Genomic DNA, 56,241 nt, shown 5'->3' on the forward strand with positions numbered 1-56,241 from the left:
AAGGGGTCCTTGCACAGCACGGTGCGCTGCGCCTGGTCGTTGAGCTTCAGGTGCACCCAGTCGACGGTGAAATCCCGGCGCTGCTCCTGGGCGCGCCGGATGAAGTCGCCCCGCAGCCGCGCCCGGGTCGTCTGCGGCGGCACCGACTTGCCCTCGAAGATCTTCAGGTCGTCGCAGATCCGGGCGGCCTGACCCTTGCGCTCCAGGAGGTAGTACAGGCCGCGACGGCGGTGGATGTCGTGGTATGCGAGGTCTATCTGCGCGACCCGCGGGTGCGACATGGTGAGGTTGTTCTTCGCGCGGTACCGCTCCAGGAGCTTGTACTTCATCACCCAGTCGATCTCCGTGCCGACCTTGTCCAGGTCCTGGGAACGCACGGCCTCCAGTGTGCGCCCCCACAGGTCCAGGACCTGCTCGACCATGCCGGTGCGGATACCGCGCCGCTCGCAGAAGTCCTCCGCCTTCTCGTAGTACTCCTGCTGCACCTCCAGCGCGGACGCCTCTCGGCCGCTGGCCAGCCGGACCTTGCGCTGCCCGGTGATGTCGTGGCTGACCTCGCGGATCGCCCGGATCGGGTTCTCCAGCGTGAGGTCGCGCATCACGGTGCCGGCCTCGATCATGCGCAGCACCAGGTCGGTGGCTCCGACCTTCAGCAGCGTCGTGGTCTCCGACATGTTCGAGTCGCCGACGATGACGTGCAGACGGCGGTAGCGCTCGGCGTCGGCATGCGGCTCGTCGCGCGTGTTGATGATGGGCCGGGACCGGGTCGTCGCGGAGCTGACGCCCTCCCAGATGTGCTCGGCGCGCTGGCTCACGCAGTAGACCGCGCCGCGCGGGGTCTGCAGGACCTTCCCCGCACCGCACACCAGCTGACGGGTGACCAGGAAGGGGATGAGGACGTCGGCGAGACGCGAGAACTCGCCGTGCCGGGCCACCAGGTAGTTCTCGTGGCAGCCGTAGGAGTTCCCTGCCGAGTCGGTGTTGTTCTTGAACAGGTAGACGTCGCCGGCGATGCCCTCCTCGTGCAGGCGGCGCTCGGCGTCGACGAGCAGACCTTCGAGGATGCGCTCGCCGGATTTGTCGTGGGTGACCAGTTCGGTGACGCTGTCGCACTCCGGCGTGGCGTACTCCGGGTGCGAGCCCACGTCCAGGTAGAGGCGGGCGCCGTTGCGCAGAAAGACGTTGCTGCTCCGGCCCCATGACACGACACGGCGGAAGAGGTACCGCGCCACTTCGTCAGGGGACAGACGCCGCTGTCCCCGGAACGTACACGTGACGCCGTACTCGTTCTCCAGCCCGAAGATTCGGCGGTCCATGACTGAACATTACGCCTTATGGCCTGTTCTGAAACCGGGTTCGGGTGCCGCGTGCCGATCATTTTCGCCCGCCGGGGACTCCGCCGTCACCGGGGCGTCGCCGCCCGGCACGGGATCCGGGAGACGGCCGGGAGCGGCGGTCCGGGGCGAGAGCACACCACGGGTGGCCAGCAGCACCAGGAAGGCGGCGACTCCGCCCGCACCGGCCACGCCGAAGCCCGCCGCCGTCCCGGCCTCCTCCAGTACCGGCCCGACCACGGCCGTACCGGCCGCGGCACCGACTCCGAAGGTGGTGACGAGCCAGGAGAACGCCTCGGTGACGGTGCCGGCGGGCGCGTGCCGGTCGACCACCACGAAGGAGCAGGCCAGGGCCGGGGCGAGGAACAGGCCGGAGAGGCCCGCGAGTGCGGTCATCGCCACCGGCCCCGGCACCAGCAGCAACGGCAGGTACCCGGCGGCCAGCGCGGCCACCAGCACCTGCAGCCGGTTCTCCGGGCGGCCCGGCCAGACGCGGGCGCCGTACAGCACGCCGCCGACCAGGGCGCCCGCGCCGAGTGCGGACAGCAGATAGCTGGAGATCAGGCTGTCGCCGTACCCGTCGGCGTACGCCACGGCGGCCACCGCGATCGAGCCCAGCGCCAGGCCGACGAAGAAGAACGCCCCCAGCAGGGCGAGCAGTCCGCCCGAGCGCAGCGCCCCCAGCCAGTGCGCCTCGCGGGGCTCGGAGCGCCAGTTGCGGGAGGGCGGCGAGACGACCACCGACAGGGCGCCGAGCACACCCAGCGCGTTGATCACCAGCAGGGCGGCCGCCTCGTTCCACCAGGCGACGAGGAGGGTGACGAGCAACGGGCCGACGGCGAAGATCACCTCCTGGGCGACGGCGTCCAGCGCGTAGGCGGCGTGCACCCGGTCCTGCCGCTTGAGCACGCTGGGCCACAGCGCACGCAGGCCGCCCTCCAGCGGCGGCGTGAAGAGGCCCGCGACGAGGACCGCGCCGTAGGAGACCACCGGGTCCGCGATGCCGGCCAGCGCGAAGACGCCCATGCCGAGCGCGGAGAGCACGGCGGCCGGGAACATCACACGGGGCTGGCCGTACAGGTCGACGGCGCGGCCGAGCGAGGGCTGGCCGACGGCGGTGGCCAGGCCGTACACCGCGGACAGCACGCCGGCGAGGGTGTAGCTGCCGCCCTCGGCGCGCACGAACAGGACGATGGCCAGGGCCGCGGTGGCGTTGGGAAGTCTCCCCACCAGCGTGCCGGCGAGGAGACGCACGGCGTGCTTGGCGCGGAGAAGTTCGGCGTAGCCGGTCGCCACGATGCGGTTCCTCTCGGTCGGGTGGAAGACACGTGGGTAATACGTATAACGTGCTGCGTCATACGTACCATGGCGGCTGACCGAGGTCCACACCACCCCCACAGAGGAGGAGCACGCGTGACGACGAGGGGGACGCGGAACGGCGGTGCCGCCGCACCCCGCGGTACGGCACCCACCAGCCGCGACGTCGCCCACCGGGCAGGCGTCTCCCAGGCGACGGTCTCCCTGGTGATGGGCGGGAAATGGCGCGGCCGCGTCTCCGCACGCACCGCGGAATCCGTCCGCGCCGCCGCAGGCGCACTCGGCTACCGGCCCAACCTGGCCGCTCGCAGCCTGCGCCTCGGCTCCACCCGCACGGCCCTGCTCGTGGTCCCCGCCCTGACCAGCGACTTCTTCGCCCGCGTACACACCGGAGCCGCCCGCGTCGCCGCCGACCACGACTTCGGCATGGTGCTCTACCCCTCCCCCGAGGGCGTCGGCCCCGCCCCCGACCCCTTCGCCTCCGCCCAGGCCTCCCTGGACGGCGTCATCGCCTCCTCCATGGCCCCCGAGGCACTCGCCGCCCTCCGCGGCGGCGGACTCCCCCTGGTGATGCTCGACAGCGACCCGGACGGCGACTCCGACGGCGACCGGCCCGCCGCCACCGTCAACCTCGACATCGCCGGCGGAATGCGCGCCACCGCGACCCACCTGCTCCGCCTCGGCCACCGCAGGATCGCCCACCTCGCCGCCGCAGTGGACTCCTGGACCTTCCGGGTGCGCGCCGGCGCCCTGGCCGACGCCCTCACCGGCACCGGCGCCGCGCTGACGGCCACCGAACCCGCCGAACTGAGCGTCACCGGCGGACTCCACGCCGCCGAACGACTCCTCCGGCGCGACGCGCCCCCCACCGCCCTGGTCTGCGACGACGACCTGCTCGCCGCCGGAGCGTGCAAGGCCGCCCGTCGGCTCGGTCTCCGCGTCCCCGGAGACGTCTCCGTCACCGGCTTCGACGACCTCGCCGTCGCCACCGCCGTCGAGCCGGAACTCACCACCGTCCGGCTGCCCGCCGAGGACATCGGCGCCTCCGGCATGCGAGCCCTGCTCACCGTGCTGGACGGCCGCGTGCCGGACGCCGACGTCCTCCCCGTCGAACTCGTCGCCCGCGGCTCCACCGGGCCGCCCCGCACCCCCTGAGAACGCCTGTCGGCCCCGCCCGCAGAGGGACGGGGCCGACAGGCCGACAGGCGTGGATCACTCCGAGGCGTCGTCCTCCTCGGCCGCGTCCGCGTCATCCGCCCCGGCCGACGCGGACGACGGGGTCTCGTCCAGCAGCGTCGCCAGCCGGCGGCCCAGAACCCGCTTGAACTTCCGCTGCTGGGAGCGCGTACGGTCCAGCACCGCCACCTCCAGCTGCTCGGAGGTCAACGACCGCTCCCCGCCGTTGTTGTCCCGCGACAACGACTCCACCGCCAGCTTCAGCGCCTCACTCAACGACATGTCGTCCCGGTGACGCTGCTCCAGGTAGCTGCCGATCTGCTCCGCGTTGCCGCCCACGGCGACGGAACCGTGTTCGTCCACGATCGAACCGTCGTGCGGCAGCCGGTAGATCTGGTCGTCCTCACGCTCCGCACCCACCTCCGCCACGATCAGCTCCACCTCGTACGGCTTCTCCGCCGCCGACGAGAAGATCGTGCCCAGCGTCTGCGCGTAGACGTTCGCCAGGCCGCGGGCCGTCACATCGTCCCGGTCGTAGGTGTAACCGCGCAGATCGGCGTACCGCACACCGCCGATGCGCAGGTTCTCGAACTCGTTGTACTTGCCGACCGCGGCGAACGCGATGCGGTCGTAGATCTCGCTGACCTTGTGCAGCGCCCGGGAGGGGTTCTCGGCGACGAACACGATGCCGTCGGCGTACTGCAACACGACCACGCTCCGGCCGCGCGCGATGCCCTTGCGGGCGTACTCCGCGCGGTCCGCCATGGCCTGCTGGGGTGAGACATAGAACGGCGTCGACACCGGCTATCCGTCCCTTCCTTCTCGACGAGTGACTAGAGAACCGGGGCCTGCGGCCCGTTGGGCTGCTGCAGACGGCCCTCGTGCACCGTCCGGGCGATCTCGGACACCTCGGCCTCACTCAGCCGCCGGTAGCCGTCCTCCGTGATCACCGCGACCACGGGGTAGATGCGCCGCGCCAGGTCCGGCCCACCGGTCGCGGAATCGTCGTCCGCGGCGTCGTAGAGAGCCTGCACGACGGCAGTGGCCGCCTGCTGCTCCGTCAGGTCCTCGCGGAACAGCTTCTTCAGCGCACCGCGCGCGAACACCGAGCCCGAGCCCACGGCGGTGAAGCCCGTCTCCTCCGAACGGCCGCCCGTCACGTCGTAGCTGAAGATGCGGCCCTTCTCGCGGTCCACGTCGTACCCCGCGAACAACGGCACCACGGCGAGGCCCTGCATGGCCATTCCCAGGTTGCCGCGGATCATGGTGGACAGCCGGTTGGCCTTGCCCTCCAGGGACAGCTGCGAGCCCTCGACCTTCTCGAAGTGCTCCAGCTCCAGCTGGAACAGCTTGACCATCTCGACCGCCAGGCCCGCCGTGCCCGCGATGCCGACCGCCGAGTACTCGTCGGCCGGGAACACCTTCTCGATGTCCCGCTGCGCGATGACGTTGCCCATCGTCGCCCGCCGGTCGCCGGCCAGCACCACGCCGCCGGGGAACGACGCCGCGACGATCGTCGTGCCGTGCGGCGCCTGCACGGCACCCTCCACCGGCGGCAGCGGACGACTGCCCGGCAGCTGCTCCGGCGCGTGCGCCGACAGGAAGTCCATGAACGACGACGAGCCCGGCGTCAGGAAGGCAGCCGGTAGACGCCCGGTGCCACGAGTTTCGGCTTCCACGCGTTTCCTTCCAGATAGCTGATGGCCCGCTGCATCACCTCGGGCCGGTCCTTGAACTGCCCCAGGGCAGCGTTGCAGCTGAAGCACAGTACGCCTCGGACCCTACCCGTCTCGTGACAGTGATCCACATGTTCTGCGGCGGCAGAAAGACAGATCGCGCAGACGCCGGCCTGCTCGGCGACGAGGGCGTCGCGTTGCGCTGGAGTGAGGCTGTACTTTCGCCGGAAGTAATTCTCCCGATTGCGCTCGGCCCTGCATCTTCTGCAGTAGCTCGCCCAACCGTCGGAAGAGCTCTTGTTGCGCTCCCACTGCGCGTGGGGCTTCACCTCACGGCACTGCGGACACCGCTTCGACCCCCGAGGCACAGGGACCTTGACACGCACGGTCCGCCCCTGTGCCTCCTGCCTCTCCCGGTAGTAATCCGCCGAGCATTTTCGGCAGTACGCCTGGAGACCATCCCTCATCGAACGGTTACGCCCGAAGGAGTCACGCGGAAGAGTCCGCCTGCATCGCGAGCACCTCTCCCCATCCCCCACTTCGGACATAAAATACTATTCTCCGCCCTTCTGAACAAATGACCTCACGAAATCCTCGGCGTTCTCTTCGAGTACGTCGTCGATTTCGTCGAGGACGGAGTCCACATCTTCGGACAGCGCCTCCTGGCGCTCCTTGAGGTCCTCGGAGACCTGCGCGTCTTGCGCCTCCTCCTCGGTCTCCTCGGTGTGGCGTGTGGCCTTCTGCTGGCCGCCGTCGGTGTCCTTGGTCGCCATTTCCCTCACCCCGCTCGGGTCGGTGTACGCGAGAGGTACAAGATCAGAGCCTACAAGCAGTGGCTGACATCGGCGCTTCCTTTGTCCCCCGTCCTCGGGTCGAGGGGATCATTCCCCGCGGGGAGCACGGGTAGCCCTTTCCAGCCCGATCTATCAGCTGCCGGAGAGCGCCTTGACCAGCTCTTCCGCGGTGCGGCAGCGGTCCAGCAGGTCCTTGACGTGTTCCCGGGTGCCGCGCAGCGGCTCCAGGGTGGGCACCCGTTGCAGCGAGTCACGACCCGGCAGGTCGAAGATCACCGAATCCCACGAGGCGGCAGCGACGTCGTCGGCGTACTTGTCCAGGCAGCGGCCCCGGAAGTAGGCACGGGTGTCCTCCGGGGGCTGCGCCATGGCGCCGTCGACCTCGGCCTCGTCCAGCAGGCGCTGCATGCGGCCGCGCGCGGCGAGGCGATTGTAGAGCCCCTTCTCGGGGCGCACGTCGGCGTACTGGAGGTCGACCAGGTGCAGGCGGGAGGCGTCCCAGTCCAGGCCGTCGCGGCGGCGGTAGCCTTCCATCAGCTCGCGTTTGGCCACCCAGTCCAGCTCGCGGGACAGGCTCATCGGGTCGGACTCCAGCCGGCCGAGCACGTCCTCCCACCGGGTCAGGACGTCCTTGGTCTGCTCGTCGGCATCGGCTCCGTAGCGGTCCTCGACGTACTTGCGGGCAAGTTCGAAGTACTCCATCTGGAGCTGTACGGCGGTGAGTGTCCGGCCGCTGCGCAGGGTCACCAGACGCTTGAGCGTGGGGTCGTGGGAGACCTGGTGAAGGGTGCGGACGGGCTGGTCGACGGCGAGGTCGACGGCGATGAAGCCGTCCTCGATCATGGAGAGGACGAGGGCCGTGGTGCCCAGCTTGAGGTAGGTGGAGATCTCCGAGAGGTTGGCGTCGCCGATGATCACGTGCAGGCGGCGGTAGCGCTCGGCGTCGGCGTGCGGCTCGTCGCGCGTGTTGATGATGGGCCGCTTGAGGGTGGTCTCCAGGCCGACCTCTACCTCGAAGTAGTCGGCGCGCTGACTGAGCTGGAAGCCGTGGTCGCCGCCGTCCTGGCCGAGGCCGACGCGTCCGGCGCCGCAGACGACCTGGCGGGAGACGAAGAACGGCGTCAGGTGGCGCACGATCTCCGAGAACGGGGTCTCCCTCTTCATCAGGTAGTTCTCGTGGGTGCCGTAGGAGGCGCCCTTGTTGTCGGTGTTGTTCTTGTACAGGTGGATGGGCTGGGAGCCGGGGACCTCGGCGGCGCGCCGGGCGGCTTCGGCCATGACGCGTTCGCCGGCCTTGTCCCAGAGCACGGCGTCGCGCGGGTTGGTGACCTCGGGGGCGCTGTACTCGGGGTGGGCGTGGTCGACGTAGAGGCGGGCGCCGTTGGTGAGGATGACGTTGGCGAGGCCGATGTCCTCGTCGGTGAGCTGGCTGGCGTCGGCGGCCTCGCGGGCGAGGTCGAATCCGCGGGCGTCGCGGAGCGGGTTCTCCTCCTCGAAGTCCCATCGTGCCCGCCGGGCCCGGTGCATCGCCGCCGCGTAGGCGTTGACCACCTGGGAGGAGGTCAGCATGGCGTTGGCATTCGGGTGGCCGGGCACGGAGATGCCGTACTCCGTCTCGATGCCCATTACTCGCCGTACGGTCATACGACCCTCCTTGCCCGGCAGTGTCCCGTCGCCAACCGACCGGCTGCGGGTGCCCCGGCCGGGGCGCCCGCAGCCGGTCGGTCCGTCCTTACAGGTACTGTCCGGTGTTGGCCACCGTGTCGATGGAGCGTCCCGTGTCCGCACCCTGCTTTCCGGTGACGAGGGTACGGATGAACACGATCCGTTCGCCCTTCTTGCCGGAGATGCGAGCCCAGTCGTCGGGGTTGGTGGTGTTGGGAAGGTCCTCGTTCTCCTTGAACTCGTCGACGCAGGCGGCGAGCAGGTGAGAGACGCGGAGTCCCTTCTGGTTCTGGTCGAGGAAGGCCTTGATGGCCATCTTCTTCGCGCGGTCGACGATGTTCTGGATCATCGCTCCGGAGTTGAAGTCCTTGAAGTAGAGGACTTCCTTGTCGCCGTTCGCGTAGGTGACCTCCAGGAAGCGGTTCTCCTCCGATTCAGCGTACATCTGCTCGACGACGGACTGGATCATGCCGTCGACGGTGGTGACCGGGTCGCCGTTGTGTTCGGCCAGGTCGTCGGAGTGCAGCGGAAGGGTGGAGACGAGGTACTTGGAGAAGATGTCGCGGGCCGCCTCCGCGTCGGGCCGCTCGATCTTGATCTTCACGTCGAGCCGGCCGGGGCGCAGGATCGCCGGGTCGATCATGTCCTCGCGGTTGGAGGCGCCGATGACGATGACGTTCTCCAGCCCTTCGACGCCATCGATCTCGGAGAGCAGCTGGGGGACGATGGTGTTCTCCACGTCCGAGCTGACTCCGGAGCCGCGGGTGCGGAAGAGGGAGTCCATCTCGTCGAAGAAGACGATGACGGGCGTGCCCTCGCTCGCCTTCTCCCGGGCCCGCTGGAAGACCAGCCGGATGTGCCGTTCGGTCTCGCCGACGTACTTGTTGAGGAGCTCGGGGCCCTTGATGTTGAGGAAGTAGCTCTTCCCCTGGGGCTTGCCGGTGACCTCGGCGACCTTCTTGGCGAGGGAGTTGGCGACGGCCTTGGCGATGAGGGTCTTGCCGCATCCGGGCGGGCCGTAGAGCAGGACGCCCTTGGGCGGGCGGAGTTCGTGCTCCTTGAAGACGTCCGGGTAGAGGTAGGGCAGCTCGACCGCGTCGCGGATGGACTCGATCTGCCCGCCGAGTCCGCCGATGCGGTTGTAGTCGATGTCCGGGACCTCTTCGAGGACGAGTTCCTCGACCTCGCTCTTGGGGACGATCTCGTAGACGTAGCCGGAGCGGGACTCCAGGAGCAGAGCGTCTCCGGCGCGCAGGGTGGCCTGGAGCAGGGGCTCGGCGAGCCGCACGACGCGTTCCTCGTCGGTGTGGCCGACGACCAGCGCGCGCTCGCCGTCCTCCAGCACCTCCTTGAGGGTCACGATGTCGCCGGCGCGCTCGAACTCCATGGCCTCGACCACGTTGAGCGCTTCGTTGAGCATGACCTCCTGGCCGCGGCGGAGCTCCTCGAGCTCCACGCTGGGACTGACGTTCACCCGGAGCTTGCGGCCCCCGGTGAAGATGTCGGCCGTGCCGTCCTCGTTGGCCTGAAGGAAGGCTCCGAAGCCGGCCGGCGGCTGAGCGAGCCGGTCGACCTCCTCCTTGAGGGCCACGATCTGGTCTCGGGCTTCGCGGAGCGTCCCCGCGAGGCGTTCGTTCTGGGCGGACACGCCGGCCAGGTTCGTCTGCAGCTCGACGATCCGCTCCTCGAGAATCCGAGTGTGTCGCGGAGAGTCGGCGAGCTTCCGGCGCAGGACGGCGATCTCCTGCTCGAGACGGGCGACCTCGCCGGACGGGTCATCGATGTCCCGACCCGACCGGATGCCGCGGTTCGTGTCGTCGTCGTGGGCTGCCACGGTCCTCACCTCCTCCAGGGGGAGCTGGACGTTTCTGACCCTACCTGCACGGGTGGGGGTTGAAACCCCTAGATCACAAAGACGCCGGGGTGTGTCCGATCTTCACCCTTGCGCGCCTTCTCACGTCTGTGGAATACCCACCCGCAAACGTGGCGGAACGGCCCGGTTGTATCGTCGGAACTGTCAACACCCGTCCGGGGTGGCGCTATTTCGCCACTTCGTCGCAAGCGAGGGAGCGGCAGGCGGCAGCATGAGTACCGGAAACGAAGCGCTCGAGGTCTGGATCGACCAGGATCTGTGCACGGGCGACGGGATCTGCGCGCAGTACGCGCCGGAGGTCTTCGAGCTGGACATCGACGGTCTGGCGTATGTGAAGGACTCCGGGGACGAGCTGCTCCAGGACAAGGGGGCGACGACGCCCGTGCCGCTGCCGTTGCTGAAGGACGTGCAGGCGTCGGCGGTGGAGTGCCCGGGCGAGTGCATCCATGTGCGCCGGGTTTCGGACAAGGCGGAGGTCTTCGGTCCGGACGCGGAGTGACGGCTCTTCGTCACTCCGCGTGCGCGCGGTGCGTGGGCGGCGCCTCGCCGGGAGTGGGTCTCAGACGCTCTGGGCGACGGGTTCGGGGACGAGCACGAACCGGCCGTCGCGCCATTCCCAGGAGACCTTGCGCTGCTGGTCGGGGCAGCAGCGGGGGACGTCGGGCGAGGAGTAGCCCAGGAGGGTGGCAGCGATCTTCCGGTCACTGTGTTCGCCGACGGTGAACTCCTGGGCGCTCATGCCCTGCTCGGGTGACAGCAGGGTCTCGACCACGGGCGGGGGTGCGCCGGGTTCGGCCGGGTGGGTGAGGACGAAGATGCCGCTGGGCGGGGTGCCGGTGGGGGTGTCGCAGCGGACGAGGGCCACGGTCTCGGCGCGTCCGTCGGCGTCGAAGTCGGCGGAGGCGGAGTCGAGCACGGCGACGGCGGGCTGTTTCCGCGGGCCGCAGTCGACGGGGTAGCGGGCCTGGGCGGCGTCGGGGCCCTTTCCGGGGGTGGTGCCGGTGGGTCCGGCGAGTGCGTCGGGGGGCTGGACCAGGGCGGACACCCCGAGCACGGCGGACAGGGCGGCCGCGGTCGCCACCCAGTGGACGAGTCGGGTGCGGGTGTGCGGAAGGGCGTCCGGGCGGGCCGAGGGCTGCACGGGGGTGGTCTCCTGAGGGAGCTGTGACTGCGGAGGTGCCCAGCATGGTGCCACAGGTCACATCGGCGGGGAACGGCGGGGGGCGTGCCCGGTTCACGTGCCGTCCGGGAGAAGCCGAACGCCGCAACCCGGCGGGCGGGTCGCGGCGTTGGCGCGGGCGTACGAGGGATGGTGGCTGCCGGGGGGCTCAGCGGCTGCCGGAGCCGGGCCCGGAGTAGTCGGCGCCGTAGGCGCCCTTGGCGGGACGGCGGCGGCGCAGCGGAGGTTCGACGCCGTCGGCGAGGCGGCGGGCGGTGAGCAGGAAGCCGGTGTGCCCGATCATGCGGTGGTCGGGGCGTACGGCGAGGCCTTCGACGTGCCAGTTGCGGACCATGGTCTCCCAGGCCTGCGGTTCGTTGAAGGTGCCGTGTTCCCGGATGGTTTCGACGGTGCGGGCGAGCTGGGTGGTGGTGGCCACGTAGGCGCAGAGGATGCCGCCGGGGACCAGGGCCTTGGAGACGGCGTCCAGGCATTCCCAGGGGGCGAGCATGTCGAGGATGACGCGGTCGACGTCGGCGTCGGCGAGGTTGTCCTGGAGGTCGCCGACGGTGAGTGTCCAGGCGGGGTGGGGGGTGCCGAAGTAGCGTTCGACGTTCTGTTCGGCGATCTCGGCGAAGTCGGCGCGGCGTTCGTAGGAGTGGAGCATGCCGTGGTCGCCGACGGCGCGCAGCAGGAAGGTGCTGAGGGAGCCCGAGCCGACGCCGGCCTCGACGACGCGCGCGCCGGGGAAGATGTCGGCCATCGCGAGCACCTGGCCCGCGTCCTTGGGGTAGACGACGGCGGCGCCGCGCGGCATGGACAGGACGTAGTCGGGGAGCAGGGGGCGCAGCGCGAGGTACGCGACGTTTCCGGTGGTACGGACGACACTGCCCTCGGGAGCGCCGATCAGCTCGTCGTGGGGGAAGGCTCCCTTGTGGGTGTGGAAGCTCTTCCCGGCCTCGAGCGTGATCGTGTAGTGGCGTCCCTTGGGGTCGGTGAGCTGGACCTGGTCCCCGACCTTGAAGGGCCCGCGACGGCGGGCGGCACCGGTCGGTTCGGACATGGCCCCAGCCTATCGGGCGCCGGCGGGCGGGTGCGCACGGGGCGGAGGGTGGGCGGGGGCGAGGGCGGTGGTCCTTGCCCCGGGTCAGGCGGAGGGCTTGGCCATCGCGGCGACGAAGGCCTTCTCGACGTCGGTGGTGGACAGCACTCCGTAGATCTCGCCGGTCTCCTCGACGACGAGGTACTCGGTGGCGGGGGTGGCCCGCAGGTGGTCGAGGAGCTCTTCGCCCGCGAGTTCGGCGGAGACCCGCATGCCGTCCTTGAGGTCCTGGGCGAGGGTGCTGACGGCGACCCAGGGCCGGCGGTGTTCGGGGACGCCGACGATGGCGGATTCGCGTACCACGGAGACGGGGTCGCCGCGCCCGTCGACGACGACGAGGGCGCGGGCTCCGGCTTCGTTGGCGCGGCGCAGGGCTTCGGAGAGCGGGGTGTCGTTCTCCACCGGTACGGCGCGGCGGGTCAGGCGGCGGGCGCGGAGGTCGGGGAGGCGTTCACGCAGCCGGGCCACGCGGAGGCTGTTGCCCGCCCCGGTCCAGATGATGGCGGCGAGGATGGCGGCGAGCAGCGCGTCGGTGACGGTGTCGAAGCCGCCGGCGCCGCCGTCGGTGAAGCCTCCGGCGTGAGTGGCGAGGGGGAAGCCGATGAGGACGGCGACAGCGAGGCCGCGCCCGGTCCAGGCGGCGGCGACGGTGCCGGTCATGGCTTTGCCGCTGAGTTTCCAGATGACGGCGCGGAGCATGCGGCCGCCGTCCAGCGGCAGGCCGGGGAGCAGGTTGAACGCGGCGACGATGAGGTTGGAGATCATCAGTCCGGCGAGCAGGACGCCGGGGACGGTGCCGGGTTCCACGGCCTGCATGCCGGCGTAGAAGACGCCGGCGAGGACGAGGGAGAGCAGGGGGCCGACGAAGGCGAGGACGAACTCGCGGCCGGGGGTCTCGGACTCCTTCTCGATCTCGGAGACGCCGCCGAAGAACTGGAGCTGGATGCGCCGCACGGGGAGTTTGAAACGGAGTGCGGCGACGGTGTGGGCGAGTTCGTGGACGAGGACGGAGGCGTAGAAGGCGACGGCGAAGAACAGGGCGATCAGGTAGCGGGCTCCGCCGAGTTCGGGGAGCACGCGGTCGAGCTGGCCGCCGAAGACCCAGGTGATGAGGGCGGCGACGAGGAACCAGCTGGGGGCGACGTAGACGGGCACGCCGAAGGGGCGGCCCATGAGGATGCCGCCGCCGGTGCCCCGGTTCCGCCGGGGGTCGCCGCTTCCGGGGCCGCCGGGGCCCCCTGGGGTGAGCGGCGCGTTCGTCCGCTTCGGCGCGGACGGTTCCCCGGGCCGGGTGGGTCGGCCGGTGCCGTCGTCGCGCGGTTCGCCGTTGTCCGTGTCCGCCACGGGTTCCCCTCTGCCGCTGCTCTCGCACCCCGCGTCACTGCCGCGGTCACTCGATCATGCAGTGCGGGAGCTTCCGGAGTCGATGGTAAGCGCCGTGTTGTCGGTGGCGGGTCGTAGGGTCGGTAGCCATGAGAGACGCAGCCGTCACCGCTCCCGACTCGTTGTCGCCGTCGCGGGCGAGCGACTTCATGCAGTGTCCGTTGCTGTACCGCTTCCGGGTGATCGACCGGCTGCCGGAGAAGCCGTCGGCCGCGGCCACCAGGGGGACGGTGGTGCACGCGGTGCTGGAGCGGCTGTTCGACGCGCCGGCGGCGGAGCGCAGTGCGCCGCGGGCGCGGGCGATGGTGGCGCGGGAGTGGGAGCGGCTGCTGGCGCGGCGGCCGGAGCTGGCGCAGTTGTTCTCCGAGCCGGCCGAGGACGGGGCGCCGGGTCCGGCGGACGGGGCGGAGCTGGCGCGGTGGCTGGCGAAGGCCGAGGGGCTGGTGGAGCGCTGGTTCTCGCTGGAGGACCCGACGCGGCTGGAGCCGGCGGAGCGGGAGCTGCGGGTGGAGGCCCGGCTGGAGTCGGGGCTGCGGCTGCGCGGCATCATCGACCGGGTGGACATCGCGCCGACCGGCGAGGTGCGCATCGTGGACTACAAGACGGGTAAGGCGCCGCGTCCGGAGTACGCGTCCGAGGCGCTGTTCCAGATGAAGTTCTACGCGCTGGTCCTGTGGCGGCTGCGCGGGGCCGTGCCGCGCCGGCTGCAGCTGGTGTATCTGGGCAGTGGCGATGTGCTGACCTACGATCCGGGCGAGTCGGACCTGCGGGCCGTGGAGCGGAAGCTGCTGGCGCTGTGGGAGGCGATCCGGAAGGCGACGGAGACCGGGGACTGGCGGCCCCGGCCGAGCCGGCTGTGCGACTGGTGCGACCACCAGGCGCGCTGTCCGGAGTTCGGCGGCACGCCGCCGCCGTATCCGGTCTCGGTGCAGCCGCGGCTGCCGGAGCCGCGCGGGGAGGACGCCGAGGGCGGGGAGGACGCCGAGGAGCGGGAGGACGTCGTCGAGCCCGGCGCGGTGCGGGAGCCCGGCGCGGCGGAGGGGGTCGCGGAGCCGCGGCTCTGAGGACTGGGCGAGAATGGGGGCGTCAGCCTGCCCGTCCGCCGAAGGGGACTCCACGTGGCCATCCGCGTACTGCTGGTCGACGACCAGCCACTGCTGCGCACCGGATTCCGCATGATCCTGGAGGCGGAGGGCGATCTCGCCGTCGTCGGGGAGGCGGGGGACGGCCTGCAGGCGCTGGATCAGGTGCGGGCGCTGCAGCCGGACGTGGTGCTGATGGACATCCGGATGCCGCGGATGGACGGTGTGGAGGCCACCCGGCAGATCACCGGCCCGGACAAGGACGGCCCGGCGAAGGTGCTGGTACTCACGACCTTCGACCTCGACGAGTACGTGGTGGAGGCGCTGCGGGCGGGGGCGAGCGGCTTCCTGCTGAAGGACGCGCCGGCCGGCGAGCTGGTGCAGGCGATCCGGGTGGTCGCGGCGGGCGAGGCGATGCTGGCTCCGTCGGTGACCCGGCGGCTGCTGGACAAGTACGCCGGGAGGCTGCCGTCGGGGGAGGAACCGCTCCCGGACACGCTGCACACGCTGACCGAGCGCGAGGTGGAGGTGCTGAAGCTGGTGGCCCGGGGGCTGTCGAACGCCGAGATCGCGGCGGACCTGTTCGTGAGCGAGACGACGGTCAAGACCCATGTGGGGCACGTGCTGACGAAGCTGAGCCTGCGGGACCGGGTGCAGGCGGCGGTGTACGCGTACGAGAGCGGCCTGGTGCGGCCCGGCGCCCACTGAGACGGCCGCGGGAGGGCCGGAGGGGCCGGTGCCCCGGCAGGCGGGTCACCGGCCCCTCCGGCTCCGTTCGTGCGGTCAGCTGACGCCGCGTCCGAGCTCCCACAGCTGGAGGACGGAAGCGGAGTTGAGCGCCCATGCGGTGCCGGTGATGTCGTCGCGGGCGGCGATGTACTGCTTGCCCTGCCACAGCGGCAGCACGGGGACCTCTCCGGCGATGACGTCCTGCACGCGGCCGAACTCGTCGGCCGCCTCGGCGCGCTTGGTCTCCCGGCGGGTCTGCGGGATGAGTTCGTCGCGGATCTCGTCGTTGACGTAGGGCGTCTTGAGGAAGTTGTCCTCGGTGAAGAACGGCGCGACGAAGTTGTCCGGGTCTGCGAAATCGGGGAACCAGCCGAAGCCGTAGACGCCGTAGGAACCCTGGGTGGCCTCCTTGCGGTAGGCGTCCCACGGCGTGCCCCGGAGCTCGGTGCGGAAGAGGCCGGTGGCGTCGAGCTGTTCCTTGAGTTCCTGGAACTCCTGGCGGGTGACCGCGCCGTAGTGGTCGGTGGTGTAGTGCAGGGTGAGCGGGACCGGGGTGTCGACGCCCGCTGCGCGCAGGGTGCGGCGGGCGGCGGCGGGGTCGGGCTCGCCGTACTCGTTGAAGAAGGAGTTGCGGTGGCCGATCAGGCCGCTGGGCACCAGGGAGTACAGCGGTTCGGCGGTGCGCTCGTACACGTCGCGCACCAGTGCCTTGCGGTCGACGACCTGGGCGATCGCCCGGCGCACGGCGGGCTGCCCGGCGGTGGGGTCGTCGGTGTGGAAGACGAGGTAGCGGATCTCCTGGCCCGGTGACTCCACGAGGTCGATGCGGTCGTCGTCCGCGATCTTCAGGCGGTTGACCTGGCCGGGCGTCAGCGTCCGGTTCATGACGTCGATCTCACCGTTCTTCAGCGCCTTCTCCATCGCCTCGGCGCTGTCGAAGCTGCGGAGCTCGATGCGGTCGTTGCGGACCTCGAGCGTGCCGGTGTAGTCAGGGTTCCTGACGAAGACGCCGACGCCGTCGGAGGCGTCGTAGGACTCCAGCAGGTAGGGGCCGGAGCCCACGACCTCGGTGCCTTCCAGGTAGCCGTTGCGCGGGTAGGTCCCGCTGTCCAGGATCGCCGCGGCGGGGGTGGCGAGCTTGTAGGGGAAGGTCGCGTCGGGCTTCTTGAGGTGGAAGACGACCTCGGTGTCGCCGGCCGCCTGCACCGTGTCGACGTTGCCGAGCAGCGAGGCGGGGCCGAGGTCGGCGCCGACGTCGAGCATCCGCTCCACCGAGAACTCGACGTCCTGGGCGGTGAGTTCGCTGCCGTCGGAGAACTTCATGCCCTCCCGCAGGGTGCAGCGGTACTGCGTGCCCTGCTTGTCGGTGAACGCGCACTCGCGGGCGGCTTCCGGCTCCGGCTCGGTGCCCGAGCGCGGTGGGCGGAGCAACGTCTGGAAGGTGCTGCGCATGACGTTCCACGACGCGATGTCGTAGGCGGCGGCGGGGTCGAACGGGGCGGGGGTGGCCTCGCCGACCGCGAACCGGTCGGTGGTTCCGACGACGATGGCGTCGCCGCCCGAGTCGCCTGCGGTTCCTCCGCCGCAGGCCGCCAGGGTGGGCGCGAGCAGGCCCAGCAGGGCAGGCAGCACCAGGGTCTTGCGCTTCATCGTCGACGGTCTCCCTCGTCCGGCCGGGTTGTCGCATCAGATAGATGGCCGGGACACAGAGGTTAGTAGTTCTGCGGGGACATGCCGGACAAGCCCGGGTGATCACCCGCTCACGCACCGATAATCTCGATCTTCACTCCGGATACCGGACGCCGTGGGAGGTGAAGAAATCCGGGGGATATCGGGCTTCACGGACGGCTGCCGGGCCCGCGGCGGCCGTCGCGGGCCCCTCACAGGCCGGCCCGGGAGGGGCGTGGCGTGAGGAACGTCACGCCGTCAACTCCGCCGTCCGTCAGGTCGTTTCGTCCCGGGTGAGGGGGCGGCCGGGCCGCGTGCCTCCGCCCGCGACGAGCGCGGAGAGGAACGCCAGGTCGACCTCCTCCAGCGACTTCACGACGGTGCGGCGGCCTTCCGGGGCGATGGGGGCGACCGAGGGGACGGCCACCACGTGGCACCCCGCGGCCTCGGCCGAGGCGACTCCGGTGCTGGTGTCCTCGAGCACCGCACAGCGTCCGGGGTCGGCGCCGAGACGGGCGGCGGCGAGCAGGTAGGGGTCGGGGTGCGGCTTGGTGTGCCGCAGTTCGTCCCCGGCGACGGTGAAGGCGAAGTTCTCGGGGCCGAGCCAGTGCAGCATCCGGTCCATCACGACGCGGTGGGTGGCCGACACCAGGGCGGCCGGCACCTGGTGGGCCCGTAGTTCGGTGAGCAGACGGCGGGCACCGGGCATCAGCGGGACGCCGTGGGCGAGGCGCTCGGTGAACTTGTGGTTGAGCAGCACGGTCAGTTCGCCGAGCGTGATCTCCGCGCCGGTGGCCTCGATGAGGAAGCCCGCGCTGCGCGCCATGGGCCCGCCGACGACGATGTGCCGCCAGGTGTCCTCGAGCTCGTGCCCGAGGTCCGCGAAGACCTCGACCTCCGCGTCCCACCAGGATCCCTCGGTGTCGACGAGGGTGCCGTCCATGTCCAGCAGTACCGCCTGCAGTCCGGCGCCGTCGGCCGTACGGGTGATGGGAGCGGGGAGGGAGCTTGTCATCCGCGTCACGCCTCCTGGAGGGACGAGAAGGCCGGCCGCACGCTCCACCGGGAACGGGCGACCGGCCTGTACCGGACCGTCCAGTGTACGACGGGCACGGATCATGCGCCCGTGGCACGCCGAACGGCGTTCGCGCGGCTACCGTGCGTGCCCTCGGCCACCGTGCGGCACCGGCTACCGTGCGTTGAAGTACTTGGCCTCCGGGTGGTGCAGCACGATGGCGTCCGTCGACTGCTCCGGGTGGAGCTGGAACTCGGCCGACAGTTCCACGCCGATCCGTTCGGGGCGCAGCAGTTCGGCGATCTTCGCCCGGTCCTCCAGGTCGGGGCACGCTCCGTAGCCGAGGGAGAAGCGGGCGCCGCGGTACTTGAGGTCGAACATGTCGGTGATGGCGCCGGGGTCCTCGCCGGCGAAGCCGAGTTCCGCGCGCTGGCGGGCGTGCCAGTACTCGGCCAGGGCTTCCGCGAGCTGCACGGACAGGCCGTGCAGCTCGAGGTAGTCGCGGTAGGAATCGGCGGCGAACAGTTCGCCGGTCGCCTCGCCGATCTTCGAGCCGACCGTGACGACCTGGAGGCCGACGACGTCGGTCTCGCCGCTGTCCTCGGAGCGGAAGAAGTCGGCGAGGCACAGGCGGCGGCCCCGGCGCTGGCGGGGGAAGGTGAAGCGGGTGCGCTCCCCTCCGTCGTCGTCCAGCAGGATCAGGTCGTCGCCCTTGGAGACGCAGGGGAAGTAGCCGTAGACGACGGCCGCCTCCAGGAGGTTGTCGCGCTGGAGGGTGTCCAGCCAGCCGCGCAGGCGGGGGCGGCCCTCGGTCTCGACCAGTTCGTCGTACGACGGTCCGTCACCGGTGCGGGACTCCTTCAGGCCCCACTGGCCCTTGAAGAGCGCTCCCTCGTCCAGCCAGGAGGCGTAGTCCTTCAGGGCGATGCCCTTGACGACGCGGGTGCCGCGGAAGGGCATGCCGGGCACGGGGTTGTCGCGTGCGACGTCGGAGCGCACGGAGCCGTCGTTGGCGGGCTGTTCGGGCAGGGCCGCGTCCCGCTTGGGCACCCGGCGCTTCTTCAGCTCGGGCAGCTCCGCGCCGGGCACTCCGCGCTTGACGGCGATGAGGGCGTCCATGAGGCGCAGCCCCTCGAAGGCGTCGCGGGCGTAGCGGACCTCGCCCTCGTAGATCTCGTGCAGGTCCTGTTCGACGTAGGCGCGGGTGAGGGCGGCGCCGCCGAGGATGACGGGGTAGTCGGCGGACATCCGGCGCTGGTTCAGTTCCTCCAGGTTCTCCTTCATGATCACCGTGGACTTGACCAGCAGGCCGGACATGCCGATGACGTCGGCCCGGTGTTCCTGGGCGGCGTCCAGGATGGCGGAGACGGGCTGTTTGATGCCCAGGTTGACGACGTTGTAGCCGTTGTTGGACAGGATGATGTCGACGAGGTTCTTGCCGATGTCGTGGACGTCGCCGCGGACGGTGGCCAGGACGATGGTGCCCTTGCCCTCGTCGTCCGACTTCTCCATGTGCGGTTCCAGGTGGGCCACCGCGGACTTCATCACTTCGGCGGACTGGAGCACGAACGGCAGCTGCATCTGGCCGGAGCCGAACAGCTCGCCGACGACCTTCATGCCGGCCAGCAGGGTCTCGTTGACGATGTCCAGGGCCGGCCGCTCGGCCAGCGCGGCCTCCAGGTCGTCCTCCAGGCCGTTGCGTTCGCCGTCGATGATCCGGCGCTGGAGGCGTTCCTCCAGGGGCAGTGCGGCGAGTTCCTCGGCCTTGCCGGCCCTGAGGGACTTGCTGTCCACGCCCTCGAAGAGCTCCAGCAGCCGGGAGAGGGGGTCGTAGCCCTCGCGGCGGCGGTCGTGGATCAGGTCGAGCGCCACCTCGACCTGCTCCTCCTCGAGCCGGGCGATGGGGAGGATCTTGGAGGCGTGGACGATCGCGGAGTCCAGGCCCGCCTTGACGCACTCGTCGAGGAAGACGGAGTTGAGCACCTGCCGGGCGGCCGGGTTGAGGCCGAAGGAGATGTTCGACAGGCCGAGGGTGGTCTGCACCTCGGGGTGGCGGCGCTTGAGTTCGCGGATGGCCTCGATGGTGGCGACGCCGTCCTTGCGGGACTCCTCCTGCCCGGTGCAGATGGTGAAGGTGAGGCAGTCGACGAGGATGTCGGACTCGGCGATGCCCCAGTTGGTGGTGAGGTCCTCGATGAGCCGTTCGGCGACGGCGACCTTGTGCTCCGGGGTGCGGGCCTGGCCCTCCTCGTCGATGGTCAGCGCGATCAGCGCGGCGCCGTGTTCGGCGGCGAGGCGGGTGATGCGGGCGAAGCGGGAGTCGGGCCCGTCGCCGTCCTCGTAATTGACGGAGTTGATGACGGCGCGTCCGCCGAGCTTCTCCAGGCCCGCCTGCAGAACGGCGGGTTCGGTGGAGTCGAGCACGATCGGCAGCGTCGACGCGGTCGCGAAACGCCCGGCGAGTTCGGTCATGTCGGCCACGCCGTCGCGGCCGACGTAGTCGACGCAGAGGTCGAGCAGGTGTGCGCCCTCGCGGATCTGGTCCCGGGCCATCTCCACGCAGTCGTCCCAGCGGCCTTCCAGCATGGCGGTGCGGAACTTCTTGGAACCGTTGGCGTTGGTGCGTTCGCCGATCGCCAGGTAGGAGGTGTCCTGGCGGAAGGGCACGGTCTGGTAGAGCGAGGAGGCGCCCGGCTCGGGCTGCGGCGCGCGGGGGGCGGGGGCGCTGCCGCGGACGCGTTCGACGAGCTGCCGCAGGTGCTCGGGGGTGGTGCCGCAGCAGCCGCCCACGAGGGAGAGGCCGTAGTCGCTGATGAACGACTCCTGGGCGTCGGCCAGTTCGGGCGCCGTCAGCGGGTAGTGCGCGCCGTCCTTGCCGAGTACGGGGAGGCCGGCGTTGGGCATGCAGGAGAGCGGGACCCCGGCGTGCTGGGCGAGGTACCGCAGGTGTTCGCTCATCTCGGCCGGGCCGGTGGCGCAGTTCAGGCCGATCATGTCGATGCCCAGCGGCTCCAGCGCGGTCAGCGCGGCGCCGATCTCGGAGCCGAGGAGCATGGTGCCGGTGGTCTCGACGGTGACGGAGCACAGCAGCGGCAGGGACGTGCCGGTCGCTTCCAGGGCGCGGCGCGCGCCGAGCACGGCGGCCTTGGTCTGGAGCAGGTCCTGGGTGGTCTCCACCAGCAGGGCGTCCGCCCCGCCGGCGATCATGCCCTCGGCGTTCTCCTGGTACGCGTCGCGCAGGGCGGCGTAGGGGGCGTGTCCGAGGGTCGGGAGCTTGGTGCCGGGGCCCATGGAGCCGAGGACCCAGCGGACGCGTCCGTCGCCCTCTTCGAACGCGTCGGCGACGTCGCGGGCGATGCGCACCCCGGACTCGGAGAGCTCGAAGATCCGGTGCGGGATGTCGTACTCGCCGAGTGCCGCGAGGTTGGCACCGAAGGTGTTGGTCTCCACGCAGTCCACACCGGCGTCGAAGTACTCGCGGTGGACGGCGGAGACGATGTCCGGGCGGGTGACGTTGAGGATCTCGTTGCAGCCTTCGAGCTGCTGGAAGTCGTCCAGCGAGGGGTCCTGCGCCTGGAGCATCGTGCCCATCGCTCCGTCGGCGACCACGACCCGGGAGGCCAGTGCCTCGCGGAGGGCGTCTGCACGGGTGGTGCGGGCGGGGGACGGCGTGCTCGGCGAGGCCATGGAACTGCTCCAAGGGGTTGCGACGGCTGTCGGCTTTGCGCCACCCGTGGGGACGGCGCACCAGACCAGGGTAGCCGTCGACCGCAAGGCTCTCCCGGGCGTTCCGCGGAGCGGGACGGCACTCCGGGGATTGCCCTCGCCTTTCGGCGCGTCGGCATCAGGCGATAGCGTTCGGCATTGTCGAATGCACTCGATCCGGCAAGGAGTCTGCCGATGGCCCGGACCATCCAGTCGCTCGAACGGGCTGCGGCCGTGCTGCGGCTGCTGGCGGGCGGTGAACGGCGCCTGGGCCTCTCCGAGATCGCCTCCGCCCTCCAGCTCGCCAAGGGCACCGCCCACGGGCTGATTCGCACGCTCCAGCAGGAGGGTTTCGTCGAGCAGGACGAGGCCACCGGCAGGTACACCCTCGGCGCGGAGCTGCTGCGGCTGGGCAACAGCTACCTGGACGTGCACGAACTGCGGGCCCGGGCGCTGGTGTGGACGGACGACCTGGCGCGGTCCAGTGGGGAGAGCGTCTACCTGGGGGTGCTGCACCAGCAGGGGGTGCTGGTGGTGCACCACGTCTTCCGCCCGGACGACAGCCGGCAGGTGCTGGAGGTGGGCGCGATGCAGCCGCTGCACAGCACCGCCCTGGGCAAGGTGCTCTCGGCGTACGACCCGGTGGCGCACAGCGAGGTGCTGGAGTCGCCCCGGGAGGCTCTCACCGGCCGGACCGTGACCGCACCCGAGGGTCTGGAGTCGGTGCTGGAGCTGACCCGTACGCGCGGCTGGGCGGCGGACGTGGAGGAGACCTGGGAAGGGCTGGCGTCCATCGCTGCGCCGATCCACGACCGGCGCCGGATGCCGGTGGGCGCGGTGGGAATCACCGGCGCGGTGGAGCGGGTGTGCGACGGGGCCGGGGAGCTGCGGCCGGCGCTGGTGGCGTCGGTGCGGGACTGCGCCCGCGCGGTGTCCCGGGACCTGGGTTCGGGGCGTTTCTGATGCCCGGCCGCCGCAGGCCGGACGCTCCGCCGGGGAGGGCTCCGGCGGCATCCCCCGGCGTCCAGCCTCTTGACGGTTGCCGCTGGGCGGAGAAAACTGCCGTCCGGCGGTCGGCATTGTCGAACACCGGACGAGAACGCGCACCGCCGCCCGCCCCTCATCGGACGAAACAAAGGAGTCGCCGGTGTCCACCTCCGACATCTTCCTCGGCGAGATCGTCGGCACTGCGGTGCTGATCCTGCTCGGCGGCGGCGTGTGCGCCGCAGTGACGTTCCGGCACTCCAAGGCGTTCAACGCCGGCTGGACGGCCATCGCGCTCGGCTGGGGCATGGCGGTGCTCACCGGCGCCTACATCGCCGCCGGCGTGTCCGGCGCGCACCTCAATCCCGCGGTGACGGTGGGCCTGGCCGTGCAGGGCGGTACCGAGTGGAGCGACGTGCCCGCCTACGTGCTGGCGCAGATGATCGGCGCGATGCTGGGCGCCTCGCTGGTCTGGGTGGCCTATTACGGCCAGTTCCTGGCCCACCTCACCGGCCGGGAGGCGACCGGCGGCCCGGGTGCGCAGGAGACGGCGGTGGCCGACCGTACGGCTCAGGGCCCGGCCACTCCGGGGCCCGGTCCCGTGCTCGGCATATTCTCCACCGCCCCCGAGATCCGGAACACCTGGCAGAACCTCGCCACCGAGGTCGTCGCCACGGTCGTGCTGGTGCTGGCCATCCTCACCCAGGGCCTGAACCAGGAGGGTGAAGGGCTGGGCCCGCTGGGCGTGCTGATCACCGCGCTGGTCGTCGTCGGCATCGGCCTGTCGCTGGGCGGCCCGACCGGCTACGCCATCAACCCGGCCCGCGACCTCGGCCCGCGCCTGGTGCACGCGCTGCTGCCGCTGCCGAACAAGGGCGGATCAGACTGGAGCTACGCCTGGGTGCCGGTGGCCGGCCCGCTGCTCGGCGGCGCACTGGCCGGCGGCCTGTACACCCTCGCCTTCGCCTGAGAACCCGACCACAAGCCCATCCCGACGCCACCGGAGCCCACCATGAGCGAGACCCCCGCCGCGAACGCCCCGAAGCGCGAGTTCATCGCCGCCATCGACCAGGGCACGACCTCCAGCCGCTGCATCGTCTTCGACCGGGACGGCAGGATCGTTTCGGTCGACCAGAAGGAGCACGAGCAGATCCTCCCCCGCCCCGGCTGGGTCGAGCACGACGCCGCCGAGATCTGGACCAACGTCCAGGAGGTGGTCGCCGGCGCACTGGAGCGGGCCGGCATCTCCCGGGAGGACGTCAAGGCGCTCGGCATCACTAACCAGCGCGAGACCACACTGCTCTGGGACCGCGCCACCGGCGAGCCCGTGCACAACGCCCTGGTCTGGCAGGACACCCGGACCGACACGCTGTGCAAGGAGCTGGGCCGCAACGTCGGCCAGGACCGGTTCCGCCGCGAGACGGGCCTGCCCCTCGCCTCCTACTTCGCCGGTCCCAAGATCCGCTGGCTGCTGGACAACGTGGACGGCCTGCGGGAGCGCGCCGAACGCGGCGAGCTGTTGTTCGGCACGATGGACTCCTGGGTGATCTGGAACCTCACCGGCGGTCCGGACGGCGGGGTGCACGTCACCGACGTCACCAACGCCTCGCGCACCATGCTGATGAACCTGCGCACGCTCCAGTGGGACGAGAAGATCTGCGAGTCGATGGGCGTCCCCCTCTCGCTGCTGCCGGAGATCCGCTCCTCGGCCGAGGTGTACGGGCACGCCCGGGGCTCGCTGGAGGGCGTGCCGGTGGCCTCGGCCCTGGGCGACCAGCAGGCCGCGCTGTTCGGTCAGACCTGCTACGCCCCCGGGGAGGCGAAGTCCACCTACGGCACGGGCACGTTCCTGCTGCTGAACACCGGTGAGGAGGCCGTCAACTCCTACAACGGCCTGCTCACCACGGTCGGTTACCGCATCGGCGAGGAGAAGCCGGTGTACGCGCTGGAGGGTTCCATCGCCATCACCGGCGCGCTGGTGCAGTGGATGCGCGACCAGATGGGTCTGATCAACAGCGCGGCCGAGATCGAGACGCTCGCCAGCTCCGTCGACGACAACGGCGGCGCCTACTTCGTGCCCGCCTTCTCCGGCCTGTTCGCGCCGTACTGGCGCTCCGACGCGCGCGGCGTCATCACGGGCCTGACCCGCTACGTCACCAAGGCGCACCTGGCCCGGGCCGTGCTGGAGGCCACCGCCTGGCAGACGCGGGAGATCGTCGACGCGATGCAGAAGGACTCCGGCGTCGAGCTGAGCTCGCTCAAGGTCGACGGCGGCATGACGTCCAACAACCTGCTGATGCAGACCATGTCGGACTTCCTCGACGCCCCGGTCGTACGGCCGATGGTCGCCGAGACCACCTGCCTCGGCGCCGCCTACGCCGCCGGTCTCGCCGTCGGCTTCTGGCCGGACACCGAGGCGCTCCGCGCCAACTGGAAGCGGGCGGCCGAGTGGACGCCCCGCATGGACAGCGAGAAGCGCGAGAGCGAGTACCGCAACTGGCTCAAGGCCGTCCAGCGGACCATGGGCTGGATCGAAGAGGAGAACTGATCAGCATGACCGCGACCACCCTCGGCACGCCCGCCCGCGGCGGGAACGCCTTCGGCCGTCAGGGCCGCGCCGAGACCAGGGAGCTGCTGGACCGGGGAACGTACGACCTGCTGGTGATCGGCGGCGGCATTCTGGGTACTTCGGTCGCCTGGCACGCCGCGCAGTCCGGGCTGCGGGTGGCGATGGTGGACGCCGGCGACTTCGCCGGCGCCACCTCCTCCGCCTCCTCCAAGCTCGTGCACGGCGGGCTGCGCTACCTCCAGACCGGCGCCGTCCGGCTGGTGGCGGAGAACCACCACGAGCGGCGGGTGCTGGCGAAGGACGTCGCCCCGCACCTGGTCAACCCGCTCACCTTCCACCTGCCGGTGTACCGGGGAGGCCCGCACGGCGCGGCCAAGCTGGGCGCGGGCGTGTTCGCCTACTCGGCGCTGTCCGCCTTCGGCGACGGCGTCGGCCGGGTCATCTCCCCCGCGAAGGCGGCCGCGGCGAACCCCGGGCTGCGTACGGAAAACCTCAAGGCAGTCGCGGTCTACTCCGACCATCAGATGAACGACTCGCGGGTGGCGCTGATGACGGTGCGCGCCGCCGTCGAGTCCGGCGCGGTGACGCTCAACCACGCCGAGGTGACCGGACTGCGGTCCGCCGGCGGACGGGTGACCGGCGCGGAGCTGCGGGACCGCCTGGACGGTACCGAGTTCGGCGTCGACGCACGGCTGGTGCTCAACGCCACCGGCCCCTGGGTGGACCACGTGCGGCGGATGGAGGACCCCGGCGCGGCGCCCAGCATCCGGCTGTCCAAGGGCGCACACCTGGTGCTGCGCCGGCGCTCGCCGTGGCGCGCGGCGCTGGCCACACCCATCGACCGGTACCGCATCACCTTCGCCCTGCCGTGGGAGGACCAGCTCCTGCTGGGCACCACCGACGAGGCGTACGAGGGCGACCCGGCCGACGTGAGCGCCACCGAGGCCGACATCGCGCAGATTCTCGACGAGGCGTCGCTCTCGGTGCGCCGCGAGCACCTGTCCCGGGACCTGATGACGTACGCGTTCGCCGGTCTGCGGGTGCTGCCGGGCGGGCCGGGCGGAGTGGAGTCCGCGAAGCGGGAGACGGTGGTCTCGGAGGGCCGTGGCGGCATGCTGTCGGTCGCCGGCGGCAAGTGGACCACCTACCGGCACATCGGACGTGCCGTCATGAACAAGCTGGCCGCGCTCCCCTCCGTGGGCGGGACCGCCGGGGCGGCAGGCGTGCCGGTACCGGTCTCCTCGCTGGTGCGGCGCACGCCGCTGCCCGGTATCGCCAACCCGGACGCGGTGGCCCACCGGCTGCTGGCGGACGGGCGGACCGGGGCCGGCATGGACCCGGCGACGGCACGTCAGCTCGCCACCCACTACGGCTCCCTCGCGTTCGACGTCGCGCGGCTGGTGGACGCGGACGCGGCGCTGGGCGAGCGGATCCACCCGGACGGGCCGGAGATCTGGGCGCAGGTCGTCTACGCGCGGGACCGGGAGTGGGCGCAGACCGTGGACGACGTGCTGCGCCGCCGCACCACGCTGACCGTGCGCGGCCTGGACACCGAACCGGTCCGCGACCGGGTCGCGGCGCTGCTGGCGGCGCGCGAGGACTGACGGCCGCTCCCCCGCTCCCGTGTGGCAGGGTGATCACCCGTCCGGCGTACGGGAGTGGGGGAACGTTCATGGGCGTGGGGAAGGTGTTGCGCGGCCTGCGGCCGTCGAGGCGGGGGCTGAAGCGGGCCGCGGTGGTGCTGGCCGTACTGCTGGTACTGCCGCCGCTCACGGGCGCGGCGACGCTGCGGGCGTTCTACGCGGGCGTCCCGGCCGCGGACACCCTCACCCGCGGCCGGGACGCGGTGTGGCTGGGGCACGCCTGGGTCGACGGCCGCCGGGACGAGGCCGACCTGGCGCGGCTGAAGCGCCGCATCGCGGGGACCGGCATCCGCGACCTGTACGTGCACACCGGCCCGATGGAGTTCGACGGCACGCTGCGCCCCGAGCGGCATCCGCGGGCCGCGTGGCTGCTGGAGTCCGTGCGGCGGGAGCTCCCGGACGTACGGGTGCAGGCGTGGCTGGGTCAGCTGGTGGTGTACGAGGACGGCGACCCGGGTGGCCTGCTGCTGCCCGGTCCGGCCGCCCGGCGGGCCGTCGTGGACAGTGCGCGCCGGGTGCTGGACCTGGGTTTCGACGGCGTGCACCTGAACCTGGAGCCGCTGCGTTCGGGCAGCCCGCACTACCTGCGGCTGCTGGACCGGCTGCGGCGGACCGTGCACGCGCGCGGCGGAGTCCTCTCGGTCGCCTCGCACCAGATCGACCCGGTCCCCGGCGGTCACGCGCTGGCCGGGCTGCTCACTGAGGACGGGCGCACGAAGTGGTGGTCGCGGGACTACTTCGGGCAGGTCGCGCGGCGTGTCGACCAGATCGCGGTGATGTCGTACGACACCTGGACGCCGCTGGAGAGCCTGTACGGCGGCTACGTCGCGCAGCAGACGGAGCTGGCGCTGGAGAACGCGCCGGAGGACGTGGACGTGCTGATGGGCCTGCCCTTCTACCACACCGACACCCCCGGCCGGGAGCCCGAGGCCGAGACGGTCCCGGCGGCCGTGCGGGGCGTGCGGCTGGGGCTGGGGCGCGAGGACCCGTCGCGCCGGAGGTTCGGGGTGGCACTGTACGTCGACTTCGCGGCGACACCCGCCGACTGGCGGGCCTACCGCCGCGACTGGTGCGGTCCCCGGAGCGTGTCCGCGCCGCCACGAGGGATGCGGCGGGAGGGGCCGCACGCCGTAGGCTGGGCGAGGCACGGAACACGTACGGCAGCCGGTCCGGAGCGCAGTGCTCCGGACCGGGGGTAAGGAGGCGCTGGGTGATCGAGCTCGAGGGGGTTCCCGAGCTGGTCGACCCGGTCATGGTGGCCGCGTTCGAAGGCTGGAACGACGCCGGCGACGCCGCCTCCGCCGCGGTCGCGCACCTGGAGCGGGAGTGGAAGGGCGAGGTGTTCGCGGCGCTGGACGCCGAGGACTACTACGACTTCCAGGTCAACCGCCCGCAGGTGTGGCTGGACGACGGGGCCCGCAAGATCACCTGGCCCACGACACGGCTGTCGGTCGTGCGCGTCGGCGACTCCGACGGCAAGGGCAGGGCACGTGACCTGGTGCTGGTCCGGGGCATCGAGCCGAGCATGCGGTGGCGTTCCTTCTGCAACGAGGTGCTCGGCTTCGCACACGAACTGGGCGTCGAGATGGTGGTGGTGCTGGGCGCCCTGCTCGGCGACACGCCGCACACCCGCCCCGTCCCGGTGACCGGGGTGACCTCGGACCCGGACCTGGCGCGGACCCTCCAGCTGGAGGAGTCGCGGTACGAGGGGCCCACCGGCATCGTCGGCATCCTCCAGGAGGCGTGCACGCACGCGGGAGTCCCGGCCGTCAGCCTGTGGGCGTCGGTGCCGCACTACGTGTCGCAGCCGCCGAACCCCAAGGCGACGCTCGCGCTGCTGAACCGGCTGGAGGACCTGCTGGGGCTGCGCGTGCCGCTCGGCGAGCTGCCGGAGGACGCGCGGGCCTGGCAGCTGGGCGTGGATCAGCTCGCGGCGGAGGACAGCGAGGTGGCGGAGTACGTCCAGTCGCTGGAGGAGGCACGGGACACCGCGGAGCTGCCGGAGGCGTCCGGTGAGGCGATCGCGAAGGAGTTCGAGCGGTACCTGCGCCGCAGGGACGGCGGCCCGTCCGCCGGGCGGGCCGGGGAGGGGCCGGAGAGCGGATCGTTCCGGCGCGGCGGCGGGCGGGGAGCGGGCGGACGCGGTCCCGGTGGCGGGAGGCGTTCCGCGGGTCGCTCCGGGAGCACGGGTCCCGAGGCGCGGAGCGGGCCGGACGACGACCGCGGCGATGCGGAGGGGTCCGGCGACGGCACTCCGGGCACGGGCGGGTCGGCGGAGCGTGACCGCCGGGAGGAGAACGACGACTGAGTCCGGGGCGGGCCCGGCAGGTGAACGGCAGGTGAGCGGTAGGTGTGCGACCCGCCGCGAAGGGTTGTCCTTCGCGGCGGGCCGCTGAGCGTTCCTGGGACGGGTGGGTCAGAGCGCGACGCCCAGGAGGGCGTCGACGGCCCGGGAGACCAGGCCCGGTGCGGCGGTGTCGGTGCCGCCGGTCGCGTCCTGCGCGGCGGCCCACCGGTCGACGGCGGCGAGGGCGGCAGGGGCGTCGAGGTCGTCGGCGAGAGCCTCTCTGATCTCCGCGAGGACGCCGTCGGCGGGCGGCCCGTCCGGCCGGGAGACGGCGCTGCGCCAGCGGGCGAGCCGCTGCTCTGCCTCCCGGAGCACGCCGTCGGTGTACTCCCAGTCGGCGCGGTAGTGGTGGGCCAGCAGGGACAGCCGGATGGCCGCGGGGTCGACGCCGTCGCGGCGCAGCGCGGAGACGAAGACCAGATTGCCCTTGGACTTCGACATCTTCTCGCCGTCCAGGGCGACCATGCCGGCGTGGACGTAGGTGCGGGCGAACGGGTGCTCGCCGGTGACGGCCTGGGCGTGCGAGGCGCCCATCTCGTGGTGCGGGAAAGCGAGGTCGGAGCCGCCGCCCTGCACGTCGAAGCCCATGCCGAGGTGGTCCAGGGCGATGGCGACGCACTCGATGTGCCAGCCGGGCCGGCCCCGGCCGAGGGAGCCGCCGTCCCAGCTGGGCTCGCCGTCGCGGGCGGCCATCCACAGCATCGGGTCGAGCGGGTTCTTCTTGCCCGGGCGGTCCGGGTCGCCGCCGCGTTCGGCGGACAGGGTCCGCATGGTGCCCGCGTCGAGGCCGGAGACCTCGCCGAAGTGGGGGTCCGCGGCGACGGAGAAGTAGACGTCGCCGTCCAGTTCGTACGCGGCGCCCGCGTCCCGGAGACGTTCGACGAGCGGGACGATGCGGGGGATGGTCTCCACCGCGCCGACGAAATGCTGCGGCGGGAGCATCCGCAGCGCCGTCATGTCCTCCCGGAACAGCGCCGTCTCGCGCTCGGCGAGCGCGGCCCACTCCTCGCCGGTGGCCGCCGCGCGTTCCAGCAGCGGGTCGTCGATGTCGGTGACGTTCTGGATGTAGTGGACCTGGCGCTTGGTGTCGAGCCACACGCGCTGGACGAGGTCGAACGCGTTGTACGTCGCCGCGTGCCCCAGGTGGGTGGCGTCGTACGGGGTGATGCCGCAGACGTAGAGGCGGGCGACGGGCCCCGGGGTGGAGGTCACCCGCCCCCCGGTGGCGGTGTCGTGGATCCGGAGGTCGCGGCCCTGACCAGGCAGCGCGGGGACCTCGGAAGCGGGCCAGGCATGCATGCGTCGAGCCTAACCGCACGGCTGTACCGGCCACGAACCCGGCGGTCGATACGGCCGGATGGGCACCCTTGACGAACGGCGGGGCCGGGTGCGGGCAGCCGGGCTAGAGCGGGGGCCAGGGGATGGCGGGCCAGTCGCCGCCGGGCAGCGGGTGGCGCCCGGCGGCCAGCAGCGCGCCGACGCGTCCGCGCACGGCGTCCACCTCGGCGGCCGTGAGCAGTCGCGGCAGGCGGCGGGCGAGCGGCGCGCCGTCCGCCAGCGCATCCCGGAGCACGCGCAGCGCGGCGACCGCCTCGCCGGTCAGCGGTTCGCCGGCCCAGCCCCAGAGCAGGGTGCGCAGCTTGTCCTCGGCGTGGAAGGTCACGCCGTGGTCGATGGCCTGGAGGCGCCCGTCACGCGAGGTGAGCAGGTGTCCGCCCTTGCGGTCGGCGTTGTTGAGCACCGCGTCCAGCACGGCGAGCCGCCGCAGGCGGGGATCGTCGGCGTGCACGAAGAGGGCGGGCCGGCCGTCCTCGGTCTCGGCGTGGCCGACGGTCTTCCAGCCGGGGGGCGGCGTCCCTCCCTCGACCAGGGTGAACAGCTCCCCGAGGCCGCTGCCGTCGTCGTCCGAGTGGTCCGCAGGGTCCGAGGGTTCCCGGCCGGGCGGCGGGCCGACCCACGCCTGGCACATGCCCTCGCCGTACGGGCCGTCGCGCAGCACGGTGGGCGGGATCAGCCTCCAGCCGGTCGCCTCGGACACCTCGTACGCGGCGACCTCGCGGGCGGCCAGGGTGCCGTCGGGGAAGTCCCACAGGGGGCGTTCGCCGGCGACCGGCTTGTAGACGCAGTCGAGGGTTTCGCCGTCCGCGTCGACCGTGGCGAAGAGCACGGCGTTGGAGGCGTTGCGGATGCGTCCGCGGACGGTGAGCGTGCCGTGGGCGAGCAGGTCGCGTGCGGCCGCGGTCGGGAGGGTGGTCACTCGCTCCGTCGGTACCCGTTCTGGCGCGGACATACGTGTCCCTCCGGGTCGAGCGGCAGGCTGCACAGCGGGCACGGCGGCCGCCCGGCGTTCACGACCTCCAGGGCGCGCTTGGCGAAGGCGCGGGCCATCGCGCCGCTGATGCGGACCCGCAGCATGGGCGGGCCGTTCTCGTCGTCCTGGAGCAGGCGTTCCTCGGCCTCGGCGAGATCCTCGTCGGAGTCGGCCTCCAGCTCCACCACGGCCTGGGCCTCGACGACCATCCGCTCGCCGTCCCCGTCCCAGGCCAGCGCCATCGTGCCGACCCGGAACTCCTCGTCCACCGGGGACTGGAGCGGCTCGGTGTCGTCCACCTCGGTGGGGGCGACGGCAGGTACCGGGGCGTTGCCTCCGGAGCGCCGCACCACCTCGTCCAGCAGCTCGTCGATCCGTTCCGCCAGGGCTTCCACCTGTGCCTTCTCCAGCGCCACGCTGGTGGTGCGGCCGGCCGCCGTGGCCTGGAGGAAGAAAGTTCTGCGGCCAGGCAGCCCGACCGTGCCGGCCACGAACCGGTCCGGCGGGTCGTAGAGGAACACCTGACGGGACACGTCCTGCTCCGTTGTCGTCGACTGCTTCGGTCACTGGCACCCTACTGCGCCAGGCGATCACCGCGCCTGAGGGCGTGCTTAGAGACCGCCGCCCACGGGCGCCTCGGAAGCGTCGGTTCCGGTTCCGGTACCCGTTCCGGGGGCGGCAGCGGGCGCGCCGGTCGCCGATCCGTCGCCGGGCGGCGGCTCCTGATCGGGCGGTGGCGCCAGGGAGTCGAGTTCACCGGTGTCCCCGAGCCGCAGCAGGAACGGGCGCAGCGGGGTGTAGCGGACGACGGTGACGGAGCAGGGGCTGACGGAGACGCGCTGGAAGAGGTCCAGGTGCATGCCGAGGGCGTCGGCGACGACGGACTTGATGATGTCGCCGTGGGCGCACATCAGGTAGCAGGCGCCGGGGCCGTGTTCGGCCTCGACGCGTGCGTTCCAGTCGCGCACCGCCTCGACCGCGCGGTGCTGCATGGCGCGCATCGATTCGCCGCCCGGGAAGGCGGCGGCGGACGGGTGCTGCTGGACGGTGGCCATCAGCGGCTCGTCGGACAGCTCGCCGAGTTTGCGGCCGGTCCAGTCGCCGTAGTCGCACTCGTTGATCCGGTCCTCGGTGTGCACGGCCAGGTCCGGGCGGGCCTCGGCGAGCGGGGCGAGGGTCTCCCGGCAGCGCTGGAGCGGGCTGGTGACGGCGAGCACGGGGGCGAGCGGCGCGATGCGGGCGGGCAGGCCGGCGGCCTGTTCCCGGCCGAGTTCGTCCAGGGCGATCCCCGGGGTGCGGCCGGCGAGCAGGCCGGCGGTGTTGGCGGTGGACCGGCCGTGCCGCAGGAGGATCAGCGTGGGCATGGCAGCCAGGGTAGGCGGACAGGTCCCTGAGGGCCGAACGTGGCCGGTGGAGTGCTCGTCGGCGCGGGTGCGTAACCTCCGGAGGCGCCGCGGCGTTGAGGGGGTGACGGCCGTGGCGGGGATGACCCCCGAGCCCCCACCACGGCCGTGATCTCGTTCCCCCACTCCCCCGGGCCCGCCGTCCCCGTCGTCTCCCCGGAGCCCGGCGGCGGGCAGCCGCGCGTCAGGCGAGTCCGGCGCGCTCCATGGCCTCCACCCCGGCCCGCAGGGCGGCGATCCGCTCGTCCAGCGTGAAGCCGGCGGGCGCGAGGGAGAGGGTGCCGACGCCCGCCTCCGCGTAGGCCCGCATCCGGTCGGCGATGCGGTCCACGGGGCCGAGCAGCGTGGTGGAGTCGATGAGCTGCTTCGGCACGGCCGCCGCGGCGCCCTCCTTGTCGCCGTCCAGGTACTTGTCCTGGATCTCCGCGGCCTCCTTCTCGTAGCCCATGCGCTGGGCGAGCTTGTTGTAGAAGTTCTGCTTGCGGCTTCCCATGCCGCCCACGTACAGCGCGGTGTAGGGCCGGAACAGGTCGGCGAGGGCGTCCACGTCGTCGCCGACGGCCATCGGCACGGTGGGGCAGATGTCGAAGCCGTCCAGGTCCTTGCCGGCCTTGGCCCGGCCGGCACGTACGGCTCCCAGCGTGGTCTCCTCGGCGTGCTCGGGCGAGAAGAACACCAGCAGTGCGCCCTCGGCGATCTCGCCGGTCTGCTCCAGGTTCTTGGGGCCGATGGCGGCGATGTAGAGCGGGATGTGCTCGCGCACCGGGTGGACGGTGAGCTTGATCGGCTTGCCCGGCCCGTCGGGCAGGGGGAGCGTCCAGTGCTCGCCCTGGTGGGTCAGGCGCTCGCGCGTCATGGCCTTGCGGACGATCTCGACGTACTCACGGGTGCGGGCGAGCGGCTTGTCGAACTTCACGCCGTACCAGCCCTCGGAGACCTGCGGGCCGGACACGCCGAGGCCGAGGCGGAAGCGTCCGCCGGTGAGGGTGTCCAGGGTGGCGGCGGTCATGGCCGTCATGGCGGGAGTGCGGGCGGGGATCTGGAAGATGCCGGAGCCGACGTCGATGCGCTCGGTCTGGGCGGCGACCCAGGAGAGCACGGTCGGGGCGTCCGAGCCGTAGGCCTCGGCGGCCCAGCACACGGCGTAGCCGAGGCGGTCCGCCTCCTGGGCGACGGCGAGGTTGTCCGCGTCCATCCCGGCTCCCCAGTAGCCGAGGTTGATGCCGAGCCGCATACCGGCCCCCTTACTGATCAGTAACTACGATGTCCCGGGGACTCTAGCGTGTGCCCGTCGGTACGCTCAACGCCCATGGAGTCGAGGCAGCTGGGGCACACCGGCCTGCGCGTGTCGCGGATCGGGCTGGGCACGCTCACCTGGGGCCGCGAGCGGGGCGACGGGTACACGGCCGAGCGCGACGCCGCCGACCAGCTCAGGGCCTTCTGGGAGGCCGGCGGCACACTGGTGGACACCGCCGACGTGTACGCGGACGGCGGCGCCGAGTACCTGCTCGGCGGGCTGCTGCAGGACAAGGTGCCCCGCCGCGACCTGGTGATCGCCACCAAGGCGGGCAGCGTCCCCGACCCGGAGCGCCGTTTCGACGCGTCCCGCGGGCACCTCCTGGCCTCCCTCGACGCGTCGCTGGAGCGCCTGGGCACGGATCACGTCGACCTGTGGCAACTGCACGCCTTCGACCCCCTCACGCCGCTGGACGAGACGCTCCAGGCACTGGACATCGCGGTGACCAGCGGCCGCGCCCGGTATGCGGGCCTGTCGAACTTCTCCGGCTGGCAGCTCGCCAAGGCCGCGACCTGGCAGCTCGCCGCGCCCGGCGCACGTACCCGGCTGGCATGCACACAGATGGAGTACTCGCTGCTGCAGCGCGGCGTGGAGCGCGAGGTGCTGCCGGCCGCGCGGGATCTGGGACTCGGCCTGCTGCCGTCCTCACCGCTGGGACGGGGCGTGCTCACCGGCAAGTACCGGGACGCCACACCCCCGCCGGGGTCGCGCGGCGCGTCGGAGCGGCTGGCCTCCTTCGTGGCGCCGTACCTGGACGAGACGGCCGCGCGGATCGTGGACGCGGTGGCCACCGCCGCCGACGGACTGGCCGTCAGCCCGCTGCAGGTGGCGCTGGCGTGGGTGCGGGACCGGCCGGGTGTGACGGCGCCGGTGGTGGGCGCGCGGACGGCGGAGCAGCTCGGTGAGGCGTTGTCAGTGGAGGGGCTTAGTCTTCCCCACGAGATCCGGCGGGCGCTGGACGACGTGTCCGCTCCGGTGCACCGCTATCCCGACCAGGACTGGAGCGAGCTGTGACCAGCCAGGACGCCACCGGCGACGGCGCGGCCGACGCGCCCGCGGGCGGCAACGCGAGGGCCGCCGAACTCCTCGCCGCGGTGCGGGCGGTGGAGAGCGGCGAGCGGTCCGCGGATTCGTTCTTCGCCGACCGGCTGCGCCCGCCCGCCCGCCGGGCGCCGCGTGCCCCGGGCGGCCCGGGAGCGGTCGCCGCAGCCGGGACGGGCGACGGCGAGCGCGCCCCCGTGACCGTGCCCGGCGCCGTCCGCGCGGTGCTGGCCCGGGGCGGCGCGCCGGAGGCGCTGGGCGAGCAGGTCGTCGCGGCGCTGGGCGAGCAGGCGGACGAGGTGCTGGCCGCGGACCCGTGGCAGCTGCTCGCCGTCCCCGCCGTCCGGACCGAGCAGGCCGACTCCTTCGCCCGCGCACTGCTCGGGGAGGCGTGCGGGCCGGGCGACGAACGGCGCGCCCGCGCACTGGTGGTGCGGATGCTGGAGCGAGCGGCCGCAAGGGGCCACACCGTGCTCGAACCGGCCGCACTCGGCCGGGCACTGGCGCAGCACGCGGTACCGGAGCCGGACGAGGCGGTGCGTGCCGCCGTCGACGACGGCACCGTGCTGGTGTTCGAGGAGGCGCTGGACTCCCTGGACGTCACCGACCGTGCGGCCGCCGACGCGTCCGAGGCGGACGCGCCGGGCGGCGAGGGCGGCGAGGGCGGCGAGGGCGGCGAGGGCGGCGAGGAGGAGCGTCCGGTCCGGCTGCTGGTCGGGCTGGAGCGGCACGCGCTGGCCGAGGAGAGCCTCGCGGACGCCCTGGCCCGCCTGGCGGGCACGGTCCTGGCCGGAGACGCCGACGCGTGGGAGGCGGTCGCCTCGGCGGCGCCGACTCCGTCGGCCGCGGAGCTGGTGCGGGCCACGGCCGGCCACGGCGTGGTCACGCACAGCGGCGGCGAGGCGGCCCGGGCCGAGCCCGCCTTCCTGGCCGCGTCCGCCGGCACCCTCGGCCTGCGGGCCTTCGCCGTGGCGCACGGGGAGAACGGCCGGGAGCGCCTGGCCCGGCTGCTGCCGGACGACGGCGGCGAGGCCGCGGGCACGGTGGCCGGGCTGCTGGCCGGCCGCGAGGGCCCGCCCCGGGACACCGACGGCCTCTGGGAGCTGGACCTGCTGGTCGTGTGCGACGCGGCGCAGCTCGGGACCGAGGAGGCGGCGGCGCTGGCCGAGTCGCTGCCGGACGGGGCCCGGCTGGTTCTCAGCGGTGACCCGCACGAGCTGGGCCCGGCCGGCCCGGGACGGGTCTTCCACGATGTGCCCGCCGCCCGCTGCTGCCCGCAGGTCGTCTCCCGTACGCCCGACCCGGGTCCGCTGGGCGAGCTGGTCTCGGGCGTGGGCGCCGGAGAGCTGCTCCAGGTCGAGGCACCGGACCGGGAGGTGGTCATCGTCCCGGTGCGCGACGCGGGTGAGGCGGTGCACCGCACCGTGCAGCTGGTCGCGGACTCGGTACCGCGGGCGATCGGCGTGCCCGCCGCCGAGACACAGGTGATCGTGCCGGGCCACGACGGGGCGGCGGGCACCCGCGTGCTGAACGCCGCGCTGAAGGAACGGCTCAATCCCGGCCCGGGACGGTTCGGCGGCTTCGACCCGGGTGACCGGGTGCTGTACTCCCCCGCCCCCGGCCGCGGCGCGACGGGCACGGTGGCGGCGGGCGACGACGACGGCCTGCGCATCGATCTGCCCGGGCGCACGGTCGCCGTGCGTCCGGACCGGGTGGCCGCGACGGTCCGGCACGGCTGGGCGGTCACGGCCCACCAGGCCGCGGGGGCGCGCTGGCCGGCCGTGGTCGCCGTGCTGCCGGGAGACGCGGCGGACGCCCTGACCCGTGAGTGGGTGTACACGGCGTTCGGGCGTGCGGCACGGCACCTGTCGGTGGTGCACGGCGCGGAGCAGGCCCTGGCCGAGGCCGTCGCGGGCCGTACGGCGCCGGAGCGCACCACCCGCCTGCGGAGACTGCTCGCGCAGGCTGTCGCGGCGGTGCGCGCCGGCACCGGTTAGCCGTGCTGTCCCGGCCCCGCCCCGTCGGCCCTGTCGTGGGCCCCGGATCGCGGCGGCGCGGGTCAGCGGACGGGCGCGCCCCTGCGGCCGCCGGTCGTGCCCGGGTCGCCGTCGACGTCCTCGTCGTCGAAGACGGTGCTGACGTCGAAGCGGCAGACCACCCGCTCGGGGTCGGCCTCGTCGAACGGCGCCGCAAGCCACTCCCCCGGCTCGCCCGGCTCGTCGGCGGCGGCGATCCACAGTGTGGCGTCGCCCTCCTCGAGGCCGAACTCCTTGTGCCGGGTCGCGATCTCGTCGGGCTCGTACTCGCCGAAGAGCACACCGAGCGCGGCGTGCACGCTGTGTCCGGCGCCCCACTCGGACTCGTCCGCGGACTCGGGGTCGAGGTCGGTGACGCGCTGGGCCTGCGACAGCAGCCGGGAAGGCTCGGTGACCGTGTAGTCGCGGCGGATGAGGACGCTGAGCGCCCGCGGCTCGTCCGGCCCGGTGTAGTCGGGCATGGTGTCGCCGCCGGGGATCTCGAACGGCGTGACCTCGTCGTAGGCGTCGTAGAGCAGCTCGTCGTACGCCTCGCCCGCCGCCGCCAACTCGTCGAAGGCGGCATAGACGGCGGTGTCGGCGGCGGGGTCGGTCACGCCTCCGGAGGAAGCCTCCGCGCGGCGTTCGACCGCCTCCAGGTGCCGGTCCAGCGCGGCCTTGACCGCGTCCGCGGCGGCGCGTACCTCGGCAGCGGTCGGCTGCTCAGCATCAGACATAGTGCAGACGCTATCCGCAATCGGCCCCTGCCCGCACAATGGATGAGATGCCGGAATACGAATTTCGCGATGTGTACGTTCCGCGTGGGGTATCCCGCAAGGCCGCCACGCAGCTTCTCACCGACCACGCCGAGTACGGACACTGGGAACTGGACAGGCTGCGGCTGTTTCCGGACGGCAGCCGGCGCGTCCGGCTGCGCCGCCGGATCATCCGCCAGCTGCGCGCCACGTGGTGACCGTCCCGGCGAGGCCCGGACGCACGAGCGGGCCCCGCTGCGCGGAGCCCGCTCTTCGGCCTGGCGGCCGAGGGGTGTGACGGTTCGCGTCAGCGCTGGGCGGCGCGGGCGCGGCGGTACAGCACGGCCCCGCCGAGCAGCAGGCTCGCGCCCATGCCCAGGGCCGTCTCCAGCTGGTAGCCGGCGCCGGTCTGGGCGAGCTCCGGCGTGGCGACCGTCTGGGTCTCCGGGGCGCTCGGCTGCTCCTTCGGGGCCTCCGGCTTCTCACCCTCGGGCTTGGGCTCTTCCGGGGTGTTCGGCTCTTCCGGGGTGTTCGGCTCCTCCGGAGTGTTCGGCTCCTCCGGGGTGTCCGGCTGGTCGGGGGTGTGCCCCGACTCGTTCGCGCAGCCGTTGCCGAAGGTCGGGTTGAGCAGACCGACCACGTCGATGCTGTTCCCGCAGGCGTTGACCGGCACCTCGACGGGCGCCTGCACGTTGTTGCCCGAGCCGACGCCCGGCGAGTTGGCCGTGGTGCTCTCGGCGGTGCTGCCGCCTTCGTGACCGCCGCCCTGATGGGCGTCCGGCGCGTCCTGGCCGCCGTTCTGGTGGCCGCCGTCCCTCTGCGCGGAGGAGGCGTCACCACCGTCGTTGACGCAGGTGTTGCCGAACGCCGGGTTCAGCAGCGCGATGACGTTCACGGTGTTGCCGCACGCGTTGACCGGCACATGCACCGGCGCCTGCACCGAGTTGCCGGACAGCACGCCGGGCGAGTTCACGGCACCGCCGTCGGCGGTCGCGTCGGCGAAGGCAGAGCCCCCCGAGATCGCGAGCACGCCGCCCGCCGCGGCCACGGTGATCAGGCCTTTTCTGGTGACCTGTCGCATGGTTCTTCCCCTGACTTCATTTCTCACGAAATCACGAGTCGGTACGGCTGTCGTACCGTCACATCGACTCGTCCAGAAGGCCGACGGCCCTGGAGCACGTGGCTCGCACTCCAGGGCCGCGCGGCGGTGTTCGCCCCCGGTGGGGCGGATTCCCCTAGCGGGGAGAACGACCTCAGTCGTTGATGCAGGTGTTGCCGAACGCCGGGTTCAGCAGCCCGATGACGTTCACGGTGTTGCCGCACACGTTGACGGGCACGTGCACGGGGACCTGAACGACGTTGCCGGACAGCACGCCCGGGGAGTTCACGGCGGCACCCTTGGCGCCGGCGTCGGCAACGGCCATGCCCGCACCAGCGAGCACCAGGGAGCCGGTGGCAGCCGCGGTGGCGACGACCTTCTTGAGCATTGTTCCTCCTAGTTGGCAATGCGATCCCATACCGCGGACCGCACACCGTGTAACGAGGAGGGGGGAACCGGGCTACGACTCCCGGCGCTCATTCACTCTTCATGAGTAATCCCGCACAGGCGTACGGACGTTCTCGCTCTGCGCGCGGAGGCGTCAGCACTGGTCGAGGAAGCGGTCCAGCACCCGTACGCCGAACTTCAGGCCCTCCACCGGCACGCGCTCGTCGACGCCGTGGAACATGCCCGCGAAGTCGAGCTCCGGAGGCAGCTTGAGCGGTGCGAACCCGAAGCAGCGGATGCCCAGGTAGTCGAACGACTTGGCGTCCGTGCCGCCGGACAGCATGTAGGGCACCGCGCGCGCCACCGGGTCCTCCGCGCGCAGCGAGGACTGCATGGCGTCCACCAGGGCACCGTCGAAGCTCGTCTCCAGCGCCTTGTCCGCGTGCACGTCCTCCCGGCGCACCCGTGGCCCGAGGAGGCGGTCCAGGTCGGCCAGGAACTCCTCCTCGTGGCCGGGCAGGAACCTGCCGTCGACGTGCGCGGTGGCCTGCCCGGGGATGACGTTGACCTTGTAGCCCGCGCCGAGCTGGGTGGGAGCGGCGGTGTTCTGGAGAGTGGCGCCGATGATCTTGGCGATGCCGCCGAGCTTGGCGAGCGTCTCGTCCATGTCCTCCGGGTCGAGCTCGGTGCCCAGCGCGTCCGACAGTTCGTCCAGGAACGAGCGGACCGTCTTGGTCACCCGCACCGGGAAACGGTGCCGGCCCAGCCGTCCGACCGCCTCGCACAGCTCGGTGATCGCGTTGTCGTCGTTGGTCATCGAGCCGTGGCCGGCGGTTCCGTCCACGGTGAGCCGCATCCAGTGCATGCCCTTCTGGGCCGTCTCGATCAGGTAGAGCCGCAGGTCCTCGTTGACGGTGAAGGAGAAGCCGCCGACCTCGCCGATCGCCTCGGTGACCCCCTCGAAGAGGTGCGGGTGGTTGTCGACCAGGTACCGGGCGCCGTAGATGCCGCCCGCCTCCTCGTCCGCCAGGAAGGCGAGCACCACGTCCCGGGGAGGCCGGCGGCCGCTGCGGAGCCGATCGCGCACGACGGCCAGGGTCATGGCGTCCATGTCCTTCATGTCCACCGCGCCACGGCCCCACACACAGCCGTCGGCGATCTCCCCGGAGAACGGGTGGTGCGTCCAGTCCTCGGCGTTCGCGGGAACGACGTCGGTGTGGCCGTGGATGAGCAGGCCGGGCCGGGAGGAGTCCTCGCCCTCGATCCGGGCGACCACCGACGCGCGGCCGCGCTCGGACTCGATGATCTGCGGCTCCACGCCGACCTCGGCCAGCATGGACGCCACGTACTCGGCGGCGGCCCGCTCCCCGCGGGAGTCGTTGCCGCCAAAGTTGCTGGTGTCGATGCGGATCAGATCGCGGCAGAGGTCGACGACCTCGTCCTCGCCCCTGCGTTCCGGTGCCGGGCTCGACTGGCTCACGCTGCCTCCTGATGTAGCGGGGTTCCATCCTCTCGCCTCGACCGCCCCGCCCCCAAGAGGCCGCGTGATCGACCACCCGCGCGCCGATGCTAGAGTTGGTCACGTCGAGGCGGCCCCGGCCGCCGGACGCTCACCTGTCGGGGTGGCGGAATGGCAGACGCGCTAGCTTGAGGTGCTAGTGCCCTTTACAGGGCGTGGGGGTTCAAGTCCCCCTCCCGACACTCTCTTCAGCTCCACTGCGTGCGGGTCGAGGTTCACCTCGGCCCGCACTGTCGCGTGGGCTGGCTCATAGGTGAGGCGGAGTCCCAGTGCTCGGTGGAGCTCCCGCTTGTCCTCAGCCGTCGCCTCCGAGTTCGCGCCGGCCAGTCCACCTACGGACGCCACCAGCTCCCGGATCTCGACCACGCTGAGTCGCTGACGGTTCTGGACACCGGCCGGCACTGAATGCGCTTCGGCCTTGAGCACCTGGACTTCGGAGATCCACACAGCCACCGTCGCAGGGTCCGTGCCTGCATCCAGAGCTTCGCGATAGCGAGTAAGGAGCTGATCGCGCCCGCCGAGGGCCTGCGCGAGTCGACCGGGTCCTGGGCCGACCTCGTACGGGACTGCCGCCGACACTGCACACGCCCATGACGACTCGGCCGTCCTTGTGTGCCTCCCCCGCTCAACAGGCGTCTTGACGGGCGTCGGTCTCTGCCTGAGGCGGCATCGGTTCCGGCGCGGGGGAGGAGCGTTCCCAGCGGCCCGAGGTCGAGGTGCACGTCGTCCGGAGCGATGCTGTGCTGCTCGCACAGTTCACTCATCCGCTGGTCGAGCAGCATCAGGGTGGTACCGATGCGTTCCATTTGCTCGTCGGCGAGGTTGGCGGGGCGTAGCCGTAGGGGGTCGTGGTGTCGGGCCGGGTGTCCGGGAGCCGCATGTGGGTCAGTCCTCCTCCTCTTCCTCGTCCTCGTCATAGGCGTCTTCCTCGTCGTACTCGTCCTCCTCGTCCCACTCCTCCTCGGCCTCGCCTTCGGCGGCCTCGTCCGGTTCTTCTCCGGACTCCTGTTCCTCCTGTTCCAGGGCGTCCTCATGGCTGAGGACCACCTCGCTGTCACGGATCTCGCCGCGCCAGCCCTCGACGTCCTCGTCGGCGTTGAGTGTCACGTACCGCTGGAAGTGCTTGAGGTCCAGGCGCAGGCGGCGGCCCTGGGCGCGCCAGAGGTTGCCGGTCTTCTCGAAGAAGCCCGAGGGCGTGTACTCGACCACCACCACGATGCGGGTCAGCGTCGGGCCCAGCTCGTGGAAGGAGACCGCGCCACGGGTGCTGCCTTTGGAGCCCTGCGAGGACCACACGATGCGGTCGTCGGGTATCTGCTCCTCGACGGTGGCCTCCCAGCCGCGTGTGGACGGGCCGACCTTCACCTTCCAGTCGGAGGTGGTGTCCTCCTTGCGGGAGGCGTTGCGTACACCCTTCATGTAGGTGCCGAACTCCTCGAAATCGCACCAGTTGTCATACGCGGTACGCAGGGGCACGCCCACGTCGAGCACCTCGACGATGTTGGTGACCTTGGTGTCGCTCTTGCTTCCGCCCTCGCCGCCACCCGCGCCGACCAGGTCCTTCACCTTGCCCACCGTCTTGTCCTTCGCGTCCTTCGCCTTCTCCGCGACGAGCGCCTTGACCGGCGAGTCCCCGCCGCCCACCACACGGGAGGCGACCGACCCGAGGGTGCCGCCGTTCACGGCCGCGTCGTTGAGGTCGTCGGTGAGGCTCGACATGCGGTTGCCGAGCGAGTCGGCCAGATGCCCCGCCTGCGCCGTCAGATACGCGGTGATCTCCTCACGCAGCCGGTCGAGGCCGGTGTCAGCCGTGCCTCCGGCCTTGTCGGTGGATGACATGACGACTACCTCCCTCGCGGCCGTCGGGTGGAGGGAGAGGCCGCCTTCCGGGCAGCGGTCTTCTTCGCGGCCGACTTCTTCCCCGTCGCCTTCTTCGCGGCCGCTCCGGTCTTCTTCGCCGGGGCCTTCTTCGGCGGGGCGGCCTTCTTCGCCGGCGCCGCACGGGCCGGACGCTTCTCTGCCGTCTCCTCGGGTTCCTCACCCTCCTCGGAGTCCTCTGCCTGTTCCCGGCCCGCCACGCCTCCGGCTGCGCCGCCGAGACCGGAGAGGGAGTCCGTACGGTCACGCAGTGCGTTGGAGAGGGAGTCCAGCCGGCGGTTGGCGGCGGCCGTCACCATGGAACGGCCCGCGGCCATCAGTTCGCCGCGCAGCTGGTCGTTCAGCTGGGAGAACTCGGGTGACCCGGTCAGCCGTTTCAGGCCCTCGGTGAGCAACCGTTGCGGGTTGAAGCCGTTGCGCCGCCCCAGCACCCAGGAGGCGAGGGCGAGCGCCAGCTTGGCCTTCCTGGTGCGGCCCAGCAGGTAGCCGCCCACGAGACTCGCCGCGAGCAGCTTGCTGTTCTGTGTCATCGGTGCCTCCCCGGCACGGGGGTGGCGTCGGCCCGCCCGGCTGGAGCCGGAGGAACCGGCGGTTCGAGGAGATCGAATAGCCGTTCCTCTTCCTGCTCGAACTCGTGCAGGCTGATCTCCCCCGCCTCCAGTATGTCGTTCAGGGCACGGATGCGCATGTGGACGGCGGCCGGGCGCCCGCCGTTCCTCCTCGGCGGCGTCGGCCATCCGGTCCGCGACCCACACCACCCCGCGCACCGGTGCGAACGGCAGCAGTCGGGACCTGCCCAGCAGGGTGACGCCCGCTGCCATCACGCCCGCGCTGAGCGCTGCGCCGAGCAGCAGGTTCTGCCCGAGCAGCGACGCGAGGGCGACGCCGGGGAGCATGCCGTGCGACATCGCGTCCCCGAGGAGCTCCCTCCCGTGCACGACGACCCACGTGCCGGCGAGTGCGCGGAGCAGGGACACCAACACGCCTCCCCGCAGGGCGCGCTGGACGAAGGCCACCTGACCGCGACCGGCCCCCCGCCCACGTTCTGCCGGAACGGATCACCTGCTTCCGATGAGCCGTGTTCGGGCCGCTGCGGCGAGTTGCCGGGGTATCCGCAAAGACCCGCACCGGACCGGGAGGCAGGGAACGAAAACGGGGCCGGTCCGGACTGTCGATGATCTGTCCGGCCTTCTGCACGGACGGAGCCGAGCCCCGTCCACCTCGTGCCCCCGGACCTGACGCCAGCCTCCGGACGGTCTGGCTGGGCATGCGGTGAGCGGGGCGTGGGGAGTCGGCAGCCCCGCTCCTCCGGGACGCAGCGTGACGACGGAACCTCACCAGCACTCGCGAGCCAGTGCCGCGAGGTCGCGGAGTGCTCTCGTCGGCCGGCGGGCCTTGTGGGTGATCATGTAGATGCCGAGGCGCGGCGCGCGTGTCCAGGGCAGGGCGACGAGTTCGCCGCGCCGGACCTCCTCGTCCACCGTCGACGCCGGGAGGAGACCGACTCCGAGGCCGGCCGCTGCGCACTTCTTGATGGCTTCGACACTGAAGAACTCCATGGTCACCGGGTCGATGCCGGCTTCCTTGAGTTCCGCGTCGATCAACTCCCGCTGGGCACATCCCTTTTCGATGACGAGCAGCGTCTGGTCCGCGAGGTGCGCAGTGGTGGTCCTCCTGTCGCGCGCGCGTGGGTGGCCGGGGCGTGCCACGAGTAGGAGGGGTTCCTCGGTCAGCGCCTCGGCCGTGGTCATGGGGGCGTGGACGCTCTGCTCCAGGAGGAAGCCGGCATCGAGGCTGCCGTCCTTGACGGCGGCCAGGAGATTCGCCCTTCCCGCGGGCCGGAAGACGACGCGCAGCAGCGGGTACCGATCCTGGAGCGCGCGGAGAACGTCGGGGAGACGATAGGCGCACAGGCTCTCCGGAGCGGCGATGTGCAGGGTGCCGCGGACCTCGTGCGGGTCTCCGGCGGCTTGCCGCACCGCTTCGCGTGCCTGCTCGGAGCAGGTGATCAGGGTGCGCGCGTGTTCCCGTAGTTCCTCACCGGCGGCGGTGAGGACGTTGCGGCGGCCCAGGCGCTCGAAGAGCTGGACGCCGAGGTCGGCTTCGAGCGCCTTGATGTGGGTGGTGACGCTCGACTGCACGTATCCGAGTTCCTCCGCCGCCTTGGTGAAGCTCATCGAGCGGGCCACTTCGAGAAACGTGACGAGGTGCTTCATCTCCACACTCATTGCATTCCTCGATGGCTTCGATCGAAAACCTTCGTTGGACGCGATGAGACTTCGGCTTCTACAACGTCGGGTATGGCCTTCACCCGAGACGCTCCCCGTCCACGCCGCGACCTCCCGCGCACAGGGCTGGGCGGTCGCGACTTCCTCCTTCTCCTCGCCGCCTCGGCGGGTGCCTTCTCGAACTACGCCCCGATGCTGTCGGTGGTGCCGCTGTGGTCGGCCGCGGGAGGGTCCGGTTCCGCGGGGGTGGGCGCTGCCACGAGTGTGACGATGGGCGCCACGGTCGCCGTTCAGCTGGCCATGCCGTGGCTGCTGAGGCGCTGCGGACTTCAGGCGGTTTTCGCCACGGGGGCGGTGCTGCTCGGCGCTCCGACTCTGGCGTACCTGGCGTCCTCGGGCGTGGCGTGGGTGCTGGCGGTCTCGGCCGTACGCGGTGCAGGTTTCGGGATGGTCGCCGTCGCGGGAAGCACGCTCGTCGCCGAACTCGTGGGGAAGGACCAGCGGGGGCGGGCGGTGGGCTGGTACGGCGTCGCGGTGGGGCTGCCTCAGGTGGTCTGCCTGCCCCTGGCGGTATGGGGAGTCGAGCGTTTCGGCTTCGTCCCGGTCTTCGTCCTCACGACGGCGGTCAGCCTGGCGGCGGCGCCGGTGATCCGGGCCGTGAAGGGTGGGACGGGCGGACGCACGCCTCCGTGCTCGGCCGTCCGTCCGCAGCGCACGAGGCCGCGGTGGCGGCCCCTGGTGAGCCCGGGGACGGTGCTCCTCACAGCGGCCTGCGCTCTCGGCGGTGTGACCTCCTTCCTTCCCCTTGCACTGGCCGGGAGTTCCTTGGCCGCGACCGCGCTCTTCGTGCTCTCTTCCGCCGTCGTCGCCGGGCGCTGGGGGGCTGGCCGGCTCAGTGACCGGCTGGGGCCGGGCCGCCTGCTGGCGGCCGGGGTCGTGGCGTGTGCGGCAGGCGTGGGCGGATTCGCGGCGGCCGTGGCGGGCGTGTCACCGGCGGGCGTCGCCATGGCGGCCGCGGTTGTCTACGGGCTCGGCTTCGGTGCGCTGCAGAACGACACCCTGGTCCTCATGTTCGCCAGGGTCGATGCGAACGGAAGCGGCCTGGCCGGCACGGCGTGGAACATGGCCTACGACGCCGGCACCGGTATCGGCGCGGCGGCCGTTGGCCTCCTGTCGGGAGCCGTGAGCCTCGCTGGCGCCTTCACCGCCACAGCGATCGTCATCCTCGCGTCCACGCCGCTGGCATGGTTCGGCACACGCGCTTCCCCACGGCGCGGGGACGCCTGCACGCGGCGGCGGTGACCTCCGCGCGCGGCGGAGTCGGCCCGCCATCGGCCGGGGAGTCGTTCGAGGTACGTGCAGGTGGGCTGCCGGATCGGGGACGCTTCCGCCACCCGGCGGCCCGCACGGGGTGAGTTCCCGCGCGGGCCGGTCGACGCGTGGTGTGGACTGCCGTCAGTCCTGGAAGACCAGCGGCTCGTCGTACGGCTCCCGGGACAGGAGGCCACCGAAGTTCGCCTCGACCTGGGCGGCCTCCGCGGCGTTCGGGTAGGCGTTGGTGCAGCCCACACCGCCGGTCGACCCCGACATCAGGCTGGAGCACGGGCCGGGCTTGATGTCGGGGAGCCCGAGGATGTGGCCGAACTCGTGTGCGGCGATGCGGACGGGATGGTGCCCCTCGGCCGTTGCCTGGCGGCCCATGTAGACGATGCCGTTGCCGAGGCTGGTGGTGATGGCACGCGGCCATCCGTTGTCGGCGATGACCTCGATGTTGGCCGGCCCGCCGGGCTGGGCGGCCACGAGCTCGACGTTGTCGACGCTCTCGTTCCAGTTGGCGGCGCCCTGGTGGACGGCGTCGACGAACTCGGCGGCGGCGCTGACGTCGTAGGTGACGGTGGTGGCGGCGAACTCGTTCTGCGCGGGAGCGGCGGGAGCGGCGACGGCCTGGCCACCCAGCAGGGTGCCCACCATCAGGACCGCTGCGGAACATGCGCGCACTGCTGTGCCGAACGACATGTACGGCCTCCTCGTGGGGGTAGGGGCCCAGAGCCGAAGGCCGACGGCCCTAGGCATGTACATGACTTTATAGCGCGGGCCGGCTCCGCACCGCGAGAGCGCGAACCGGCCGCGAGCCGTCGGCGCCGGCGGCCCGTCGACCCCATCCGGCCCGTGGGAGGGGCGAGTTGATCAGCCGTCAGGCCCGGGTCGGTGTCGCGGCGTGACGGCGGGGCACGGTGTGCCCCGCCGTCACGCGATCCAGCGGGCCGCGGCCTCGTAGAGGGTGGACGGGCTGCTGTTGAAGGCGATGGCGGCGTCGGGTGCGTGCCGCCGGATCAGGTGGACCACCCGCTCGAGGAGCTCGACGTGATCGTCCGAGTGCCTCAGGCCACCGCCGACCGTGACGCACTCCCACCTTCGGGCTCGCAGCGCGTCGCCGACGACCGCTTCCACGTCGTCGCTCCCGTCGAGGCCGATGAGGCAGGTCTCCGCGCCCACGCCGTGCGCGGCGAACTCGGCCAGTCCCGCCTCGATCGCCCTGACCACCGGCTCGGGGTCCCACGGCCCGGGTACGCGGCGCGGATCGAGTCCGATGACCAGGACGCGAGGCGATGCAGTGCTCATGGACGGACGATACGCGCAGCGCCGTACGCGCCGCGGTCTCCGCTACCGGTCGGCGGTCGCGGGTGTGCGGAACTGGCGGCGCAGGTAGGCGTCCCAGGCGCGGCTGCCCAGCAGGCGGCGGGTGTGGATCAGGGCCCGGGCGGCGGGCGTGACGACGTAGCGGTGGCGGGGGCGCCGGGCGGTCAGCGCGCGGTGCACGGTGCGGGCGACCGGGTCGGGGCCCGCGGCCAGCGCGGAGCCGTAGGTGCGGGTCATCCGGTGCTCGACGGCGTCGGCGAGCGGCCGGTAGGGGCTGCGCGGGGAGGTGGCGGCGGCCAGGGTGTCGCCCGCGGTCGCGCCGAAGCCGGTACGGATCAGGCCGGGTTCGACGAGGGAGACGGATATGCCGAAGGGCGTCACCTCGTGCCGAAGCGCGTCCGAGAAGGCCTCCACCGCGTACTTGCTGGCGTGGTAGGCGCCGCCGAGCGGGAAGACCAGGCGGCCGCCCATGGAGGAGACGTTCACGATCCGCCCCCGCCCCGCCTCGCGCATGTGGGGCAGGACGAGCTGGGTCAGGCGGACCAGGCCGAAGACGTTGGTCTCGAACTGTGCCCGCAGCTGCTCCGGCGGCACCTCCTCGACCGCGCCGTACGCGCCGTAGCCGGCGTTGTTGACCAGGGCGCCCAGGCCGCCGTGCTCGGCGGTGATCTCTTCCACCGCCGCCCGCATCGACTCTTCGTCGGTCACGTCGAGTCGCAGCGTGCGGCAGCCCGCGTCCTGGAGTGCACGCAGGGCCTCGGGGCGGCGTGCCGTGGCGTAGACGGTCATGCCGTCGGCGGCCAGACGTGCTGCGGTGGCGGCGCCGATGCCGCCGGTCGTGCCGGTGATCAGCACGGGTCCGTGGGGGTCGTTCATGCGGTCTCCTCAAGCGGGGCGAGCAGGAGGCGGACGGTCTCGCCGAGGAGCCGCTCCGCCCGGTCCGGGTGGTCGAGGTCGTGTTCCAGGCCGCGGGTCAGTGCCAGCAGCACCCCGGCGAGTTCCTGCGCGCTCAGGGGCGAGGCCGCGGCCAGCGGCGCGAGCACGCCGGTGAGGATTCCGGCGAGTCCCGCCAGCAGAGCGTCCTGTCCGGGGGCGGTGGAACGGTCGTGCTCGGCGAGGATCTCCCGCGCGTGCGGCGAGTCCCGGTGGACGGAGGCGACGAGGCGCAGCTTGACGGCGAGCACGGCGACGGTCTGTTCCACCGGCCCGTCGTGCGCACCGGCGGCGGCCGCCGCCCGGTCGACGGCGCGCGCGAACATGCGCTCCCGTACGCGGGCGAACGCGTCCTCCTTGCTGCGGACGTACTGGTACAGCGAGGAACGGGACATGCCCGCCTCACGGGCGATGTCCTCCATCGCCGTGCGCTTCACTCCGTAGCGGAGGAACGCGGCGAGCGCCGCGTCCAGTACGAGGTCGAGTCGGGGTCGGGGTGACATGCTGACACTTTATGCAGAGAGTGTCAGCATGTCTAGTCGCGGTCTTCGAGAAGGACGGCGACGTCGCCCGCCGCGAGGCACAGCGGATCGTGGTGCTCGCCGGTGAGGAGGTCCGTGCCGCGCACGGCGACGCTCGCCTCCGACGGCGTGTGGTTGAGGAGGAAGAGGTAGGAGCGGTCGCCGGAGACGCGGCGCACGGCCTCGACCCCCGGCGGCACGGGGGCCGCCGGACGGACCCCGGCGTGTCGCAGCAGGTGGCCGAGGGTCTGACGCAGCGGCTCCGGGGTCAGGCGGGTGGCCACGTACCACGCGGTTCCGGCGCCACGGGTGTGGCGGGTGACGGCGGGCTGCCCGGGCGCCGGACCGCCCTCGGGCGTGTGCGCGAAGCTGCGGTGGACCTCCGCGCCCCGGGGCTCGATGCGCTCGGCCCAGGTGGTGGCGCGGGAGCCGTCGTCCAGGCTCAGGAACCGGCCGGGGTGCAGCGGCAGGTACTCGTCCACGGCCAGCCCGAGCAGGTCGCGCAGTGCCCCCGGGTGGCTGCCGGGGTGGATGCGGTCGTCGGCGTCGACGGCTCCGCTGAAGAAGCCGAACGCGGCGTGACCGCCGCCCTGGACGTAGGCGGCCAGCCGCTTCGCGTCGTCGTCGGCGAGCAGGTAGAGGCCCGGTGCCAGGACCGCCCGGTAGCCGTCCAGCGGAGCGGACGGCGGGACCAGGTCGCAGGTGATGCCCAGGGACCACACGGCGGCGTACCAGTCGTGCACGAGATCGGTGTAGCGCAGGTGCGACGAGGGCCGGGCGGGCAGTTCCAGGGCCCACCAGGCGTGCCAGTCGAAGAGCACCGCGACGTCGGCCACCGTCCGCGAGCCGCGCACCTCGGCGAGCTTCCGCAGGTCGCGGCCGAGCGCGGTGACCTCGCGCCAGACGCGGGTGCCGGTGCCGCCGTGCGGGAGCATCGCGGAGTGCCACTTCTCCGCCCCGGCCCGTGACTGGCGCCACTGGAAGAAGAGGGCGCCGTCCGCTCCCCGGGCGAGGTGGGCCAGGGTGTTGCGCCGCATCTCCCCCGGCTGCTTGGCGATGTTGACGGGCTGCCAGTTGACGGCGGAGGTGGAGTGCTCCATCAGCAGCCAGGGGTGGCCGCCCGCCATGCCGCGGGCCAGGTCGGCGTTGAGGGCGAGTCCGACATGGGCGTCCGGGTCGGCGGCGGTGAGGTAGTGGTCGACGGCGACGAGGTCGCAGGCCTCGGCGAAGGCGAAGCCGTCGACCTTCTTCTCCAGGGTGCCCATGAGGTTGGTGGTGACCGGCGTGCCGGGGCTGTGCGCGCGCAGCAGGGCGGTCTCCGCACGGTGCCGGTGGAGCAGGGCGTCCGAGGAGAAGCGCCGGAAGTCGAGTTCCTGGGTGGGGTTGCCGAACGCGGTGGTGCCGCGGGGCGGGACGATCTCCTCCCAGTCGCCGTAGCGCTGGCTCCAGAAGTCGGTGCCCCAGGCGTGGTTGAGGCCGTCCAGGGTGCCGTAGCGCCGGCGGAGCCAGTCCCGGAAGGCGGCGGCGCTGGTGTCGCAGTAGCACAGGGCGTTGTGGTTGCCCCATTCGTTGTGGACGTGCCAGAGGGCGAGCGACGGGTGGTCGGCGTAGCGCTCGGCGAGCGCGGTGACGACGCGGTCGGCGGCCGCGGCGTACGCCGGGTGGCTGGGGCAGAAGGCCTGGCGGGAGCCGTGCCAGAGGCGGCGGCCGTCCGCGGTGACGGGGAGCGCGTCGGGGTGGGCGCGGGCGAACCACGGCGGCGGGGCCGCCGTCGGGGTGGCGAGGTCGACGGCGACCCCGTGTCCGTGGAGGAGGTCCAGGACGCGGTCGAGTCGGCCCCAGTCCCACACGCCGGGGCGCGGTTCGATGTGCGACCAGGCGAAGACGCCGACGGTGACCAGATTGACGCCCGCCTCCCGCATGAGGCGGGCGTCGTCGGGCCAGACCTCCTCGGGCCACTGCTCGGGGTTGTAGTCGCCGCCGTAGGCGAGGCCGCCGAGCCGCTCGCCGACGGTGTGGAGGGGGTGGGCGCCGGGCGGGGAAGCGGTCACGACTTCACCGCCCCGGCGGCGAGTCCGGCCCGCCAGTAGCGTTGCAGCAGCAGGAACGTCACCACGATGGGGAGGACGGAGACCAGCGATCCGGCGATGGTCAGCGTCTGGAGCTCGGGGAGGCGGCTTATCTGGGACTGCCAGGTGAACAGGCCGAGGGTGACCGGGTAGAGCCGTTCGTCCTGCAGCATGATCAACGGCAGCAGGAAGTTGTTCCAGATGACCACGAACTGGAAGAGGAAGACCGTCACCAGGGCGGGTGCCATCATGCGGAGCGCCACGGCGAAGAAGATGCGCCCCTCCCCCGCGCCGTCGATGCGTGCGGCCTCGATCACCTCGTCGGGAACGGACGCGGCGGCGAAGATGCGCGAGAGGTAGACGCCGAACGGGCTGACGATGCTGGGGAGGAAGACCGACCAGTACGTGTCGGTGGCTCCGGCCTCGGAGAAGAGCAGGAACAGCGGGAGCGCCAGGGCGGTGGCGGGCACCAGGACGCCGCCGAGGACGACGGAGAAGACGGCCTCGCGGCCGCGGAAGCGGTACTTGGCGAGCGCGTAGCCCGCCATGGCGGCGAGGAGGGTACCGAGGGCCGCGCCCGCTCCGGCGTACAGGAGGCTGTTGAGCAGCCAGCGGCCGTACACGCCGCCGTCCTGGCTGAACAGCGCGGTCAGGTTCGCCGTGAGGTGCCAGTCCGCGGGCAGCAGGCCCGGGGTGCCGATCAGGTCCGGCTGGCTCTTGGTCGCGGAGACCAGCAGCCAGTAGACGGGCAGCAGCATGTAGCAGGCGACGACGGCCATGAAGGCGACGGCGAGAATCGTCGACCGGCGGTCCCGGGCGCGCTGTGCGCGGGGCGAGGCGCCGGGCGGGTGGGCGCCTGCGGTGCGTGTCAGGAGACTCATGCGCCCCTCCTGCCGGTGAACTTCAGGAAGCCGAAGGACAGCACGAACGTGGCCAGTGCCAGGACGACGGACATGGCGGCCGCCTCGCTGTAGTTGTCGGCGGCGGCCAGCGAGTAGGCGGCGAGGTTCGGGGTGTAGGTGCTGGTGACGCTGGTGGAGATGGCGCGGAAGACCTGCGGCTCGGTGAAGAGCTGGAGCGTGCCGATGATGGAGAACACCGCGGTGAGGATCAGCGCCGGACGGACGATGGGCACCTTGATGCGCAGGGCGACGGTCCAGCCGCCGGCGCCGTCCGCCCGTGCGGCCTCCAGGACGTCCTGCGGCACGGCCTGCAGGGCGGAATAGATGATCAGCATGTTGTAGCCGGTGTAGGTCCAGGTGACGACGTTGCCGATGGACCACAGCACCGCGCCGGGGGCGAGGAGGTCGGGGCTGGTACCGAGGTCGCGGAGCACGTCGACGACGGGCGAGAGCCGCGGGTCGTAGAGGAAGGCCCACATCAGGGCGGCGACGACGCCGGGGATGCCGTAGGGCACGAAGTAGACGATGCGGAAGAACTTCTTCAGCCGCGCCACACCGGAATCGAGCAGCAGTGCCAGCGAGAGGGCGAGGAGGAGCATCACGGGGATCTGCACGATGCCGAACAGCAGCACGCGGCCCACCGAGGCCAGGAAGGCGTCGTTGCCGAGGACCTCCGCGTACTGCTCGAAACCGGCGAAGACGGTGGTCGTACGGCCGAACGTGCCGCCGACGCGCTCGGTCGTGTGGAGCGACTGCCAGAAGGCGTAGCCGACGGGCAGCAGCGTGAAGAGGACGAAGGGGACGAGGAAGGGGGCGAGGAAGAGCAGCGGGGCGAGGGAGCGGCGCCGGCGTCCGGTGGGCGCGGGCGCCGCTCGTCGCGGGGCGGCGGATGTCACGGAGGGCCCTTTCACCCGTCAGTCGGCGACGTTCAGGGACTGTTCGCGCAGCGACTCGGCGGTCCGGCGGTCGGTCTCGGCGAGGACGTCGCCCAGGGTCTTCTCGCCGCCGGTCACGGCCGAGGTGCCGTCGCTCAGGTGGCGGTAGGTTTCGGTCATGGTGGGGCCCCAGGTGAACTCGGTGTCGACGTTGCGGGAGGCCCGTGCGAAGACGTCGAAGATCTTCTGGCCGTCGTAGAAGTCGACGGGCTTCTGCAGGGCGGGCAGTTCGAGGCCGGCGGTGGCGGCGGGGTACAGGCCGCCCTCGCGGTTGAGGATCCGCAGGGCCTGCGGGTCGGTGTTGAGCCAGGTCGCGAACTGCGCCGCCTCGTGCGGGTGTTCGGTCCCGGCGAGTACGGCGGTGGTCGAGCCTCCCCAGTTGCCGGCGCGCTGCTGCCCTCCGGACCACTGGGGCATCGGCGCCACCCCCCATGCGCCCGCGGTCTTCCCGGCGTTGTCGCGGATGGTGCTGTAGCCCCAGGCGGCGCCGATCCAGGTGACCACCTCACCGGAGTTCCATGCCTTGTACAGGGCGGGTGAGAAGCCCTGGAGGTCGGTGGCGACGAGGTCGTCATCGATCAGGCCCTGCCAGAACTCGGCGACCCGGCGGCTCTCCGGCCGGTCGACCGTGACCTTCCAGGTGTCCTCCTTCCGCTGGAACATCTCGGCGCCGTTCTGCCAGAGCAGGCCCGCGAACCAGTTGGGGTCGGTCTGGGAGAAGTGGGTGATGTACCGGTCGCCGTCCGCCTTCTGCACGGTGCGGGCCGCCGCCTCGTACTCCTGCCAGGTGGTGGGTGGTTCCAGGCCGAGGCGGTCGAAGACGTCCTTGCGGTAGAACAGCGCCATCGGCCCGGTGTCCTGCGGGATCGCCCACACGCCGTCCTCGCCGCCCTCGCCGAAGGTGACCTGCGACCACGTCCAGTCGACGAACTCGGCCTCGGCCCGCTGCACCGGCTCGCAGGCGGCGATGTCCCGGAGGCCCTGCTTGAGCCGGAAGTTGGCGAGCGAGTCGTACTCGACCTGTCCCAGGTCCGGCGCCTCGTCCGCCTTCAGGGCGTTGGACAGCTTCTGGTAGGCACCCGCGTTGCCTGCGGGGGTGGTGCGCAGTTTCACGCGGATGTCGGGGTGCTGCCGGTTCCACAGATCGACGGCCTGCTGCATCCCGGGGACCCAGGACCAGTACTCCAGGGTCACCTCTCCCTCGGCCGGGGTGCACGAGGTGTCCGCGTTCGTCTCGCCCGCGTCGTCCGTCCCGGCGCAGCCCGACAGACCGGCCAGCAGCAGGGCGAGTGCCGGGGCGAGCAGACGGCGTGAGCGCGGAAGGCGCCTTCGGTGGGTCATCGGTTCTCCTCATCCCTGGGTCGCTCGGCTCTTCGGCGGACCGGCGCTCCGGCCTGGACCGATGCCGGACCGGTCGAGGCGGGCACCGTGCGGTGACCGGCGTACGCAATCGATTGCGTGCCGGGTAGCCAAACACAAAGACGGCAGCGGGGCTAGGTGTCGACGGGAAGTCGTTGGGCCGTGGGCGGGGACCGGACCCGGCGGAGGTTCAGGCCGAGGCGCGTGGCACCCAGGTGGTCGCGACGCGCACCGTACGGGCCGCGGACCTGCCGTCGAGCCTGCTCAGCAGCAGCCGGGCGCAGGACCGGCCGACCTCGATCGCGGGGTAGCGGACGGTGCTCAGGCGGGGCCGGACCAGGGAGGCGAACTCGATGTCGTCGTGACCGGTCAGCGCGACGTCGCCGGGGACGTCGACGCCCAGCTCCTCGGCTTTCTCCAGGGCGCCGACCGCCGTGACGTCGTTGACGCAGAACACCGCGTCCGGGGGCTCCGGAAGGCCCATCAGGGCCTCGAAGGCGGCGGCACCGGCCTCGCGGGTGTGCTCGCCGGGGACGACGTACGGATCGGCCAGCGTCAGCCCGAACCGCCGGGCCTCGGCGCGCAGCACGTCGAGCCGGGGGTCGCCGCCGGTCACGTCGCGGGGGCCGGCGATCATGCCGACCCGGCGGCGGCCCGCGGCGGTGACGTGGGCGAGCGCGTCGCGGAAGGCCGCGGCCGAGTCGGGGGCCACGTGGTCCACGTCACCGAAGCGGACGTCCGCGCTGACGACGACGGGGATGCCCGCGTCGGCCAGCGGGCCCAGGTCGTCCGGCCCGATGCGGAAGGGGGTGATCACCACACCGGCCATCCGCTGCTCCACGGCCTCCTCGAGGAAGGCGCGCTCCTCGTCGCGCTGGGCGAGGGAGGAGCCGACGACGAGGTGGTAGCCCGGGCCGCGCAGCGACTCCTGCAGGCCGCGGGCGAGTTGGGCGTAGAAGGGGTTGGCGAGGTCGGGCACGACCAGCGCGACGATGGTGGACCGCCCGGTGCGCAGGTTGCGGGCGACGGTGTTGAGGGTGAAGCCCAGATCGGCGACGGCCTTCTCCACCGCGCGGCGCGTGTGCGGGGCGACCGGCCGTTTGCCGCTCAGCACGTAGGAGACGGTGGTCACCGAGACTCCCGCAGCGCGCGCGACGTCGCTCATGGTGACCGGTTGCGGCACCCGTCTTCCTCCCTCGGGACAGGCGACCACCTTACGTCACCTGCCTTCTCGGCGCGGACCGCCGCCGGCCTCCCGGTCAGGGGGTCGGCGCGCCACCGTCCGGGGCCGGCGGCAGCACGGCCTGGGTCTGGGTGGTCTGGGCGAGGAGCCGTTCCCGGTCGTCGGTGAGGTCGGTCTGCACCACGATCAGCGTCCGGCCGACGTGCAGCGGGCGGGCGGTGGCGCGGACGGTGCCGGAACGGACGGCGCGGAAGAGGTTGGTCTTGGTCTCGATCGTGGCGGTGCCGGCACCGGGCGGGAGGTGGAGGAACGCGCAGACGGCGCCGACGGAGTCGGCGAGGGAGAGCAGTGCCCCGCCGTGCAGGGCTCCGCCCACGGTGCACAGTTCGGGCGCCCACGCGAGGGTTCCGGTGACGCGCTCCGGCTCGGCCTGATCGATCTCGACGCCGAGTCGCTCGGCGAACGGCATGGCGGCGACCAGGTCGCGGCCACGGGGACCGTCGGGGTGCCGGTGCGGCGTCATGGTCTCTCCCTCCCGGGTCGGT

The 56,241-nt window shown here is 72.1% G+C and carries 50 protein-coding genes, 1 tRNA gene and 2 pseudogenes (1 of these 53 running past the window's edge); 15 read left to right on the plus strand and 38 right to left on the minus strand.

Annotated elements, in window-relative coordinates:
- Positions 1-1,316, minus strand: partial view of a Pup--protein ligase gene (gene pafA, locus K304_RS0104250; RefSeq protein WP_027762732.1) — the 5' portion only. Its footprint begins 46 nt before the window's first position; only the first 1,316 of its 1,362 coding nucleotides appear in the window; it begins with the start codon at positions 1,314-1,316; the stop codon falls past the left edge of the window.
- A 9-nt stretch (positions 1,317-1,325) separates the two neighbouring features.
- Complete coding sequence (locus K304_RS0104255) at positions 1,326-2,630, minus strand: MFS transporter (RefSeq protein ID WP_027762733.1); 1,305 nt, start codon at positions 2,628-2,630, stop codon at positions 1,326-1,328.
- Positions 2,631-2,747: 117 nt separating this feature from the next.
- Between K304_RS0104255 and K304_RS0104260 the strand changes: the two genes are divergently transcribed.
- The gene (locus K304_RS0104260) at positions 2,748-3,806 is read left to right on the plus strand and encodes a LacI family DNA-binding transcriptional regulator (protein WP_027762734.1); all 1,059 of its coding nucleotides are present in this window, start codon (positions 2,748-2,750) and stop codon (positions 3,804-3,806) included.
- A gap of 57 nt (positions 3,807-3,863) precedes the next feature.
- Here K304_RS0104260 and prcA read toward each other — a convergent pair whose 3' ends face one another.
- The 6 genes from prcA to arc form a co-directional block, all read right to left on the minus strand.
- Positions 3,864-4,628: a proteasome subunit alpha gene (gene prcA, locus K304_RS0104265; RefSeq protein ID WP_027762735.1), complete on the minus strand. Its 765-nt coding sequence runs from the start codon at positions 4,626-4,628 to the stop codon at positions 3,864-3,866.
- 32 nt (positions 4,629-4,660) lie between these two features.
- Positions 4,661-5,506, minus strand: coding sequence for a proteasome subunit beta (prcB, locus tag K304_RS0104270; protein ID WP_027762736.1), 846 nt, complete (start codon positions 5,504-5,506; stop codon positions 4,661-4,663).
- Entirely contained in the window at positions 5,458-6,051 is a 594-nt protein-coding gene (locus tag K304_RS31945; RefSeq protein ID WP_027762737.1) for an endonuclease VII domain-containing protein, read from the minus strand. The genes prcB and K304_RS31945 overlap by 49 nt, the downstream gene beginning before the upstream one ends.
- A gap of 6 nt (positions 6,052-6,057) precedes the next feature.
- Positions 6,058-6,276 (minus strand): ubiquitin-like protein Pup, encoded by a 219-nt coding sequence (locus K304_RS0104280; protein WP_027762738.1) that lies wholly within the window; start codon positions 6,274-6,276, stop codon positions 6,058-6,060.
- Between the two features lie 153 nt (positions 6,277-6,429).
- Positions 6,430-7,941, minus strand: coding sequence for a depupylase/deamidase Dop (gene dop, locus K304_RS0104285; RefSeq protein ID WP_078528495.1), 1,512 nt, complete (start codon positions 7,939-7,941; stop codon positions 6,430-6,432).
- Between the two features lie 88 nt (positions 7,942-8,029).
- On the minus strand, positions 8,030-9,796 hold the full coding sequence (arc, locus tag K304_RS0104290) for a proteasome ATPase (protein ID WP_027762740.1): 1,767 nt from the start codon (positions 9,794-9,796) through the stop codon (positions 8,030-8,032).
- A 250-nt stretch (positions 9,797-10,046) separates the two neighbouring features.
- On the opposite strand from arc, the gene K304_RS0104295 reads away from it, so the two are divergent.
- Complete coding sequence (locus tag K304_RS0104295) at positions 10,047-10,334, plus strand: ferredoxin (RefSeq protein ID WP_027762741.1); 288 nt, start codon at positions 10,047-10,049, stop codon at positions 10,332-10,334.
- Positions 10,335-10,394: 60 nt separating this feature from the next.
- Here the strand turns inward: K304_RS0104295 and K304_RS0104300 are convergent, their stop codons facing one another.
- From K304_RS0104300 to K304_RS0104310, 3 genes are all read right to left on the minus strand, one after another.
- Positions 10,395-10,976: a hypothetical protein gene (locus K304_RS0104300; protein WP_027762742.1), complete on the minus strand. Its 582-nt coding sequence runs from the start codon at positions 10,974-10,976 to the stop codon at positions 10,395-10,397.
- 187 nt (positions 10,977-11,163) lie between these two features.
- Positions 11,164-12,057: a tRNA (adenine-N1)-methyltransferase gene (locus K304_RS0104305; protein WP_027762743.1), complete on the minus strand. Its 894-nt coding sequence runs from the start codon at positions 12,055-12,057 to the stop codon at positions 11,164-11,166.
- Positions 12,058-12,141: 84 nt separating this feature from the next.
- On the minus strand, positions 12,142-13,440 hold the full coding sequence (locus tag K304_RS0104310) for a site-2 protease family protein (RefSeq protein WP_027762744.1): 1,299 nt from the start codon (positions 13,438-13,440) through the stop codon (positions 12,142-12,144).
- 128 nt (positions 13,441-13,568) lie between these two features.
- On the opposite strand from K304_RS0104310, the gene K304_RS0104315 reads away from it, so the two are divergent.
- On the plus strand, positions 13,569-14,543 hold the full coding sequence (locus tag K304_RS0104315) for a RecB family exonuclease (RefSeq protein WP_027762745.1): 975 nt from the start codon (positions 13,569-13,571) through the stop codon (positions 14,541-14,543).
- A 54-nt stretch (positions 14,544-14,597) separates the two neighbouring features.
- The gene (locus K304_RS0104320) at positions 14,598-15,269 is read left to right on the plus strand and encodes a response regulator (protein ID WP_027762746.1); all 672 of its coding nucleotides are present in this window, start codon (positions 14,598-14,600) and stop codon (positions 15,267-15,269) included.
- A gap of 75 nt (positions 15,270-15,344) precedes the next feature.
- On the opposite strand, the gene K304_RS0104325 is transcribed toward K304_RS0104320, so the two are convergent.
- From K304_RS0104325 to metH, 3 genes are all read right to left on the minus strand, one after another.
- Positions 15,345-16,940 (minus strand): ABC transporter substrate-binding protein, encoded by a 1,596-nt coding sequence (locus K304_RS0104325; protein ID WP_027762747.1) that lies wholly within the window; start codon positions 16,938-16,940, stop codon positions 15,345-15,347.
- 292 nt (positions 16,941-17,232) lie between these two features.
- Positions 17,233-17,973, minus strand: coding sequence for an HAD family hydrolase (locus K304_RS27205; protein ID WP_051307847.1), 741 nt, complete (start codon positions 17,971-17,973; stop codon positions 17,233-17,235).
- Between the two features lie 174 nt (positions 17,974-18,147).
- Positions 18,148-21,660, minus strand: coding sequence for a methionine synthase (gene metH, locus K304_RS0104335; protein ID WP_027762748.1), 3,513 nt, complete (start codon positions 21,658-21,660; stop codon positions 18,148-18,150).
- Positions 21,661-21,873: 213 nt separating this feature from the next.
- On the opposite strand from metH, the gene K304_RS0104340 reads away from it, so the two are divergent.
- The 6 genes from K304_RS0104340 (at position 21,874) to K304_RS27215 (ending at position 29,182) form a co-directional block, all read left to right on the plus strand.
- Entirely contained in the window at positions 21,874-22,641 is a 768-nt protein-coding gene (locus K304_RS0104340) for an IclR family transcriptional regulator (RefSeq protein WP_027762749.1), read from the plus strand.
- 184 nt (positions 22,642-22,825) lie between these two features.
- The gene (locus K304_RS0104345; protein ID WP_027762750.1) at positions 22,826-23,632 is read left to right on the plus strand and encodes an MIP/aquaporin family protein; all 807 of its coding nucleotides are present in this window, start codon (positions 22,826-22,828) and stop codon (positions 23,630-23,632) included.
- A gap of 42 nt (positions 23,633-23,674) precedes the next feature.
- Entirely contained in the window at positions 23,675-25,210 is a 1,536-nt protein-coding gene (gene glpK, locus K304_RS0104350; protein ID WP_027762751.1) for a glycerol kinase GlpK, read from the plus strand.
- 5 nt (positions 25,211-25,215) lie between these two features.
- Complete coding sequence (locus K304_RS0104355) at positions 25,216-26,835, plus strand: glycerol-3-phosphate dehydrogenase/oxidase (RefSeq protein ID WP_037789213.1); 1,620 nt, start codon at positions 25,216-25,218, stop codon at positions 26,833-26,835.
- A 68-nt stretch (positions 26,836-26,903) separates the two neighbouring features.
- Positions 26,904-28,073: a hypothetical protein gene (locus K304_RS27210; protein WP_078528497.1), complete on the plus strand. Its 1,170-nt coding sequence runs from the start codon at positions 26,904-26,906 to the stop codon at positions 28,071-28,073.
- A gap of 11 nt (positions 28,074-28,084) precedes the next feature.
- A complete protein-coding gene (locus tag K304_RS27215) occupies positions 28,085-29,182 on the plus strand; it encodes a PAC2 family protein (protein WP_078528500.1) in 1,098 nt (365 codons plus the stop codon).
- Between the two features lie 108 nt (positions 29,183-29,290).
- Here K304_RS27215 and mshC read toward each other — a convergent pair whose 3' ends face one another.
- From mshC to K304_RS0104390, 5 genes are all read right to left on the minus strand, one after another.
- Complete coding sequence (gene mshC, locus K304_RS0104370; RefSeq protein ID WP_027762753.1) at positions 29,291-30,520, minus strand: cysteine--1-D-myo-inosityl 2-amino-2-deoxy-alpha-D-glucopyranoside ligase; 1,230 nt, start codon at positions 30,518-30,520, stop codon at positions 29,291-29,293.
- Between the two features lie 103 nt (positions 30,521-30,623).
- On the minus strand, positions 30,624-31,511 hold the full coding sequence (locus K304_RS0104375; RefSeq protein ID WP_051307848.1) for an SCO1664 family protein: 888 nt from the start codon (positions 31,509-31,511) through the stop codon (positions 30,624-30,626).
- Positions 31,475-32,065 carry a DUF3090 domain-containing protein gene (locus tag K304_RS0104380; protein ID WP_027762755.1) on the minus strand — a complete coding sequence of 197 codons (591 nt, stop codon included), beginning with the start codon at positions 32,063-32,065 and terminating at the stop codon, positions 31,475-31,477. The genes K304_RS0104375 and K304_RS0104380 overlap by 37 nt, the downstream gene beginning before the upstream one ends.
- Positions 32,066-32,143: 78 nt before the next feature.
- Positions 32,144-32,896 (minus strand): histidine phosphatase family protein, encoded by a 753-nt coding sequence (locus K304_RS0104385; RefSeq protein WP_027762756.1) that lies wholly within the window; start codon positions 32,894-32,896, stop codon positions 32,144-32,146.
- Positions 32,897-33,119: 223 nt separating this feature from the next.
- Positions 33,120-34,169, minus strand: coding sequence for an LLM class F420-dependent oxidoreductase (locus K304_RS0104390; RefSeq protein WP_027762757.1), 1,050 nt, complete (start codon positions 34,167-34,169; stop codon positions 33,120-33,122).
- A gap of 75 nt (positions 34,170-34,244) precedes the next feature.
- On the opposite strand from K304_RS0104390, the gene K304_RS0104395 reads away from it, so the two are divergent.
- Together K304_RS0104395 and K304_RS27220 are read left to right on the plus strand one after the other, a co-directional pair.
- Complete coding sequence (locus K304_RS0104395; protein WP_027762758.1) at positions 34,245-35,246, plus strand: aldo/keto reductase; 1,002 nt, start codon at positions 34,245-34,247, stop codon at positions 35,244-35,246.
- A complete protein-coding gene (locus tag K304_RS27220) occupies positions 35,243-37,270 on the plus strand; it encodes a helix-hairpin-helix domain-containing protein (protein WP_051307849.1) in 2,028 nt (675 codons plus the stop codon). Before K304_RS0104395 ends, K304_RS27220 begins: the two co-directional genes overlap by 4 nt.
- A gap of 62 nt (positions 37,271-37,332) precedes the next feature.
- Here K304_RS27220 and K304_RS0104405 read toward each other — a convergent pair whose 3' ends face one another.
- Positions 37,333-38,025, minus strand: coding sequence for a hypothetical protein (locus K304_RS0104405; RefSeq protein WP_027762759.1), 693 nt, complete (start codon positions 38,023-38,025; stop codon positions 37,333-37,335).
- Positions 38,026-38,072: 47 nt separating this feature from the next.
- Here K304_RS0104405 and K304_RS0104410 point away from each other — a divergent pair, with 47 nt between their 5' ends.
- Positions 38,073-38,261 (plus strand): DUF5703 family protein, encoded by a 189-nt coding sequence (locus K304_RS0104410; protein WP_027762760.1) that lies wholly within the window; start codon positions 38,073-38,075, stop codon positions 38,259-38,261.
- Positions 38,262-38,350: 89 nt separating this feature from the next.
- On the opposite strand, the gene K304_RS0104415 is transcribed toward K304_RS0104410, so the two are convergent.
- The 3 genes from K304_RS0104415 to K304_RS0104425 all read right to left on the minus strand — a co-directional run bounded on the left by K304_RS0104415 (position 38,351) and on the right by K304_RS0104425 (position 41,009).
- Positions 38,351-39,124, minus strand: a complete 774-nt coding sequence (locus tag K304_RS0104415; protein WP_027762761.1) for a chaplin — start codon at positions 39,122-39,124, stop codon at positions 38,351-38,353.
- 172 nt (positions 39,125-39,296) lie between these two features.
- The gene (gene chpH, locus K304_RS0104420; protein ID WP_027762762.1) at positions 39,297-39,530 is read right to left on the minus strand and encodes a chaplin ChpH; all 234 of its coding nucleotides are present in this window, start codon (positions 39,528-39,530) and stop codon (positions 39,297-39,299) included.
- Positions 39,531-39,683: 153 nt separating this feature from the next.
- Positions 39,684-41,009 carry a M20/M25/M40 family metallo-hydrolase gene (locus tag K304_RS0104425; protein ID WP_027762763.1) on the minus strand — a complete coding sequence of 442 codons (1,326 nt, stop codon included), beginning with the start codon at positions 41,007-41,009 and terminating at the stop codon, positions 39,684-39,686.
- A 136-nt stretch (positions 41,010-41,145) separates the two neighbouring features.
- On the opposite strand from K304_RS0104425, the gene K304_RS0104430 reads away from it, so the two are divergent.
- Positions 41,146-41,230: transfer RNA gene (locus K304_RS0104430), tRNA-Leu, on the plus strand.
- A 498-nt stretch (positions 41,231-41,728) separates the two neighbouring features.
- Here K304_RS0104430 and gvpK read toward each other — a convergent pair.
- The 5 genes and pseudogenes from gvpK to K304_RS0104460 all read right to left on the minus strand — a co-directional run.
- A pseudogene (gene gvpK, locus K304_RS32715) lies at positions 41,729-41,965 on the minus strand (gas vesicle protein GvpK); the annotation flags it as partial.
- Positions 41,934-42,887: an SRPBCC family protein gene (locus tag K304_RS0104445; RefSeq protein ID WP_027762764.1), complete on the minus strand. Its 954-nt coding sequence runs from the start codon at positions 42,885-42,887 to the stop codon at positions 41,934-41,936. The gene K304_RS0104445 and the pseudogene gvpK, both read right to left, overlap by 32 nt.
- Positions 42,888-42,892: 5 nt before the next feature.
- Entirely contained in the window at positions 42,893-43,456 is a 564-nt protein-coding gene (locus tag K304_RS33220) for a hypothetical protein (protein WP_027762765.1), read from the minus strand.
- Between the two features lie 258 nt (positions 43,457-43,714).
- A pseudogene (locus K304_RS33225) lies at positions 43,715-43,942 on the minus strand (metal ABC transporter permease); the annotation flags it as partial.
- Between the two features lie 318 nt (positions 43,943-44,260).
- A complete protein-coding gene (locus K304_RS0104460) occupies positions 44,261-45,154 on the minus strand; it encodes a LysR family transcriptional regulator (protein ID WP_486591569.1) in 894 nt (297 codons plus the stop codon).
- Between the two features lie 72 nt (positions 45,155-45,226).
- On the opposite strand from K304_RS0104460, the gene K304_RS0104465 reads away from it, so the two are divergent.
- The gene (locus K304_RS0104465; protein ID WP_027762767.1) at positions 45,227-46,456 is read left to right on the plus strand and encodes an MFS transporter; all 1,230 of its coding nucleotides are present in this window, start codon (positions 45,227-45,229) and stop codon (positions 46,454-46,456) included.
- Between the two features lie 153 nt (positions 46,457-46,609).
- Here K304_RS0104465 and K304_RS0104470 read toward each other — a convergent pair whose 3' ends face one another.
- From K304_RS0104470 to K304_RS0104515, 10 genes are all read right to left on the minus strand, one after another.
- Positions 46,610-47,170, minus strand: coding sequence for a snapalysin family zinc-dependent metalloprotease (locus K304_RS0104470; protein ID WP_027762768.1), 561 nt, complete (start codon positions 47,168-47,170; stop codon positions 46,610-46,612).
- A 231-nt stretch (positions 47,171-47,401) separates the two neighbouring features.
- Positions 47,402-47,776, minus strand: coding sequence for a hypothetical protein (locus K304_RS0104475; RefSeq protein ID WP_027762769.1), 375 nt, complete (start codon positions 47,774-47,776; stop codon positions 47,402-47,404).
- Positions 47,777-47,818: 42 nt separating this feature from the next.
- Positions 47,819-48,670 carry an oxidoreductase gene (locus K304_RS0104480; RefSeq protein WP_027762770.1) on the minus strand — a complete coding sequence of 284 codons (852 nt, stop codon included), beginning with the start codon at positions 48,668-48,670 and terminating at the stop codon, positions 47,819-47,821.
- On the minus strand, positions 48,667-49,230 hold the full coding sequence (locus K304_RS31580) for a TetR/AcrR family transcriptional regulator (protein ID WP_051307850.1): 564 nt from the start codon (positions 49,228-49,230) through the stop codon (positions 48,667-48,669). The genes K304_RS0104480 and K304_RS31580 overlap by 4 nt, the downstream gene beginning before the upstream one ends.
- A 32-nt stretch (positions 49,231-49,262) precedes the next feature.
- Positions 49,263-51,299: a beta-galactosidase gene (locus K304_RS0104490; RefSeq protein WP_027762771.1), complete on the minus strand. Its 2,037-nt coding sequence runs from the start codon at positions 51,297-51,299 to the stop codon at positions 49,263-49,265.
- The gene (locus K304_RS0104495; RefSeq protein WP_027762772.1) at positions 51,296-52,198 is read right to left on the minus strand and encodes a carbohydrate ABC transporter permease; all 903 of its coding nucleotides are present in this window, start codon (positions 52,196-52,198) and stop codon (positions 51,296-51,298) included. The genes K304_RS0104490 and K304_RS0104495 overlap by 4 nt, the downstream gene beginning before the upstream one ends.
- Positions 52,195-53,115, minus strand: coding sequence for a carbohydrate ABC transporter permease (locus K304_RS27240; RefSeq protein ID WP_051307852.1), 921 nt, complete (start codon positions 53,113-53,115; stop codon positions 52,195-52,197). The genes K304_RS0104495 and K304_RS27240 overlap by 4 nt, the downstream gene beginning before the upstream one ends.
- Positions 53,116-53,133: 18 nt before the next feature.
- A complete protein-coding gene (locus K304_RS0104505; protein ID WP_027762773.1) occupies positions 53,134-54,495 on the minus strand; it encodes an ABC transporter substrate-binding protein in 1,362 nt (453 codons plus the stop codon).
- A gap of 208 nt (positions 54,496-54,703) precedes the next feature.
- Positions 54,704-55,696, minus strand: coding sequence for a LacI family DNA-binding transcriptional regulator (locus K304_RS0104510; RefSeq protein WP_486591570.1), 993 nt, complete (start codon positions 55,694-55,696; stop codon positions 54,704-54,706).
- Between the two features lie 76 nt (positions 55,697-55,772).
- Positions 55,773-56,219 carry a PaaI family thioesterase gene (locus K304_RS0104515; protein ID WP_051307855.1) on the minus strand — a complete coding sequence of 149 codons (447 nt, stop codon included), beginning with the start codon at positions 56,217-56,219 and terminating at the stop codon, positions 55,773-55,775.
- Between the last annotated feature and the right edge of the window lie 22 nt (positions 56,220-56,241).

The sequence above is a fragment of the Streptomyces sp. CNS606 genome (assembly GCF_000426325.1).

Coding starts and splice junctions, on each gene's coding strand:
- K304_RS31945 (WP_027762737.1), bottom strand. CDS start 6,051: ATGTCCGAAGTGGGGGATGGGGAGAGGTGCTCGCGATGCAGGCGGACT.
- K304_RS0104405 (WP_027762759.1), bottom strand. CDS start 38,025: ATGTCTGATGCTGAGCAGCCGACCGCTGCCGAGGTACGCGCCGCCGCG.
- K304_RS0104480 (WP_027762770.1), bottom strand. CDS start 48,670: ATGAACGACCCCCACGGACCCGTGCTGATCACCGGCACGACCGGCGGC.
- chpH (WP_027762762.1), bottom strand. CDS start 39,530: ATGCTCAAGAAGGTCGTCGCCACCGCGGCTGCCACCGGCTCCCTGGTG.
- mshC (WP_027762753.1), bottom strand. CDS start 30,520: ATGCATGCCTGGCCCGCTTCCGAGGTCCCCGCGCTGCCTGGTCAGGGC.
- K304_RS0104305 (WP_027762743.1), bottom strand. CDS start 12,057: ATGTCCGAACCGACCGGTGCCGCCCGCCGTCGCGGGCCCTTCAAGGTC.
- K304_RS0104390 (WP_027762757.1), bottom strand. CDS start 34,169: ATGCGGCTCGGCATCAACCTCGGCTACTGGGGAGCCGGGATGGACGCG.
- K304_RS0104460 (WP_486591569.1), bottom strand. CDS start 45,154: ATGAGTGTGGAGATGAAGCACCTCGTCACGTTTCTCGAAGTGGCCCGC.
- K304_RS0104395 (WP_027762758.1), top strand. CDS start 34,245: ATGGAGTCGAGGCAGCTGGGGCACACCGGCCTGCGCGTGTCGCGGATC.
- K304_RS0104325 (WP_027762747.1), bottom strand. CDS start 16,940: ATGAAGCGCAAGACCCTGGTGCTGCCTGCCCTGCTGGGCCTGCTCGCG.
- K304_RS0104505 (WP_027762773.1), bottom strand. CDS start 54,495: ATGACCCACCGAAGGCGCCTTCCGCGCTCACGCCGTCTGCTCGCCCCG.
- K304_RS0104410 (WP_027762760.1), top strand. CDS start 38,073: ATGCCGGAATACGAATTTCGCGATGTGTACGTTCCGCGTGGGGTATCC.
- K304_RS0104465 (WP_027762767.1), top strand. CDS start 45,227: ATGGCCTTCACCCGAGACGCTCCCCGTCCACGCCGCGACCTCCCGCGC.
- K304_RS27205 (WP_051307847.1), bottom strand. CDS start 17,973: ATGACAAGCTCCCTCCCCGCTCCCATCACCCGTACGGCCGACGGCGCC.
- K304_RS27210 (WP_078528497.1), top strand. CDS start 26,904: ATGGGCGTGGGGAAGGTGTTGCGCGGCCTGCGGCCGTCGAGGCGGGGG.
- K304_RS0104385 (WP_027762756.1), bottom strand. CDS start 32,896: ATGCCCACGCTGATCCTCCTGCGGCACGGCCGGTCCACCGCCAACACC.
- metH (WP_027762748.1), bottom strand. CDS start 21,660: ATGGCCTCGCCGAGCACGCCGTCCCCCGCCCGCACCACCCGTGCAGAC.
- K304_RS0104375 (WP_051307848.1), bottom strand. CDS start 31,511: ATGTCCGCGCCAGAACGGGTACCGACGGAGCGAGTGACCACCCTCCCG.
- K304_RS0104475 (WP_027762769.1), bottom strand. CDS start 47,776: ATGAGCACTGCATCGCCTCGCGTCCTGGTCATCGGACTCGATCCGCGC.
- K304_RS0104495 (WP_027762772.1), bottom strand. CDS start 52,198: ATGAGTCTCCTGACACGCACCGCAGGCGCCCACCCGCCCGGCGCCTCG.
- glpK (WP_027762751.1), top strand. CDS start 23,675: ATGAGCGAGACCCCCGCCGCGAACGCCCCGAAGCGCGAGTTCATCGCC.
- K304_RS0104295 (WP_027762741.1), top strand. CDS start 10,047: ATGAGTACCGGAAACGAAGCGCTCGAGGTCTGGATCGACCAGGATCTG.
- K304_RS0104280 (WP_027762738.1), bottom strand. CDS start 6,276: ATGGCGACCAAGGACACCGACGGCGGCCAGCAGAAGGCCACACGCCAC.
- dop (WP_078528495.1), bottom strand. CDS start 7,941: ATGACCGTACGGCGAGTAATGGGCATCGAGACGGAGTACGGCATCTCC.
- K304_RS0104445 (WP_027762764.1), bottom strand. CDS start 42,887: ATGTCATCCACCGACAAGGCCGGAGGCACGGCTGACACCGGCCTCGAC.
- K304_RS0104355 (WP_037789213.1), top strand. CDS start 25,216: ATGACCGCGACCACCCTCGGCACGCCCGCCCGCGGCGGGAACGCCTTC.
- K304_RS0104315 (WP_027762745.1), top strand. CDS start 13,569: ATGAGAGACGCAGCCGTCACCGCTCCCGACTCGTTGTCGCCGTCGCGG.
- K304_RS0104340 (WP_027762749.1), top strand. CDS start 21,874: ATGGCCCGGACCATCCAGTCGCTCGAACGGGCTGCGGCCGTGCTGCGG.
- K304_RS0104470 (WP_027762768.1), bottom strand. CDS start 47,170: ATGTCGTTCGGCACAGCAGTGCGCGCATGTTCCGCAGCGGTCCTGATG.
- K304_RS33220 (WP_027762765.1), bottom strand. CDS start 43,456: ATGACACAGAACAGCAAGCTGCTCGCGGCGAGTCTCGTGGGCGGCTAC.
- K304_RS0104415 (WP_027762761.1), bottom strand. CDS start 39,124: ATGCGACAGGTCACCAGAAAAGGCCTGATCACCGTGGCCGCGGCGGGC.
- K304_RS0104515 (WP_051307855.1), bottom strand. CDS start 56,219: ATGACGCCGCACCGGCACCCCGACGGTCCCCGTGGCCGCGACCTGGTC.
- K304_RS31580 (WP_051307850.1), bottom strand. CDS start 49,230: ATGTCACCCCGACCCCGACTCGACCTCGTACTGGACGCGGCGCTCGCC.